The sequence below is a fragment of the Siccirubricoccus soli genome (assembly GCF_024178315.1).
Lineage (GTDB): Bacteria > Pseudomonadota > Alphaproteobacteria > Acetobacterales > Acetobacteraceae > Siccirubricoccus > Siccirubricoccus soli.
Genome location: NZ_JAMZIK010000008.1, coordinates 1 through 57671 on the forward strand (window position 1 = coordinate 1; position 57671 = coordinate 57671).

Genomic DNA, 57671 nt, shown 5'->3' on the forward strand with positions numbered 1-57671 from the left:
ATCGTGAAGGCGAGCGCCGGGGTGAAGACGGCGAAGGAGCTGGACGGCGCCACCATCTGCGTGCAGCCCGGCACCACCACCGAGCAGAACCTGGCGGAATGGGCACGGTCCAACCAGGTCCGCTTCACCCCCGTGGTGATCGAGACGCTGGCGGAGGTGACCGCGGCCTATCTGGCCGGCCGCTGCGACTCCTACACCACCGACGTCTCCGGCCTCGCCGCGCTGCGGGCCGCCCAGGGCCGGCCGGAGGACCACGTCATCCTGCCCGAGGTGATCAGCAAGGAGCCGCTGGCGCTGGCAGTGCGCCAGGGCGATGCCCGCTTTGCCGACATCGTCCGTTGGACGCATTTCCTGCTGCTCTCGGCGGAGGAATTCGGCATCACCCAGGCCAATGTCGACCAGATGCTCAACGATCCACGGCCGGAGGTGCAGCGCATGCTGGGCAAGTCCGGCGGCCTCGGCCCGATGCTTGGCCTGTCCGAGAATTGGGGCGTGGCGGTGCTGAAGGCCACCGGCAATTACGGGGAGATCTTCCAGCGCAGCCTGGCCCCCCTCGGCATCCAACGCGGCCCCAATGCGCTGTGGAACGCGGGCGGGCTGCAATACTCGCCCCCCTTCCGCTGAGGGTGCGGCGGCCGGCGGGGCACGCCCTGCCGGCCCGCCACCCGCCTGCCCGGGGCAGGAGGCGGCCGCAAGCGGTCCTTCCTGCCCCGGGCTCTCCGGTCGCCTGCTTCAGGCTTTTCGGTGGTCGTCCCCTGGCGACCACGCCCCAGCGAGGACGCCCGCCTCATGTCCGACGCCGCCATCGATCCACGCAGCCTGCGGGCCCCGCCGAAGCGGCCCATCCGCCTGTCCTGGTCCGATGAAAGGGTGCGTGCCATCGTCTGGCAGGTGCTGGTCGTCGGCGTCATCGGCTTCATCCTGTGGTGGCTGTGGTCGAACACGGTCCACAACCTGGAAGTCCGGCGGATCGCCACCGGCTTCGGCTTCCTCGGCCGCGAGGCCGGGCTGCCCATCGCCGAGCACGTCATCGACTACAGCCCGACCGACACCTATTTCCGCGCCCTGCTGGTCGGCCTCCTCAACACGCTGAAGGTCGCCGTCATCGGCATCGTGCTGGCGACCATCCTCGGCACGCTGATCGGCGTCGCTCGGCTGTCGAAGAACTGGCTGCTGGCCAAGCTGGCGGCGGTCTATGTCGAGGTGATCCGCGACCTGCCGCTGCTGCTGCAGCTGCTGTTCTGGTACGCCATCCTGCAGGGGCTGCCGGGGCCGCGCCAGGCGCTGCACCCGGCGGCGGGCGTCTTCCTCTCCAACCGCGGGCTGAAGCTGCCTTGGATCGAGTGGCAGGATGCGCACAGCTTCGCCCTGCTCGCCTGCCTGCTCGGCGCCGTCATCACCTGGCTCTACCGCCGTGCCGTTCTGGCGCGGCAGATGCAGGACGGCCAGCCGCGCCGGGTTTGGCCGGTGGCGCTCGGCCTGATGCTGGTTCTGCCCATCGGCGTCTGGTTCGCAGCGGGGGCGCCCTGGGCGGTGGACTGGCCGGAACTGCGCGGCTTCAATTTCCGCGGGGGCCTCACCGTCTCCCCGGAATATTTCGCGCTGCTGCTCGGGCTGGTGATGTACACCGCCGGCTTCATTGCGGAAATCGTCCGCGCCGGCATCCTGGCGGTGCCGCAGGGGCAGTGGGAAGCGGCCCAGGCCCTCGGCCTGCATCCCGGCCAGGTGCTGCGGCAGATCGTGCTGCCCCAGGCGCTGCGCGTCATCGTCCCGCCGATGACCAGCCAGTACCTGAACATCACCAAGAACAGCTCCCTGGCGGTGGCGATCGGCTACCAGGACATCGTCTCCATCGCCAACACCACGCTGAACCAGACCGGCCAGGCGATCGAGGGGATCGCCATCATCATGCTGGTCTATCTCAGCATCAGCCTGTCCATCTCGCTGTTCATGAACTGGTACAATGCGCGCATCGCGCTGGTGGAGAGGTGACGGCGATGCCCGCATTGTCCTTCCCTGGCTTCGCTGGCCCAAGGTCCAGCTACCCCGTCCCTGGCTTCGCTGGCCCGAGGGCCAGCTACGCGGCGCGCATTGCGCTGGTGGAGCGCTGAGCCGATGAGCGACATCACGCTGAACGCCACCGCCGCCGCGCCGGAAGCCGCGCCGCGCAGCCCGCCCATCAGCCAGGTGGGGCTGCTGGCCTGGCTCAGGGCCAACCTCTTCTCCGGCTGGCTCTCCACCCTCGTTACCCTGGCGCTGGCCTATCTCATCATCCGCTGGGCGGCGGGCTTCGTCGAATGGGGCATCCTCAACGCCGTCTGGTCGGTGCCGAACAACCAGACCCAGGCCTGCCGCGACCTGAAGGGCATCGGCGCCTGCTGGGCGGTGGTGACGGAGAAGCATCGCTTCATCCTCTTCGGCACCTACCCCTTCGAGGAGCATTGGCGCCCCGCCCTTTGCATCCTGCTCTTCATCGGGCTCTACGTCGTCTCCGCCATGCGGCGCTTCTGGCGCAAGGAGCTGGCCTTCGTCTGGGCCGGGGTGCTGGCGCTGATCGGCGTGCTGATGTGGGGCGGCGTGCTCGGCCTGCCCTATGTGCCGCAGGAGCGCTGGGGCGGCCTCGTCATCACCCTCATCCTCGCCACCTTCGGCCTCGCCTTCGCCTTCCCGCTGGCGATCCTGGTGGCACTCGGCCGGCGCTCGAAGCTGCCGGCCATCAAGGCGATCTGCGTGCTGTATGTGGAGCTGATCCGCGGCGTGCCGCTGATCTCGCTGCTCTTCATGGCCAGCGTGATGTTCCCGCTCTTCCTGCCGGAAGGGATGAACATCGACAAGCTGCTGCGCGCCCAGATCGCCATCATCCTCTTCGCCGGCGCCTATCTGGCGGAGGTGGTGCGCGGCGGGCTGCAGGCCCTGCCCAAGGGCCAGTACGAGGCGGCCGACGCGCTGGGGCTGAGCTACTGGCAGAAGACCGGCTTCATCATCCTGCCGCAGGCGCTGCGCCTGGTGATCCCGCCGCTGGTGAACACCTTCATCGGCTTCTTCAAGGACACCTCCCTGGTCCTCATCATCGGCATCTTCGACCTGCTGACGGCGGGCAAGACGGCGATCATCGAACCGGCCTGGCAGGGCTTCGGCATCGAGGTCTATGTGACCGTCGGCGCCATCTACTTCGTCTTCTGCTTCGCGATGAGCAAATACAGCCAGGGGCTGGAGGCGGAGCTGAACCGCCATCGGCGTCGCTGAAAGGACCCCGCAGGATGAGCGAGACCCTCGACCAGATCGCCTCCGCCGCCCGCACCGATGCGCCGCCGGCCATCGTGCTGGACAAGGTGAACAAGTGGTTCGGTAGCCTGCATGTGCTGCGCGACGTCAGCCTGACCGTCGCCCTCGGCGAGCGGGTGGTGGTCTGCGGCCCCTCCGGTTCCGGCAAATCCACCCTCATCCGCTGCATCAACCGGCTGGAGACGCATCAGGAGGGCCGAATCCTCGTCAACGGGATCGAGCTCTCGGACGACGTCAAGGCGCTGGACGACATCCGCCGCGAGGTCGGCATGGTGTTCCAGAGCTTCAACCTCTTCCCCCACCTCACCATCCTCGAGAATTGCACCCTGGCGCCGATCTGGGTGCGCCGGATGCCGAAGAAGCAGGCGGAGGAGCTGGCGATGGAATACCTGACCCGGGTGCGCATCCCGGAGCAGGCAAAGAAGTATCCCGGCCAGCTCTCCGGCGGGCAGCAGCAGCGCGTCGCCATCGCCCGCGCGCTCTGCATGAAGCCGAAGATCATGCTGTTCGACGAGCCGACCTCGGCGCTCGACCCGGAGATGATCAAGGAGGTGCTGGACACCATGGTCAGCCTGGCCGAGATGGGCATGACCATGATCTGCGTGACGCATGAGATGGGCTTCGCCCGGCAGGTCGCCGACCGCGTGGTGTTCATGGACCGCGGCGAGATCGTCGAGATGGGCACCCCGGCACAGATCTTCGAGACCCCGCAGACCGACCGGCTGAAGCTGTTCCTCAGCCAGATCCTGCGAGGACACTGACCTTATCCCCGCGACATCGCTGCGCGACGTCGCGGGGGCCCCGGAGTCGCCTGACAAGCGGTGCATCGCACAGCCTGGCACGGCAAAGCCACGCCAGGGCAACGGGCGGCGCGGTGCCGCGGCGGGCGCTCAGGGTCGGAGAGACTCCGGCCGGTCCTCAGCCCGGCGCCCAGCCATAGACGCGCTGCACGCTGCCGCCCATCAGCATGGCCTTGTCGCTCTCGGACAGGCGCTCGTTCAGGCGGAAGGCATCGACGCCCTCGCGGTAGCTCAGCAGCGCCACGGCGCGGGTCCAGTCGGTGCCCCAGCAGCAGCGCTCCAGGCCGAAGGCCTCGAAGATCCGCGCCAGGTTCGGCCAGATGTCGGGATAGGGATAGGGCGTCTTCGCCAGGGTGCAGGCGCCGGTGATCTTCACCGCCACATTCGGGCGCGCGGCCAGGGCCAGCAGTTCCGGCAGCGCCGCCCATGGCTGCTCCGGCGCCGGCGGGTGGAAGGGCTGAGGCAGGCCCAGATGGTCGATGACGATCTGCGTGTCCGGATACAGCCGCGCCATCTCCAGCACCTGCGGCAAGCGGCCATAGGCCAGCAGGTTCAGCGCCAGCCCGTGCTTCGCCGCCGCCGCCAGCACGCGCCCCAGGCCCGGATCGGCGGGGTCCGTCGAGACGCCCGGCCGCATCATCACCCGGATGCCGACCGTGCCCTTCTGCGCCTTCCAGTCGGCAATGGTCTCCGCCACCCCCGGATCCCGCGGGTCCACCGGCTTGATGAGCGCGAAGCGCGTCGGGTGCTTCGCATGCTCCTGCACCGCGTAGCTGGCATCGTAGCGGTACATGGAATGGACGGAGACGAGCAGCGCGCCATCCACGCCCACCTCGTCCATCGCCGCCACCATCTGGTCGCCCGTCACCTCCGGCGGCCCGGCCAGCGCATCCACCCAGGGCCGCCCCGGATGGTTGCGCTCATAGACATGCACCTGTGCATCGATGATCGGCATCAGCCTTCTCCTCCCCTGAGGCGTCCCCGGCACTGCCGCCACGCTCCGGCCGAGAGCCGGTCACCCCGCGGGGCCGCGTAGCCGCCGGCGGGATTCAGAGCAGCGGACCGAGCAGGCGCCCCCCGGGCAGAGGGTAGGGCGCCCCGGTCGTCCCTGGAAAGGTCAGCGGCAGGCGCCGGGCGACGCGAGCCGCCAGCACGCCGAAGGCCTGCGCCTCCAGCGCATCCCCGTTCCACCCCGCCACCTCCACCGGCCGCACCGGCCCCTCCAGCACCCCGGCCAGGGCCCGCATCATCGCCGGGTTGCGCCTTCCGCCGCCGCAGACCAGCCAGTGCAGCGGCGGGTCCGGAAAGTGCCGCGCCGCCGCCGCCACGCAGACGGCCGAGAAGGCCACCAGCGTCGCCGCGCCATCCTCGGGAGAGAGCTCCCCTGCCCCCGCCTCCTTCAGCGCCCGGTCGAAATCCAGCCGGTCGAGGGATTTGGGCGGCGGCGCGGCCAGGTAGGGGTGGGCCATCAGCCGCGCCAGCACGGCGCCATCCGCCTGGCCGGCCAGGGCCAGGCGGCCGTCCTTGTCGTAATCGCGGCCGGCGGATTTCCGCGCCCAGTCGTCCAGCGGCCCATTGGCCGGGCCGGTATCGAAGGCCAGCAGCGCCCCGTCGGCGCCGATCCAGGTGACATTGCCGACCCCACCGAGATTGAGCACCGCCAGCGGCTTCGGCAGGGAGCGCGCCAGGGCGGCATGCACCACCGGCACCAGCGGCGCCCCCTGGCCGCCGGCGGCCACATCGGCGCTGCGGAAATCATAGGCCACGGAAAGCCCGGTGCGCCGGGACAGCGCCATGGCATCCCCCACCTGCCAAGTCCGCCCCGGCACCCGGGCCTCCGCCCCCGCCGCATTGCCGCCCGGCCGGGCCGGGGGCGGGCGGTGCAGGATGGTCTGGCCATGGAAGCCGAGCAGGTCGGTCTCCTCCCGCATCTGCTCCCAGACCTGCTCGCGCAGCCGCTGTACCGCCTCGGCATGGCGTTCCGTCAACCGGGCGACGCACTCCGCCAGGAAGGCATCGCCCGGCTCCAGCCCCTCCGCCAGGTCCAGCAGCCGGCGCAGGTCGCGCCGCAGGGCCGGGGCATAGGGCAGGGTCAGGGTGGGCCCGACGCGGCCGATCATCTCGCCATCGGTCTCGATCCAGGCGGCGTCCACGCCGTCCAGGGAAGTGCCGCTCATCAGGCCGATGGTTCTAAGCATCCCTCCCCTGTGCTACGGGGGCGGCCCCATTGCCAAGCCCCGAAGCGAAATCCAGCGCATGAGCGACTTCCTGCACGAGGCCGAAACGCGCGGCTTCATCCACCAGATCACCGACCGCGAGGCGCTGGCGGCGCGGCTCAGGGCCGGGGTGCTGCCGGGCTATATCGGCTTCGACTGCACGGCGGACAGCCTGCATGTCGGCAGCCTGATGCAGATCATGCTGCTGCGGCTGCTGCAGCGCACGGGACACAAGCCGGTGGTGCTGATGGGCGGCGGCACGACCAAGGTCGGCGACCCCTCCTTCCGCGACGAGGCGCGGCCGCTGCTGGACGATGCCGCCATCGAGCGCAACAAGGCCGGCATCCGGAAGGCCTTCGAGCCCTTCCTGCACTTCGGCGAGGGCTCGACCGATGCGGTGATGCTGGACAATGCCGAATGGCTGGACCAGCTCCGCTACATCCCCTTCCTGCGCGATGTCGGCCGCCACTTCAGCGTCAACCGCATGCTGACCATGGACAGCGTGCGGCTGCGCCTGGACCGGGAGCAGAATCTCAGCTTCCTCGAATTCAACTACATGCTGCTGCAGAGCTACGATTTCGCGGAGCTCCGCCGCCGCTACGGCGTCGCGATGCAGATGGGCGGCTCCGATCAATGGGGCAACATCGTCATGGGCGTCGAGCTGTGCCGCCGCATGGATGGGGCCGAGGTCTTCGGCGTGACGACGCCGCTGCTCACCACCGCCTCCGGCGCCAAGATGGGCAAGACCGCGGCCGGCGCCGTCTGGCTGAATGCCGAACGGCTCAGCCCCTATGACTACTGGCAGTTCTGGCGGAACACCGAGGATGCCGATGTCGGCCGCTTCCTCGGCCTCTTCACCGAGCTGCCGATGGGGGAGGTCCGCCGCCTGGGCGCCCTGGCCGGCGCCGAGGTGAACGAGGCGAAGAAGGTGCTGGCGACCGAGGCGACCGCCCTGCTGCATGGCCGCGCCGCGGCGGAGCAGGCGGCGGAGACCGCCCGCCGTGCCTTCGAGCAGGGCGAGGCGGCGGAGACCCTGCCGAGCCTCGCCCATGCGCTGCCCGCCAGCGTGGTGGATCTGCTGGCGGCGGCGAAGCTGGTGGCCAGCAAGGGCGAGGCGCGGCGGCTGATCGCCCAGAACGGCGTCCGGCTGAACGACGCGCCGGTGACCGATCCGCAGGCCATGGTGACGGCGGCCGAGCTGCGCGACGGCGCGGCCAAGCTCAGCCTCGGCCGCAAACGGCACATCCTGGTGCGGCCGGGCTAACGCCCCGCAAAACCGCTGCGCGGCTTTGGGGGGCCCGGGGTCGCTGGAGTCCCGGGCCCTCGCCCAACCTTCCGCAGCCTAGAGCAGATCGCGTTCAGAGGGAATCATCTGAACGCGTGAAGATGCTCGCAAAACAACGGCCTAGAGCATGCTGCGTGAGCGCAAGCGAACGCAGCATGCTCTAGCCGCGGAAGGGCAATGGGCGGCGGCGAGACAGCCGCACTCAGTCCAGCCAGGCGCCCGGCAGGAGGCGCTGCGCGCCCGCACCCGGCTGCGTTTCAGCCCCATGGGTTGAGCCCGCCGCCTCACGCCGGGGTCCAGGGATCGTTGTTGCCGACGCCCCTCCGGCGTAGGTCCAGGGGCAGCGCCCCTGGTGGGGCGAAGCCCCCTACCTGTCTATCCCCGTCTGCGGCTGTCCCGTCCCCGGCGGCGTCTCGCTGGGCCGCAGGCCGAAAATGCCGCGCAGGAAGCCCGGCGTCAGCGCCGCCAGCGGGTTCACCGAGACATCCGGGTCCGCCAGCCGGCCCCGCACCTGATAGGTGCCGGCGAAGACCCCGCCCCCCGCCTCCGGGCTGAACAGCCGGCCGAGCAGCGGAATGTTGCCGAGCAGGGTGTTGAAGACATAGGCCGGCACGATCGTGCCCTCGACATCGATCATCCCCGCCCGCCGGCCGATCCGCCCCTTGGCGGTCACGCCCAGCGAGGCGGAGAAGGCCCTGGCATCCCGCAGCACCAGCTCCCCCGGCGTCAGGCTGAAGGGGGCGACCAGCCGGGCGAAGACCAAGCCACGCCCGCCCTGCATCGCCTCCACCAGCCCGTAGAGCGTCATCGCCTGCAGCAGCTTGGCTGCCGCCGGCGCCTCCCGCACCACGAATTGCTCCAGCTCCGCCGTGCCGGTCAGCGGCGCGCCCGGCCGCAGCTCCCGGTAGCTGGCGGTGACGTTCAGCCGCCCGCCCTGGACGGAATCCAGCACGTCCAGCGCGCGCAGCAGCGCCCCGCCATCCTCGGCGGCGATCCGCAGCAGCCGCTCCTCCCCACGCGGGGCGAGGCTGAGGTTGAACCGCCCGGTCGCGCCCCCTGCCAGGGGCGAAGCGGTGTGGCCTTCCACCTGCGCCTCCCGCAGCAGGCCGCGGCTGTCGGTGCGGCCGGTGGCCTGCACGGCGAAGAGGGTCCGCCCCTCCCCCATCGTCATCCGCTCGAAGCCGAGATCGAGGGCCAAGGGCGGGTCCTCTGCGGCGGGGGGCGACGGGCCGGCGTGCCCCTCCTCCGCGGCCAGCACCGGCCGCAGGTCGAAGAGCGGGCCGCGCAGTACCGCCTGCCAGGGCGCCCCGGCCCGGGCCGGGCGCCGCACCTCCCCCTGGAAGCGGGAGGCGCCGAGCGCCGCCTCGGCCAGCTCGAACCGCTCCAGCCGCGCGGCGGGGCCGAGCAGGGCACGGCCGCGGAGCAGCAGCTCCGGCGCCTCCACCCGGATGCCATCGGCGGATTGCAGCGTGTCTCCCTGCAGCCGCAGCACCGCCTCCGCCTGGCCCATCACCCCAGCGGGCTTGCGCCAGCCCAGCCCTTCCAGCGCCAGCCGCGCCTCCCGCAGATCGCCGCGCAGCATGGCGCGGCCTTCGCCGCTGCGGCGCTTCTCCAGCCGCGCCTCCACCGCCACCGGCCCCTCCAGCAGGCCGAGCGTCTCGAGCCCGAGGGCGGCAAGCTGCCCCTGGTCCAGCCTGCCGGTCATGGTGGCGCGCTCCACCACCTGGCTGGCCGGGCCGTTGCGGAAATCCATCTCCACGCCGAGGCGCACCGGGGCCGCCAGCAACTGGCCCTCGCCGCTGGCGCGCAGCCCGGCGGTGGTCACCGAAAGGTCCAGCGCCAGCCGGTCCAGCGCCTGACCGGCCAGGACGTTCTGCAGCCGCCCCTCCGTCACCTTGCCCTCGGCGGTCAGCCGCAGCTCCTCCAGCGGCAGATCGTTCAGCAGCGGCAGGCCGACGGTCAGCCGCGCCTCCACCTGCCCGGTCCCCTGCAATTCCAGCTTCCGCCGCTCGAACAGCTTCAGCCGGGGGTGACGGAGGATCTGCAGCACATCGGGCAGCGGGCCGGCCAGATGGAAAGCCATCTCCGCCATGGGCGGCTCGCTGCCCAGGTTGAAGAAGCGGACCTGGCCATCCCGCAGCTCCAGCCCCCCGCGCTGGCTCTCGCCCAGCATCTGCCGGCCCCCCTGGCTGTGCAGGGTGATCTCCGTCGGGGAGAATTCCGCAATGCCGCCGACGCCCTGCACCGGCGGCACCGGGCGCAGCCAGTGCACCACCGCCTCGCTCGCCTCCACCCGGCCGCGCAGCCCGGTCAGGGCGAAGCCGCCCAGATCGGCGCCGAGCCGGCCTTCCAGGTGCCAGGTGCCGTTGCGCGCCTGGCCGGCGATGACGTTCTGGGTGATCCAGTTCCGCGCGCCAGGGGCGATGCCCACGGGCCAGTAGCCGGCGAGATCGGCGAAATTCATCCGGTCCAGCGTCAGGTCCAGCGTACCTTGCCACGCCCCCTCCGCCAGCGCCGCGCTGCCCACCGCGCCGAGGGTCGGCCCGGCCGGCCCCGGCAGGCGCAGCGCCAGCCGCTCCAGCCGCAGCGCCTCAGGCGTGGCGGCGGCGACGAGTTCCAGGCTCTCCGTCGCCAGCCGGCCGGCCTCGCCCAGCCCCAGCACTGCCCGGTCCAGGGCGAGGTCGAGCCGCGCCTCCCGCCAGGCTGCGGTCTCCAGCCCCTCGGGCGCGGCGAGGTTCAGGCGCAGCCGCGCCCCTCGCAGCTGCCCGGCCGGCAGGGCGGCCAGCAGGGCGGCGCGCGCCTCCGGCGCCAGCCCGGGCGGCCAGAGCCGGGGCAGCCGCTCCGCCGCCAAGGGGGAGCTGCGCAGATCGAGCTGCGCCTGCCACCCCGCCTCGCCCTTCTGCGCCGTGCCGGTGGCGCTGAGGCGTGGCCCTTCGGGCAATTCCAGCTCCGCCGCCGCCAGCCGCAGCGCCCGCGTCCCGCCTTCCAGCCGGGCGGAGAAGCCGGCGATGGGCAGCCGCGCGGTGCCGAGCTCGATCTCCCCCGCCCCGCCCTGCAGCCCGATCTCCACCGCCTCCGGCCGCCCCCGCGCATCGAAGCTCGCCCCGGCGGAGAGGGCGAGCGGCGCGTCCAGCGGGCGGAGCGGGGCGAGTTCCGGCCAGATCCCGGCCAGCTCCGAGGGGCGCAGCGCCGGCAGGGCGATCCGGGCGCGGAGCTGCATCGGCGTGCCCTCCGCCGCGCCGGAGAGGCGCACCGGCATCACCACCTCCCCGGCATGGAAGGTGGCCTGCCCCTCGCCCGCCAGCCCGCCGCCGGCGGCGCGGCGCAGGTCGAGCACCGGGTCGGCGAGGCTCCAGCGCCGGCCGGTTGCGATCTCCGCCAGCACCACCTCCCCGCCATTCACCCGGAGGCGGCGCAGCGCGGCATAGGCGGCGCTCTCCGAGGCGGGCTGCATCAGCGCCGCCAGCAGGCCGAGCGCATCCGGCGCCGGCTCGGCCTCCGGCGCCGCCACCACCTCCGGCGGCGGGTTGAGGGTGAGGCCGAGGGAGCCGTCCGGCCGCAGCAGCACCAGCACCCGGGGCTGCCGCAACTCGATGACCGAGGGCGCCACCATGCCGCGCAGCAGGGCGCGGGCCGAAAGCGTCACCGCCGCATCCGGCAGCTCCACCCGCGGCGTGCCATCGGCATCCCGCAGCACGACGTTGCGCAGCACGATGTCGAGCGGCGCGGCGCTGCCGCCGCGGAACCCCTCCCAGGCGATATCCGCCCGGCCGATGGAAAGCTTCGCCTCGCCGAGGCCCGCATTGGCCGCCGCCTCGATCCGCCGGGCCAGGGCCGGCACCTCCAGCGGGCCCTGCGCCAGCCGCCAGGCCAGGACGCCGAGGCAGAGGCCGAGCCCGACCAGCAGGCCGAGTACCAGGTTGCAGGCCCGGGGGACCCAACGCAGCGCTTGACCGCGGGCGCCGCTCACCCTTTCCCTCCCTCATGTCCTTGCCATCCGGCCCCCGGCGCCTGCCCCGCCCCTTCGATCCCGACGCCGTCGACCGGCTGGTGGAACGCTTCGCCGAGCGCGGCGATGCCTGCCGCGCCTATGCCGCCAGCGCCGAGGGCGCGGCGCTGCTCGCCCGGCTGGGCGGCAACTCCCCCTACCTCGCGGATCTCGCGGTGCGCGAAGCGGCCACCCTGCTGCGAATCGCGGAGCGCGGGCCGGACGAGGCCTTCGCCCTGGCGCTCGATCCGCTCGGCCGGGCCGATCCCGGCGCCGGGCGGGACGGCGTGGCGGCGCTGCTGCGGCAGGTCAAGCGTCAGGGCGCGCTGATCGTCGCGGTCGCCGACCTCAACGGGCAATGGGCGCTGGAACGGGTGACGGGGGCGCTCTCGGATCTGGCCGACCAGGCGATCGACTTCGCCGCCGCCCATCTCCTCCTCGCCGCCGCGGAGCGCGGCGAGCTGAGGATCTCCCGCGGCCGCAATGGCGATGTCCGCAGCATCACCAAGGGCAGCGGCCTGGCAATCCTCGGCATGGGCAAGCTGGGCGGCAGGGAACTGAACTACTCCTCGGATGTCGACCTCATGGTGCTCTATGAGCCGGAGGCGGCAGCCTACCACAGCGACCGCGCCGGCGCCGCCTATGTCCGGCTGGCGCGCGATCTCGTGCGGCTGCTGGATGAGCGCACGGCGGATGGCTACGTCTTCCGCACCGATCTCCGCCTGCGCCCGGATCCGGCGGCGACGCCGCTCGCCGTCTCGCTCAACGCCGCCATCACCTATTACGAGAGCATGGGGCAGAATTGGGAACGGGCGGCCATGATCAAGGCCCGGCCCGTGGCCGGGGACCGGGCGCTCGGCGAGCATTTCCTGCGCGAGATCCGCCCCTTCGTCTGGCGCCGTCATCTGGATTTCGCCGCCGTCGCAGACATCCATTCCATCAAGCGGCAGATCCATGTGCACAAGGCCGCAAAGGGAGCGGGCGCGACAGTGGCGCTGGCCGGGCACGATGTGAAGCTCGGCCGCGGCGGCATCCGCGAGATCGAGTTCACCGCGCAGGTGCTGCAGCTCATCTGGGGCGGGCGGGACCCGGCGCTGCGCGACCCGACGACGCTCGGCGCGCTGGCGGCGCTGGCCGGCGCCGGCAAGCTGGACCGGCGGGCGGCGGCCGACCTGGCCGATGCCTATCTGTTCCTGCGGGACCTCGAGCACCGGCTGCAGATGGTGAATGACCGGCAGACCCACCGCCTGCCGGAGGATGCGGCGGGGCTGGCCCGCATCGCCGCCTTCATGGGCTTCGCCAGCACGGATGAATTCGCCGCCGCCTTCATGAGCCACCTGCAGCGGGTGGAGCGGCATTACGGGAAGTTCTTCGAGGCGGCGCCGGCGCTTTCGGAGGAAGGCGCGGGGGATGGCGGCAACCTGGTCTTCACCGGGGTGGAGGACGACCCGGAGACGCTGGCGACGCTGAAGCGCCTCGGCTTCACCGACCCGCCCTCCGTCGCCGCGCTGGTCCGCGGCTGGCATCATGGCCGCCCGCGCGCGACGCGCAGCGCCCGGGCGCGGGAGCTGCTGACCGAGCTGATGCCGGCGCTGCTCGCCGCCTTCGGCCGGCAATCCCAGCCGGACCAGGCGCTGGTGCGGTTCGACGGCGTGCTCTCCCGCCTGCCGGCCGGGGTGCAGATCCTCTCCCTGCTGCACCGCAACCCGGCCATGCTGGACCGGCTGGCCGGCATCCTCGGCGCCGCGCCGCAGCTCGCCAACCACCTGGCGCGCAACCCGGCGGCGCTGGACGGGCTGCTGGCCGGCAGCCTGGCGCCGGAGGGGGCGGACCCCAGCGCCGCCCTGCCCGCCCTGGTGAAGGATGCGCGGCATTTCGAGGAGGCGCTGGAAGCCGCCCGGCGCCTGGCGACGGAGCGGAAATTCGAGATCGACGCCGCCGCCTTCGAGGGCACGCTGGATGCCGACCTCGCCGGGGAGCTGCGCGCAGACCTCGCGGATTCCGCCATCGCCGCCCTGCTCCCCCGCATCGCCGCGGATTTCGCCGAGCGCTTCGGCCGCATCCAGGGCGGCGCCATGGTGGTGCTGGCCATGGGCAAGCTCGGCGGGCGGGAGATGCTGCCGGGCTCCGACCTCGACCTGGTGCTGCTCTACGACCACGACCCGGAGGCGGTGGAGAGCACGGGCGGCCGGCGTTCCCTCGCCCCCTCCGAGTATTTCATCCGCCTCGCGCCGCAGATCGTCGCCGCCATCACCGCCCCGGGGGCGGAGGGGCGGCTGTGGGAGGTGGATATGCGGCTGCGACCCTCCGGCAACAAAGGCCCGGTCGCCATCCGCCTTTCCTCCTTCGAGCAGTACCACCAGGAGAATGCCTGGACCTGGGAGCGGATGGCGCTGACCCGCGCCCGGCCGATCGCCGGCCCGCCCGCCCTGAAGCGGCGGGTGACGGAGGTGCTGCGCGCCGCCATGCTGAAGCCGGGCGCCGCCGGGTCGGCGCTGGCCGATGCCGCCGCCATGCGGGCGCGGATGCTGCGGGAGCTGCCGGCCGAGGGTCCCTGGGACGTGAAGGCGATGCCGGGCGGCTTGATCGAGGTGGAGTTCATCGCCCAGGCGCTGCAGCTTCGCCACGGGCCGGAGCACCCGGAGGTGCTGGCCACCACCACGCGGGTGGCGCTGGCCAGGCTGGGCAAGGCCGGGATCCTGCCGGCCGAGGAGGCGGCGGCGCTGATCGCCGCCGACCGGCTGTGGCGCACGGTGATCGGCATGATCCGGCTGACGGTGGGCAAGACGCGGGAGGCCGGGCTGCCCGCTCCGGCGGCCGAGGCGCTGCTGCGCGCCGTGGCCCGGCTCGGCCCAGCGGCCGACGGTCAGCCGGCGCCGGTTGACCTGCCTGCCCTCCGCGCTCAGATGCAGGAGGTTGCGGCCACGGTACGGGCGGTCTTCGAGCGCCGCATCGGGCCGCTGGGGAGCATGACGGGGGGGCAGGAATGAGCGGGGCGGAATTGACCGAGGGCATGCCGGCGCCGGATTTCACCATGCCCGCCAGCGGTGGCCGGACGGTCAGCCTGGACGGGCTGAAGGGCCAGCCCTTCCTGCTCTACTTCTATCCGAAGGCGGACACCCCGGGCTGCACCCAGCAGGCCTGCGGCATCCAGGAAGCCCTGCCGCAGCTTGGCCGGCTGGGGCTGACGGTCATCGGGGTCAGCCCGGACAAGATGGGGCCTATCGAGAAATTCGCGCAGAAATTCGGCCTGGACTTCCCGCTCGCCTCCGACCTCGACCACAAGGTGGCGGAGGCCTACGGGACCTGGGTGGAAAAATCCATGTATTTTTTTAGGGTTTGTAAATCTGTAGGCCGTTGAAAACGCGAGATATGTGCTTCTAAAAGTGCAATAGGTTGCAGACACTTCGCACGCTGCGTTAGACACTGGGGTCAAGGGTTGAGGCCCCCAATGCAGCGCAAGCGCAAAGCGTTTTCATATGTTCGCTTTTCGAGTTCAGAGCAGGCCAAAGGACAAAGTCTCAGGCGTCAGTTGGAGGCATCAGCCCACTACGCTGAGCAGCATGACCTGGACCTAGATACCTCCCTCCGCGATCTCGGCCGCAGTGCCTACAAGGGTGATCACCTCCGAGGGTCGCTAGGTGCGTTCCGTGAGGCAGTGATCGCTGGCCGAGTGCCACGGGGCTCGGTGCTTATCGTCGAGAGCCTGGACCGGCTTAGCCGAGCCAAGGTGCCCCAGGCGCTAAGCCAGTTCATCCAGCTCATCGAGGCTGGCATCGAGATCGTCACCTTGATGGATGGTCGGTCTTATTCGGCTGAGCAGCTGAACACCGACTGGACGCCTCTCATCGTCAGCCTCGCCATCATGAGCCGGGCGCATGAGGAGAGTGCCACTAAGTCATCGCGAATCAGTGATGTGTAGGAGCAACGGCGAGCCAAGGCTGCCGAGAAGCCCATGTTCGGTCAGCGGCCAGCTTGGCTCGATTGGGTCGATGGGAAGTTCGTCGTGGTGCCTGAGAAGGCTGCCATCGTGAAAAGGATCTTCGAAGAGATCGCCGATCACGGTTACGGCCTTGAGGTCATGGCCCGGAGGCTGAACCGCGAGGGTGTTCCCACACTGAAAGATCGGCCAGGCCGTGTGGGGTGGCACAACTGGTCCATCGTCAGCATTGTGACCAATCCAGCTGCATATGGAGAGCTAACCCCAAAGCGCCGAGTGCCAGGGGGCAAGCGTGAGGCAGTGGGTGAGCCCATCGCTGGCTATTATCCCGCAGTCATCAGCCGAGACCTGTTCGAGCGAGCGCAAGCTGCCCGTGCGCTCAACCGTGGCACTGGTGGTCCGAAGACCAACTGTGTGCCCAACATGCTCGTCGGCCGGGTGTTCTGCGCTGAGTGTGGCAGCAAGGTGAGAATTCGAACCAATAAGCAGCGATCCAACAGTTACATTTGCGACAATGCCTTCCGCCGTGCTGGCTGCACCAATGGCAGTTTCAACGCGGTGCATTGGATCGAGAAGGGCGTCATGGATGGGGTGTTGATGTTCAACCTCTATCCCAGCACGCCACCGGATGATCACCCAGCAGCAGTGGCGCTCCGCGAGGAACTGGCTGAACTAAGCCAGCAGATAGCACGTGGGCGTCAGCGTATGACGCGCCTCATCGACGCGATGGCCGATGACCCTATCCCTGAGGTGGTAGCCCGTGTGCGGGAGATGGGTAAGGAGATCGAAGCCTGGGAAGCACGCAAGCTGGCGGCTGAGACTGAGCTGAGCCAAGTGAGTGGTCGTGCCACCATCGGCGAGCAGATCGAGGCCGTGCAGGCACTCCGCGAGGCCGCCTATTGCGAGGACTATGACGAGCGTGAAGCTGCCCGCAGCAAGCTGAGTCTCGCGCTACGGCAGGCCGTCGATAGCGTGAAGATCGACCGCCACAAGGTCAGCCACGTCGTAGCGCATGAGGGGAAGATCAGCTTCCAGATCACCAAGGGTGTGCTGCACGACATGCAGTTCAACATCCATGGCGATGTGTGGCGCTTGCTCGATGATGGACGGATTGAGCGCATCTGACCGAGTAGCCCGCGAGATCAACCGACATCCGAGGCTCTGTCATTTAGAGCAAGGTGAGCCGACGAATTCGCTTGTGTTAGCTCCAGGGTTTTGATAAAGGAACAAGTCTCTGCTCCCTGTCAGCTCTGCTGATGGGTTTTGGTTGGGAGATGGTTCTCCTCCGTCCGGGTTCGATTCTCGGCCAGCCAACCGAACATGATGTGCCCCGGGTATCCCGGGCAGTTGTTCGGCATCGCATGTCCATGCGGTGCAACCTAGATATTGAGCAGAGTCTAATGAAGTCAACAACTGATACCGGCGACCTAGTCATTGACGCCCAGGTCGTTTCCACCACCCCTACCGTCACTCTTAGTGATAACACCGCTGCCGCGGTCAGCCTCACCTCTCACGTCGATAGCTTCCGCGACGGCGTGATGGCTCAGGCCGTCGAAGTGGCCGATTTCAGCACCAAGAATTGGCAGCGCACATGGCGCATGATTGAGCGGGCCTGCCAAATTATGCTGCCCTATGTGTATGGCCCGCTTGAGAAGCAGGCTGAGCTGGCTGCGCTTTATAGCGAAGCCCAGATCACTGCCCCCGCTCCGCACGAGAATCCATGCCATGCTGCATGCGCTCTCCTGTGGGGGCATTTCCATGAGACTGAGAAGACGGAGTTTGCCGGTGTCGCGCGCAAACTGTTCGTCCGCAATCGCTCCGCTGAGAAGTACGCCCACGTTATGCGCCGCGCCTACCAGCTGAACATTCCTCTTGATGGCATCTACGACTGGATTGCTGCCACCGAGGGCAAGCTCAAGCAGATTGAAGCCGACGACCGCGCGGCCAATCCCTTCAGGCCGACTGATACCGAAGATAGCCGGATCCTTGAGCAGCTCATGCATGACCAGCTTCAGGCAGGTGTAAGCCTGCCTGAAGCTGGCAGCGACCTTGAGCACCAAGCCAAGCAAGCTGGTCTCGCCGAAGCGAGCTTTGCTCGTGCGGTCATGCAGAAGCGTGATGATGGCGTGTGGGTCGTTGTGTCCTTCGTCCCTAACAGTGACAAACTGGCCAAGTCTGACATTGAGCAGATTGCAAAGCGGCGGCTGCGAGAGATTGAGCGGCAGCAGGTTATCGCCGAACGTGAGGCAGCCAAGCAGGCGAAGCACGACAAGGTCAAAGAGAACGTCAAGAAGGCCGAGGCTGCCAAGCAGAAGCTGATTGACGCTTACAACGCGCGTCTAGCTGAGCAGGCTGGCCGGTGAGCGAGCCAGTGTCCATCGAGATCCTCCAGCTGCGCCAGCAGCTGGAGGCCTTCCGTGAGCATGGTCGGACCGAAGCGTTCAACAAGCCGACCAAGCAGTTTGACCACCTTCTCACCAAGGACCAGCGCAAGCGTATGGCGAAGCGAGTTGCTGAACTCGAAGCGCAGCGCAAGCAGTGGCACAAGGTGTATACGGTGAGGTCTAATGCAAACAATCCAACGCACTTCTATATTGACAAAGTGAAGCGGTTGAAGGAACTCCTTGAACGATGGGTTAACTCCGATCCGGCCGATCCAAATTACGCAGCGTATCTTCAGCAGATCTACCGCCAGTCACTTCTCGCTGCGAACTACTTTTTCGAGAAAGTGCCGAAAGAGCAGCGCGCGCTTTTCAGGCTTCATCCTGAGTGCGCGAGCAGGAAGTACAAACCTCCGAAGACAATCTTTGACGCCATCGCGGTCCTACCTGCGTACGACGAGGAAGCTGCTCTTGAGGCTTACAGAGTGTGCTCCGAGCCTAGCAAGCTCGCTGCAATCGAGATGCTTGAGGAGGTGATCGCCGCGAAGGAGCGTGATTTAGCAGCCGCGCAGGTCCCACCAGAGCACGCAGAGCTAAGGTACCTTCTCACGTCAGCGAGCCACCCACACGGGCGACTTCGAGAATAATTCGCACGAAACAGCGGGTGAAAATGACGGCGGAGATATTCACGCCGGCCGAGGTTGTCAACCAAATGCTGGACCGTATTTCAGCTTCGGCGTGGTCCGATCCAACTAAGACATGGCTCGAACCCTCATGTGGTGAGGGTAATTTCCTCGTCGAAGTTCATCGCCACCTAATGGCTGGTCTATCTACTTGGGAACCCGACGCTGCAAAGCGTCACCAGCATATTATCGAGAATATGATCTTCGGTGTGGATCTCATGCCCGACAACGTTGAGGTATGTATTGACCGACTCAACGCTCGTGGATTGAAGCATAACATCGTGTGTGCGGACGCCTTGCACTATGACTTCAAATTCGAGCAGAGCGGGGAGTCCGGCAATGAGTCATCCGGCTGATCGCCAAGCTCGTCCCACATGTCTAACTGAAGTGGCAGGCGAGGTGGCTAAATAGGTGCGGTTGTTTTAAGCCACCATCCGTAACCCCGAGCCCGATGCTACCATTTGTGTGGCATCGGGTTTCATCGTGAGTGACATCGAGGTAGCGGCCAATTTCGAAAGGCGCATTCTGTCCGAGGGCGACAAGGAGATCGCCCAATGGACCGACAGACCTTTGAGAACACGCTGTCCCACTTCCGGGGGTCGGAGACATTCACGCGCCACGGGCTACGACGCGACATCCTGATGACCGAGGGGGTGACTTGGCTGACGCAGAATGGCTGCGCTTGGCTGGTCGACGCTGTAGCGTCCTGTCAAACTAAGCCGCACATCCGCGCTGAGCCCTTCCAGCACTGGCAGCTTCACGTCGACCTAGCGACCAAGACCTGCGTGCTCACGATGGATGATGGGAATGGCCGCGAGCTGGTGAAGCAGTTGATCCTGTACACCGACTGCCTTGTACCAAAGCTGCGCCTCTATCTCGTGGAGCAGGGGGCCGAGCAGGTCTGCATGCTCACCCAGGAATATTAAATACGGCATCGGTCCCAATGATGGGACCGGTCGTTGCGCTGTCCAAGAAGCCCGGTGGAGGTGACACCACCGGGCTTCGCCATGTCGGATGCCTGACATGGAAAACGCCACGGCATGAGATACCGTGGGGTTCCAGATGTAAGGAGCCAACTGAGCAACCTAAAAGCTGGCAGTTCTATTTATCCTCAGAGACCGCGAAAGCGATCAGCAGCCTCGCTGAATAGGGCAGCGAGGTCGTCACACATAGCAGCAAACACCCTGGTTGTACGCTCACCGTCGCCTGCCGTGCTGGGCATGGGCGTCACGTTCGTGATGAGCCGCGCCTTAGGTGTGAATGTCTCCATGTCATGAAACTCGACAGGCACCTTCACCTTCTGGCGCTTCGCTGCCTTTAACGCCCATTCGGCTTGGCCATCGGTAAGCATGCCACGGGACTGGTACACAGTTAGCGCGAGCTGGGAAATATCCTTGTAGCCCTCGCCATTGCCCTCATGCAGCGTGGTTAGAAATGCCTCAATTACGTCCATCGTAAATCCCCTTAATGAAAAGACCCGCAAGCGGTCTGGATCGCTTGCGGGTCTGGTGCTTGGCGGGGACGACGATGTCGGTGACCAAGTGTTTGTGTGAACTATTTACCCACTACGGGCCGTCACCTCTTTGCCCCCTTGAGCAAGTTTCCAGACACGCTCGTAATGGTATTTAGCTAATTCCTTGAAAACAGGGCATTTACGGGATGGCTTCATCGTCCGCCACATCCTGGTATCCGCTCACATACCTTGTGATGAACCTCTTAACTGCCTTCGGATCAGCAGCTTCATCCATGATAATCCAAATATCCCGGTCAGCTTTGTAGACGTAGCTTTCCCGGTAGTCCTTCACCTCACACTTAAGCTGCGTGTCCTTGATGAAGCTAGCCATCGCCTCATACGTCACGTAGGGTACAGCCTTACCGTGGAATACCCTCTGTGTTCCTGACACGTCCCTGAACCACGCCTTTCGCCGGTAGGTCTTGATGATTTTCGTTCCCGGAGCCGGTGTGATGTTTGCGTTGTCCAGGATGTAGCTCAGCAGTTCGACCAGCAGCTCAAATTCCATCTTCTCTATGAAGCCCCAGCCGCGTTTAGGACGCTCAACGCTCGTAGGATCGAGGCGCCATTTGAGATGTTCCTCGATTCTAGCTACCGGCACACGTTCAAGATGACCCACCTGCACGTTGCAGCCCGAGCACAAAATGCCTCTGACAGTCCCGGTCACGTGGCAATGATCGATGACCGCCTGAAGCACGTCCGGCACATCAGCAGCGAAGATTTGGCAATCGGTGCCGCATATGCGGCACCGACCCTCTTGTTTGTCGTGGAGTTCGAGGAGCTGAAGCGTCGTCAGACCATACTTTTTGGCGCGAGCACGCAGACGATCATATCGTGCCGAGCCGATGCGGATGTCGTACTTCTTCGAAAGCGCCTTGAGCCAATCTCCAGCTTCAGCGGTCATACGCTGACCTCGGCCTCTGGCTTCGCCTTAGCTGGACGACCACGTGGCCGCTTTGGAATACCAGCTGCTTCACGTTCAGCAGCGAGCCTCTCACGATGCCTCCTGGAATATTCGGTGTTGGTCATCGGTCGACCAAACGGGTTGTCAGCAGCTAGCGGCCTTCCACCCTTATCCTCGACATCATCGATGACACCCTCATGGTAGATGATGTCGCATTCAGAAATGCCGAAGCGTGCTGCCTGGTAGCGTGCTTGATGCATGTCGACGCAGAACATGTCGACTGAATCGAGGCTGTTGTAATCCCGTGCGTTACCGCGCATGAAGAACTGGTGCATCGCGTTATGTGCGCGCCATTCCTCCATGACCTTCTTGTCGATGCCCAGCGTTCGCTTGACCAGCTTCGCCTCACCATCGCCGAGACGCATCGCACTGGCCCACCAGCAGACCTTGTGGTGTTGGTGCTCATTCTCACCATGGCTGCGTGGCGTTAGCTGCTTGTCCTTGCGAACGCCCTTCCCATCTGCACCATGCCTCTCAAGATCCACTTGGCTGAGATGCGCGTCGTTGGTCGACCAGATGATCGGATTCTCAGCGCCTGGGTAGCGCGCCTTGAGCCAGGATGTGATCGCAGGCAACGGGGTCTTAGATGGATCGCTGAACCAGCTTAGGCTTGCTTGCTTACCCTTGCTAAAGCAGTGGATGCGCACACGCTGAGCGAGTGGCTTTAGCCTGCGGCGTGTTGGCTTCCAGTCAGCAACCGGCGTCCACTTCACACCATACTTGTGCGACCAGATGCGCTTGAACGGGCTTCGGCTGAAATGGTCACCCATGAAGATGACTCGCTTGAAGTGGCGTAGGTTGTGAGGCTTGTTGATGATGACGAACTCAAGCGCCTTGGCACCTTTGGCATCCCAACTGTCTCGCGTCACCCACATCTCATTGCTTTCGCTGTCAGCCTGCATGATGAGGTACTTGAGCTTGCGGTCGAGATCGTCGAAGCGATTCTCCGCTAGATCGGTCTCAGCTTGCTTGCTTGGACGCAGCCTGTAGCAACCGCTCTCCGTCTCAACCACATCGAAGAGAGGTCCAACCTTATCGAAGTTCTTGCTGAAATTCGGTGTGCGCGTCATCAGCACATCACGTACCTCATCCTCGATAACCGTAGCGTCGAGATCTGCCCAATCGCTCCAATCCATGAGCTTGCAGGCTGCATGGGTGACGAACACACAATGTGGCTGGCTTGGGTTCTCTCGAATCTTCTCGCGAACACGCTTGAGCTGTTCTACCACCGTCAACGCTTCCTCGTCTTGATCGGAGCCCTGCTGGTGCTTCACAGTGTGTAGGTTCAGCGCCTTTAAGCCTGATGGGGAAAGCTCGCGCATATCAGCGATGCGCTTCTGCATGTCGGAAATCTTCGGCGTGCTCCAAACCCACACACCGCCATGCTGCAACACCTGGCTCAGACCGTAGCGCGTTTTACCCTCGCCGCAGTCTGCCTCAATGTAGGAGAATTCCAAACCCGTATGGTAGGTTTCCAGCAGCGCACTCATCTCGCTGGGGTTGGTGATGCAGACACGCTGCGCCCATAGCAAAGCGTTCCTCGCTTCGCTGGCTGCGCTCTTGCGCTCCTTGCCTGTGATCTCCCTGTCCAACTCCAGCGCCAGTGAAGCTAGCTCGCCGGCTTGGATAGGATATGATTGATTGATTGACCGCACAGCGATGCGCGTCATGAAGTGGTAGAAGCGACCACCCTCAGGCGCATTGCGGTATTCCTCCAACATGTCTTGATCGACGAATGGGCAATCCCGATACCCATTCCAAGACAGCGCGGTGTTGTGGAGCGACGCACGTAGCTCATCCACCGCAGCATCATCGACCTGTGGTGTCACGCGGATCACACCACTGTCGATAAGCTGATCTGCCCATGAGAGCATCTGGTCAGCGGGTAGTGTCTCAGCTCCCTCGGAGTGATCTATGAAGAGATGCTGGTTTGAATCGGCCCACGCATAGGGCACGTAGTGGAGCCGATTGATGTTGTGGGTCTTACTATCAACGAGCCCGTCGAAGATGTGGTTGAAGAGATGCCACAGCTTGGCATGCTCCTCGATGGTGAGGATGCGGTCGAACGGCAGCACGACACGTAGGCGTGGCTGCGTAGCTTGGTGCTTGGTGGTCGACCACATGAGATAATGATTGTTGAGCCCGGCAAGCGTCTGCTTGATACGGGCTTGGTCGCTTAGGGTCAGGTCATCGAGGTCGAACGCCATCCAGTCAGTGCCACTCTCCACCTGACTCAGACTCTTGCTCGTGGCATCGGCTTTGAATGTGGCGTTGATGATGGCTGCGACGTTGTCGCTGCTCTCCTTTTCCTGGGTCGTTCGAACCTGCGTGCTGTAGCTGCGCATCAGCTCGACGAAGTCATGCCAGGAGAGGTCGGATTGAACGGGTTGCTTCTCGAATTTCGAGTTCACGATAGTTAGTTTCATAATTGCCTCAGTCCAAAAGAAAAGCCCCCTAACCGGGTGGATCGGTAGGGGGCGAAGTGTTTTACTGCTTTTGGACTGAATGCGGCGGGATCAACGCCACTTTCGTATTTATACAGTCAGGCTGTTTTGCCTTCAATATTCCAATCGCAGTCTGTGACGTATTCCACCCCGTCTCCTTTCTATTTATGCGGAAGGGCGTTTTGGGTGCAATTTAATAATGCAAGGAATGGGTCTTAGTACTCGTGAGCCCTTTCTGCCTTGTGATTTAAACCTGCAAGCCAACCTCCCCGTCTCCTTTCAAAACTTGCTAGCCTAACACATCAAAAAGAGTGTCTTTCATTGAACATTTGTCATTGGATGGCTGGTGCCTGGGGTGGATTTTCCAGGTGCGGCGTAAATAGCTGCATGACCGAGAAGCCCTGGATCCAATGCCCTACCTGCGGAGCAGTCAAACCACGCCCTAAGCTCTCGGCTGAACAGGTCCAGGCGATCAGACAGCAAGTGGCAGCTGGTGCGTCGATCAAGGAGCTAGCCAAGCTATATGGCGTCTCATCCAACACTATTCGAGCTGCGGTCAGGCGCACAGGTGTCTATGCTAGGATCGACTAATCACACATGGAAGCGCCAGGATGCCGTCGGGACATGCTGGCACCACGCTCAGCACATACTAAGCGATGAGACCTGAGCGATGGACTTAGCTTGTGATCTCAAACCTCTGAGGGCGGAAAGGGACCGGTGTAAATACCGTATGTTGGTGGTTCAATTTTATCCCTGTGAACCCACTTAAGATAGAAGCGCAAAAAAACGTCGTTTAGATACAAAACATCGTCCTTCCAATCGATGGCAGGCATCTCCAGCCTTGTATCCTCGACGCCTGCTCCTTCGCGCTGTTCGATGCTGCCAACTTGCATGCCATGTGCGATGCTGCACATCTGCATGATGGCTCGCGTGATCTCATGCTTCTGAGGGATGTTATCCATCAGCACATGTCTCAACGCACCGCGCAATGCATCGTAAGTCAGCCGTTCGGGTGCGTTCTCATGAGCTATTGCTGCCAGCACAGCCTCATAGATGTCGCCAGTGGTGAAGTTAGCGAACGGCCTCGGCATTCGGTCAGAACCGCGCTTGGGCCCCTTTGATAATTTTTCGAAAGCCGGCAGGCCAAAATCTTGAGCAATGCGGCGATAGATGATCTTTAGATCAACGTCCTCGTGGCTGATTTGCCGAGGCGGGTCTACCGTTTCCAATATATCCAATTGGTCGCAGAGTTCAGCACACAAACTCTGCATTAGGAGCGGGCTACCCATAGCCTCATCGGCCAACGCCTCTATGAGCGCAAAACCACCGGTCTCCGGTGGTTCCGAGCTAAGATCCAAACCCAGGTAGGGAAAGCCGAGAGCCCCAATTTTGCATAGGTCCTCGCTGTTCCACATGGGAATGGTGAGATGGTTGAACCTGCCTTCCATCTCCGCTTCAGCGGTTAGCACGTCGAATGCACGATATGGAACGCTCAATATAACAACAGGCAAGCCCTCGAACACTGGCGCTTTGAGCGCTCGAACTATGCTGGCGCGCGTGCTCTCCTTCAGATAATGAAAATCGTCTATCACCAACACCTTGCCAGACGCGAGGAGTTCCGCGAGTACGCGGCTTCGCTCAGACTCGACGAAGGTTCGGGTAGACCCGCGCGTAGAGGCTTGGGTTTCGCCTACACCACCCGTGACCTTCGCAAAGCGAGGTCCAATGCTGCCGCCAAGGTTGCTGCTGCCAGTTGCCTGCTTGATAGCACTCTCGGTTCGCGTGCTGGGCATCTCTAGCTGGGCGCTGATTGTCGCCCAAAAGTCACCTTCGGTAACTATTTGCCCGCCTTCGACCTTAACGGTCGCATTGTCAGGAATAACCCGTTTTCGCAGCACGGTTTTGCCGCATTTACTCGGCCCGGTGATGGCTATGATCGCATACCCCTTAGCTACAGCGCCTCGAAGTTTACGCTCTAGATCCAGATGGCTGCGCTCCACATACGTCACTGTCGGCATGCCGCGGCTGAATACTTCCCGAAGCTTATAAGGCTGTGCCATGTGAGCGACCTGTTTCGAAAGTGGCTGCAGGTTCAGCTATCATTGGCGCCTACGCAAGCTATGATTGAGATCCTGACAGCCTTTAGCCTGCCAGGCGTGTGAGCAACGAGCTTGCCCGAACCAGCTGTCATGTTCTACGTTTGTTCTCCTGCGGAGGGCGTGGGCATGGCGGACGTGGACATGAACGTCGAGGACCTGTTCGGCGATGAAGGCGTAGCTTTCAAGTGTGGTTGCCGCACCCTAGCCCTCACCCGTGACGAGCTGATCGACCGGTTCGGCGCTCGCTGCCCGGTCAACCACATCGGCCTCAGGTACACCTGCGATGCCTGCAAAGGCCCAGCCCTCACGGCATGGATGACCTGGCCCCGTGTGATCAATGAGGCATACGGCCAGACCAGGCACAAGGGCTAGCTCAGAGCTTCATACCCACTGCGGCAAGCAGTGCCGTAACAGCAGCGCCAACCACGGCAGCCCGCACGTCGCCAGCGAAGCTGCCTTTGAGGTAGCCCAGCACGCCAGCTTCGCTGATGGCGAACTGCACCTGTGCGAGCCGTATGACGCGCTCCGAGAGCATCGCGGCAAGCGTGCGGATCTCGGCAACTAGGGCAGCGCGCTCATCGGTCGACAATGGCAGCGTGTTGGACTTCTGAACCTCGTTGGCTAGCTCTTCAAGCTTCTCCCTAGCCTCGTCGACAGCAGGCCGGTTGTGATCCAGACGCACGAAGCGATCAGCGGCAGGGATCTCGAAGTAGGTCCTCCCGGCCACGCTTGCGCCACCCTTTGCCTCCTCGGTAATGGTACTTTGCCGAATATTTTCTTTGAAGGTGAAATACGGCAAAGCTAGGGAAGCAGCAACAAGAAGCTGTGCTATGTTGCGAATGGCAAATTTAGGTGCAAGTGATGGCCAGTGGGCGAGAAGCCTTTCATGAAACTCCTCGGAAACCGGCAGGTGCCCAACGCGATCCTGTAACCACTCATCATCACGAAGAGCATTGAATTGCATCTGCCAGACCGACATCTGGCTGGAGTTCTCCTGCTGGTCTGCTGGGATTTCTATCCCAACACCATTTCTCATGTCCCAGATCTTCTCTCGTGCGTTCATTAGCGCCAGGTTCTGGTCCCGAGGGCGGCTAGGGCCACTCGCGATCGTGTAAGTGATTGTAAAATGACAGGCGTCATAGACCGAATGCACAAAATCAGCTGCAGTCATTGTTTCATTTCGTTCCATGGTGCCCATGACCATTGAAGTGATCACACAACCGTAATGCAATTTGTCGCCGGACGCCAATGGTTCACGCGACCACTCGGCCAAACCACTCGCAGGCAAAGATCCATAGTTCAAGGAAATAGGTCGCCCTCTACGCGCGCAGGCAACATGCTGAATTCGCAACGGAGGACAGACAAATGAGACTTTCGATATCACTCATAGTGATCATCACGGCACTCTACTCGGCCACACTGGCTATGACCTTCTTTATATTGCTGCCATCGGCGCATGGTCAGACCAACGGCATCCCAGTCATGCCGGATTTCAGCAAGCACTCTTCACGACAGAACGGGTGGTGGTCTGCCGAGCACTGAGGTGATCTCGAGGGTGGTTCCGCCTAACTCGGCTGCACCGTGATACCGAGGCAACTCGCTTCGGAATGGCTCACTGCATGATTCCGGCCGAGGATGGCTTGCCGGTGGTCATGGTACAGCGGCCAGCTAATCGAGACGTGCCAGCCATGTATGTGAGGATTCAAACGCCGGATGGCGACCTCACGGATGGTGGCCGTCATGGGCTACACACTGCGCAACTGAGTAGCCGCGCAACCAGACCACACCACCACCAACACACTGAGCGGCGGACCTGCACCAAAGTGTGCCAGAACGGCTCTTACTGCGCGGGCGGCGTGGGTGGCGCTTTGCCGATCAACTCGCCGATCTCCTTCTGAAGATAGGACCGCACATTCTGCATCCACTGCATATCAGGCAGGCGAGAGGCAATTGGTTCAATCGTCATGATGCTTGACGAAGCGAGGCCGAGCACTCCGACCACCATCGCTCTGCTAGCGTGCTTGGCCAAGCGCTCTTTGGTGTGCTTCGCCGTTTCGCCGATCAGGTCAAGGCCATACTTCCAGCAGATCGCCACTAGGTTCTCAATACTGGTCAGTACGGCGTAACCACTGCGCTTGAACGTCTTACTAGGCTCCTGGATCAGATCGGCAAGATATTTGAGCGTTCGTGGCACCTCGTCATCCACAACGGCATGGTTCGTTTTGAGGTCCTCAACAAGCTTCTTTGCTGCCTCCTTGATCTGGCGTATGTCACTGTTATCTAGCTCGGTGACGGCGACGTTCTCGCTATACCTGCGCCACTCCGGGAACTGGGCGGCAAACATCGCGATATTCCGAAGGTGCGCGCTCAGCGACATCGCGAGAGGCGTCGAGATTTCCTCACTGATCGAGGCCAGTGTCAGCTCGCACTCAGTCTGCGTCATCATCACTGTGACGACGTTCTCATCCCTCTCGATCTCTTGGCTCAGGCGCTCGAACACGGCCACGACACGCTTATCCACGTTCGAGTTGCGAAGATCCGCAAGGTACGCTTCGCCATTCTCAATAAGAGCCTGACGTACCCTTGTGATATTTTCCCTGTCTGGCGCTTCCGTTGGATTGGGTAAATGCGCGATGGTGATGCGCCCATCTCGTACCGCGTAGCGCATAGGGGCGATCTTTTGCTCAGGCACGGCGGCGCTAACTGCGGCTAAGTCACCCCTAAGTGCCCGCGCGGAAGCGACCCCGCCCAGTATCTCGTCGAGGCTCTTTGCGCTTTCTATTTTCCGGTAACTATATGACGAATTCCGGTGAGTGTGTTCTGCATTGAAAGCCGACGGCACCATGACTTTCAACGCCATCTCAACTAAATGTGCAACGTTCGAAGGTGCAACTGCAGGACGCCTAACTGGCCAGACATGAAAGATAGCTGCGGCGTCCTCCTGAGATAATGGAACCGTCACCGCCTGTTCCATGTGATTAGCAGCGACCTGTATCAACGCATTTTTGTAACGAGCGAATATCTGCCCTCTAGTTTTGCCTTGTTCTGCTAAAATGTCAGGACTGATCAATCGGCCGTACACGACGGTTAGAACGTCCACCAGGGTTGCTTCCTCCTCACCCCCTGGTCCCTTGAATGATGCCGAGCGGTCGGCAGCTGACCGTGCAACGCTCAACACAGAGCGCACAAAAATCCAAGCCTTCCCAAGTTCCTCCTCGGTTATGTCGGCCATGTCCATCGCTATCCTACGGTCTGAAAAATTTTACATCACTAGAAAGGGGACCGCCAGCCGTTACGCTTCACACGAGCAGACCGGTCATCGCATCGCGCACGCCATGGTAAATACGGCATGTCCATTCTGCCATCTACGCTCCTAGCCTCGCTTCAGACACACCGAATCGTCGAGCGCCCCCGCAACAACATCATCTACCTTGGCCACAACGCATTTGAGATCCGGCATGCAACGCCAGAGATCATGGAGTGGATCGAAACCGAGACACCAAACGCAGTGGCCTTTGAGGGCAAGGGACATGCGATCGTGGTCTTCGGATCACGCGATGACGCACTCCTATTCCAGCACACATATGGCGGCACGTGATGCCATCGAAGCCGCCCATCTTCCGACCCAAAGCCCAGCTAGCACGACAGGCAGAGCGCAAGACAGCTAAGGCCGAACGCGACAAGGTCAACTATGACTGGCAGTGGCGCAAGCTGCGCAATCAGCACATCAAGGCCAATCCGATCTGCCTGCATTGCCTCAGTGAAGGCATCACGAGAGAGGCCAAAGAGGTCGATCACATCGAGCCAGTGAGCCGCAATCCAGAGCGACGGCTTGACCCATCCAATCTCCAATCACTCTGTCATTCGCACCATCAGATCAAGAGCGCAGCCGAGAGCAGACGGCGCAATGCAGGATCGTCAGAGGCACGGTCCTAGCCCAACAACCCACCCAGCAGTGCAGCAGCACCCAGGACCAAAGCCCTCCCCTGCACGACCCTTGTAGGGCGATCTAGGGGCATTTGGTAAGGGGAGGGGTGCCTTGAATCCTCCCTGATTTTCAACGCACTAGCGCCACCCTGCCGCGGCCAGTGTTCATGCGAAATGCAGAACCTTTGTTGAGCATAAATAGATGCGTCAACAAAGGAGCACATCATGAGCACCACGACACTCGACCTATTCAGGAGCCAACTCACCGCACTCGACGCCGGTGAGATCGTCCCAAATGTCATTGTCATCGACGATGAGGATGGCATCCACGAACGCCGGCTGGTGATGCGGATCAGCGAGCCAGGCATCTACGCAGCAACTGGAATGTCGGTCACGACATTCCACCGGCTTGGGAAGAGAGCAGCCGCAGCACTTATGCTCCGCGATGTCACAGTGTCTGCACGACAGAACCTCCTCCAAGAGATTGCAAAGCTGGAGGCAGATCCATGCTAGGCAAGCCTACTGTTTCCGTCACATTTTCAAAGCCAAGTGGCGACGCCCGGATCACAAAGGACATGGCCTACTGGTTATGCGACATGGAATGCATACTAGGACGGGACGTGACGGTTTCCGCCGGTCCGAAAGACACTCTGCTAACCTTCTTTTTCTCCTTGGCACATAGCAACACAGCCATGCTGTTCAAGCTGACATTCGGCGGTGTGTGATGGCAGGCCGACCACGTAAGCCAACGGCTATCAAAGAACTCCACGGCACACTGCAACCCTGCCGCACCAATCCCTTGGAACCCAAGCCACAACGCGGCTTCCCTGTTCCACCATCACACCTCACACCCGAAGAGGTCAAAGCTTGGAATGAGATCTGCCAAGCCGCCGACAGCATGGGCGTCCTGACACTGGCAGATGTGTTTGTGGTGGAAGAGGCTGCGGTAGCGAAGGCAAACCTCCTATCCCTGCGTAAGCGCATCCGCGACGAGGGGGATGTCTATACCAAGACGGACATCAAGGGAGAGGTGATGCAAAGAGCCAACCCACTCGTCGCCATGGAGCAAACTGCACGACGCGACTTCCTCACACTGCTAACCAAGTTTGGATTCTCTCCGGCAGACCGAGCGCGTGTCAGCACGAAGCAGGATGATGGCGACGAGGATGATCTCAGCCTTTGGATTAAATGATGGCGACACGAGACTACGCTGCCATCGCACTTGGGTATGCAAGAGGTGTCGTTGATCAGGTCATCCCTACGAGCATCTACACCCAGCTAGCCTGCCAACGCACACTCGACGACATCGAGGCCAGCAAATATCCCGACTACCCCTATGAGTGGTCAGCTGAGAAGGTCACTCACGTCTGCGGCTTCATGGAGCGCCTTCCACTCGTCAAAGGCATGAAGGGCCAACCACTCCTGCGGCTAGAGCCCTGGCAGGTGTGGTGGATTAGTCAGCTCTTTGGATGGGTCGAACGCCATGGCCCACGCAAAGGCATGAGGCGTTTCAGCATGGGGCACATCGAGGTTGCCAGAGGCAATGGCAAGTCGGCGCTGTGCTCGGGCTTGCTCCTCTATATGACCGCATTCGACGGTGAAGCCGGTGCGGAGTGCTACGCGGTAGCGACGGATGAGCGCCAGGCCGAGATCGTCTTCCGAGATGCCATGGCCATGGGCCAGCACCGAAAGGCATCGAAGCTCATGAAGGGCAAGCGCGTCAGCTTCACAGCCAACAACATCATCCATCAGGCCTCCTACAGCAAAGCCACCGCGCTCAGCGGTGATCCTCGGACCAAGGACGGTCTGAACATCCACTTCGCTGTGGTGGACGAGCTGCATGCCCACCCAACACGAGACATGTGGGATGTCATCGTGACAGGTGCTGCGAAGCGCGATCAGTCAATGATTCTCGCCATTACCACTGCGGGCTTCGACCTCTCCGGCGTCTGCTACGAGCAGCGGGACTACCTGATCAAGTGCTGATGAAGGCCGTGGAAGATAATGCCTTCTTCGGCTGCATCTGGACAATCGACGACGCTGACGACTGGCAAGATCCAGCCTGCTGGGTCAAGGCCAACCCCAACTGGAATGTCAGCGTGAAGCCCGACAAGTTTGAGACCAACGCTAGGCAGGCAATCGAGACCCCTAGCAAGCGACCTGGCTTCCTGACGAAACACCTGAACAAGTGGGTCAAGAATACCACTCAGTGGCTCGACATCCCACTCTTGCAAAGGGCCACCAACCCCAACCTCGACCTCAACGATTTCCAGGGACGCCCCTGCTACATTGGGCTCGATCTTGGCTCCTCCTCAGACATGACAGCCAAGGTGCTGGTCTTTTGGGATCGGGTGGAAAGGCAGAGCAAGGACGGCACGACGCACTGGCGCAACCACTACACCATCTTCCCCACCTACTACCTCACTGAGCAGGCGGTCCGAGAATCGAGGAACGCGCAATACCGAGGCTGGGCCGAAGAGGGCTTGCTCACTGTCACAGATGGCAACGAGACAGACTACAACGTGGTGCGCGATGACATCCTGTATGACCTAGAGCACTTCGATGTCAGAGGCGTGGGCTACGATCCCTGGAATGCGGTTCAGCTGGTCCAAGAGCTATACAAGGGCGGCGTGCCTTGCATGAAGGTCAACCAAAACGCGGCCACTCTTAGTGGTCCAGCTAAGGAGCTTGATGCAGCGATCCGCGGTGAACGCTTCACCCACAATGACAAGGTGTTTGTCTGGATGGCGAGCAATGCGGTTGTCGTTCCAGACACCAACGGCAACATCAAGCCGAGGAAGGAAAACGACAAGAGCCCGCACAAGATCGACGGCGTGATTGCCACGGTGATCGCATTGGCGATGCTGGTGGAGAATATGGGACCCGAGACAGTCGAGGATGCGCTCTGCGTCCTAATCTGATGCCTGCGGCTAAATATGGAGAAATTAACTTCTCCAAGGACGCCGCATGGCCAAGAAAAATAAGAGCGCGAAAAGCGCATCAAGCACGCCGGCTCCCGACATTGAGACCAAGGCATTCAGCTTCCTGACACCTGATCTTGGCGAAGCAGGTTGGTCGTCGATCACCAATGGCTGGGGCACATTCCTCGGCTCCAACTTCGCATCAACACCAGTCCACGTCCTACAGAGCAGCGCAGTCTACGCTTGCGTGAAGCGGCTCAGCACTGACGTAGCGAAGCTGCCACTGCGCTTAATGCGCAAGCTGTCTCAGGGTGGCTGGGAAGAAGCAAACGATCATCCCGTCTCAAGGCTGCTAGCTCGGCCAAACCGCAGGATGACAACCTTCGAATTCATCTCGCAGATCGTTCTCGCACACCAGCTGCATGGCAACGCCTACGTCGCCATTGTCCGCGATCCCGAGAGTGCAAAGCCGCTAGAGCTAATCCCATTGATGCCAGCGGACGTGTCGGTGAACGAGGCAGCCAATGGCGACCTCTTCTACCACGTCACACACCGCATGCTGAGCCCAAACAGCCAGCGCCTCCGAGCCGAGGATATGATCCACGTTCGGAACCTGAGCTTCGATGGCATCAAGGGTGTCAGCCCGATCAGCGTTGCCAGCCAGGTCATTCAGCTGACGCTAGCCGCGCAAGGACTGGCATCCAAGACATTCGAGAATGGCGCGCATATCGGTGGTGTGCTCACCACACCGAACGTGATGAGCAAGGAAGCCATCGAGCAAACCACATCCAACTGGCGCACCAGTCAATCCGGCGTAGCCAACGCAGGCAAGACACCTGTGCTGCACGGTGGCCTTACCTACACCCGCACAGCCGCAAGCCCCGAAGAGACGCAACTCCTAGAGAGCCGGAAGTTTGTGGTTGAGGAAGTCTGCCGCTTGTTCGGCGTGCCACCGTTTAAGGTGTTCGTGGTCGACCGCGCTACCACGGGGAACAACGTCGAGGAGCAGAATCAGAGCTACATCGACGACACCCTCATGGCGATCACTCGACCAATCGAGGACGCATTTGCGCTCGACCTCCTGTTCAACGACGAGTTCGGGAAATTCAAATTCAGCTTCGACTTCGATGAGCTGCTACGCGGCAACAGAGCGGATCGCGTAGCTGCACAAGCGCAAGCCCTGCAGAACGGCCTGCGCAGCGTGAACGAGCTACGCGCCGAGGATAATCTGCCACCAGTGCCCGGCGGCGGTCAGTATTTCATCCAGCTGAATATGACCACCTTGGACAAGGTTGGTCAGCAGCCAGTCGCGCCTGACGCGCAACCCAGCAAGCCAAAGGAGGACGCCGAGAGCGAAAGCGACGAATGAACATCACCTATCTCAGCAACAAGGATTTCAAGCGCCAAGGCAAGATCGACAAGTCTCTCGTTCAGCGCGCTCCCCTAACCAAAGCCAGCAGCTCGCCAGCGATTCCCATGGAGGGACGCCAGATCAAGTTTGTGCTCAGCGCACCGACCATCGACCGCGATTTCGACATCTTCTACCCCGAAGGCATCGACCTCACCTACTACCGCACAAACCCGGTCGTGCTGTGGGGGCATGACTCAGACCAATTCCCCATCGGCAAATGCGTCAGCATCGGCATCGAGGATGGCGTCCTTGTAGGTGTTGTCGAGTTTGCCGACCCATCCATTCCCATCATCGGTGACAGAGCAGAAGCCGTCTACCAAGCGTGCCGCGCAGGCATCCTGAATGCGGTCAGCATTGGGGCCATCGTCAAGGAATGGGATTTCGCCGTCGATGCTGATCGACGCTCCATGGATGGCGTCGATGTCACGGCGTGCGAGCTAATCGAATTCAGCGTGGTGACTGTGCCCTGCAATCGGCAGGCGCTCATCCACAGCATGCCAGCTGCACCGGAAGCCAGTGAGCAACCTGCTCCTGAGCCGGAGGCAGACAAAGCCGCACCCGCACCCGCCAAGAAACACCAAGCGCGCATGTTGAGGAAGCTATTCCTCGTCGACTGAGCCGTATTTCAGTCAATCAAATAAATATCACGGAATAACCGTGCTCGGGCCAAAGGCCCGCAAAAACAAGAAGAAAGGTTGTTATTCATGACTGTTTCTATTAAAGACCTTAAGCTCAAGCGCGAGAACCTAAAGCTTGAAGCCAAGGCGATCGCTCTCAAGGAAACCGACGACACTCCGCTAAATGACGAGGACGTTGAGAAGTTCAATGGCATCTCCAGCAAGATCGAGGCGCTATCCGCCCGCATTGCTCGCCTAGAGGCTGTTGAAGACGACGCTGCGGACGCTGCTGAGCCAGTAGATGACGACGCAGCCGAGAAGGGCTGGACCGTCAAGTCTGCTCCCTCCGTCCACCGCTCCAACAACGCCCTGGTAGCTCGCAAGAAGGGTTCCCTCTTCGCTCGCTTCTCCACAGCGCGCATCGTCGACAAGATCTACGGCTTCGGTGCCGGTCGCCACTATGTCGAGAAGAATTTCGGCGATGAGATGGTCACCAAGGCTTTGACCTCCGCCGTGCCTGTCATCCCACAGGACTTCATGGCCGACCCAATTGAGCTACTACGCGAACAGAGCGTAGTGCGTGCAGCTGGTGCCCGCGTTATGGCAATGCCCATGGGCCAGATGACCATTCCTCGTCAGCGTCTCGGTGCATCTGCTTCCTGGGTTGGTGAGAACACAGACATCAACGTAACCCAGGCGGGCTTCGACACTATCCACCTCACCTGGAAGAAGCTCGCGGCGATCACCTCCGTGACCAAGGAATTGGTTGAGTTCTCCCCGCTAGAGGTCGAGCGCATCGTCCGTGAAGACCTAATCGCACAGATGGGTCTCGCCGAGGACATCGCGTTCCTAAACTCCACTGGCAGCGGCGGCGCCTCACCAGTCGGCATCATCCCACAGGTCGTAAGCGGCAACCAGCTAACCAGCAACGCCAGCGTCACCTTTGACAACGTGATGAAGGATCTACGTGCAGCCCAGCTAGCACTAGAGATCAACCTCGTCCGTGGCAGCAAGGCGTGGTTCATGAACCCAGGCGTCGTAGGCTTCCTACGTGGTCTACAGAACGGCTTCGGCGTCTACGCATTCGCCAATGAGATTGACGGAAGCGGCACACTGCTCGGCTATCCCGTCTACACCACCATTCAGCTTCCAACCAACCTCGGTGGCAGCACCAACCAGACTAAGGTCATCCTTGCCTGCGTTGATGACCTCGTAGTTGGTGACGCTTACCGCCTCGATGTGAGCGTAACCACAGAAGGTAGCTGGGTTGAATCATCCAACAACATTAATGCCTTCTCCCGTGACCTCATCGGCATCAAGGCGACCAACGCGGTGGACTTCGCTCTACGCCATGATGTGTCGGCAGCGGTTATCACCGCTACCAACTGGACACTAGGCACCGCCTTCAACGTAGCTGGCAGGCAGTTCTACACGCAGGCCCTGAACACAGCTGATACCACTGCTTCCGCAGCGGTAACTCCAAACAGCTAGGACAAGGATGGGAGTGGTGGGTAACCGCCACTCCCAACGCCCGCGATGAACGACATTGTCTCAGTGATCTTCAAGGTCAGATACGGCTCATACAACCCCGGCGAAATTGCGGGCTTCCTTGCAGTGCATGCAGCCAAGCTCGTCGAAGCTGGTGTAGCCGACACCTACAAGGCCAAGTCCGAAGACCCAGCTGCGCCAAAGGCACCGCTGCCACCGCGCCGCTCAGTCAAGGGCTTCAAGAACTCCGTCACGAAGTAAGGGGCATAACCCCAAGGGGGACACGTGAAAACAAGCATCCGATCCGCACAAAGCGTGTGCCCCATACCAATTGAGGACCTACAGCGACATGCCTTTGTCGATGACATCACCGACGAGGATCTCATCGCAGCACGTGGCCTCGCTGCTACCCAGGCAGTGGAAAACTATCTGAACCGCTACCTGATCAATCGCCCTGTCACATGGACGTTGAGCACCGACGAGCTAGGCAGCCATCCCTTGGCTAGCAATGGCATCCGGTCCAACTTCATTGGCATGTTTGTCCAGCCCTACAGGGGTTGGATCGAGCTAGCCCGACCGGCTAGCACAGTTTCCGCCGTGCAGTGGTTGCTCTGGGATAATGCTCCAGAAAGCCTCCAGACCAGCGACTACGCTGTGGATGTTGACAGTGAGCCGGCGCGTATCAGGCTGCTCAAGCTGCCGTCGCTCACTGCCAATATCCGTGGCCTCAAGGTCGAATTCACCAGCGGCTATGGGGATGATGCGACTGCCATCCCTGAGCCCATCAAGCACGCGGTGAAGCTCATATTCACAAGCCTCAACGAGAACCGAGGCGACACGGATTTCAAGCTAATCAGCGAAGCGGTTGAGTCCTTGCTCTCCCCTTATCGCCTAACATTCTTCGGGTGAGCGCATGGATAGATTCAAGGTTGGCGATCTAAGATCCAAGGTGACGATCTACAGGCGTGGTGATGCGATCAACGAGGACAACCTCAATGATCCAACGCTCATCACCACTACGAGTGACCGCTTCGACGCCCAATGCGAGCATCAAGCCCGTAGGCACGATGGCCTACATCCAAGGGCAGCAGATCGACGTCAACAGCATCACGCATCGCATCATCGTCCGCTGGCGCGATGGGCTGGACCAGTTTTACGTGATCCGCAGAGACATCCCACTACCCGATGGCTCGACACGCCAGGAGCTTTACCGCATCCACCGTGTCTCCGAGATGGACGGACGCAGACGCTTCCTAACCATCGACGCTGAACTCGAGAAGCAGAGCATCTGATGTTCCGCCTCGGTGTCAAAGTTGATCCTTACAAGCTGATCCTGGAGAAGAAGGAAATCCGCAAGGCGCTAGGGCAAAGCGGTCGCGCTGTGCAGCGTGTTGCCAAATCGCTCGTGAAATCGCGTGCTGTCAGCCAACCAGGTCAACCACCTGCCAAGCAGACTGGCACGCTATCCAAGGCGTTCAAGGTCAGGGTTAGCAAGTCAGGCTTTAGCGTGGCAATCCGCAACACCGCCTTCTACGCCAAGTTTCTCGAAACAGGTGCAGTTGGTGGAGGTGGCAGACGCGGCACCAGGAACAAGCGCAACCGCAGAGGCCAGGTCTTACAGCAAAGCACCATCCGCACGCTTGCTCCACGTCCCTTCCTGTCAGTGGCCCTGCATCGCACTGAAAACATTATCCGCAGCAACCTAGAGGCCGCGATGCAGAACGGCATCAAGGGAGGCAAACCATGAACTACGCGGCCGTCATAGCGCAGATTAAGCAGCACTGTCCCATGTTCAAGAACGTCGCCGGTTCGGCTGATGTCGAGCATGCGATGTCGAATGCAAACCTACCCATCCCCTGTGCCTTCGTGCTTCCCGGGCCGATGGAGGCAGCACCCAACACCGAGAGCAATGGCCTCAACCAGATAGTCAGCGAGACAGTTTGCGTCCTGCTAGTGCTGGACAACCGCAGCGACCGCAGAGGTCAGGCAGCGATCCTGACGCTCGATCAAGCGATCAGCGCATTGCACAAGGCCTTACTGAACTGGCGCATGGACCCAGACATTCAGCCAAAGGGCTTTGAGTTTGAGAGTGCCGAGCTAGCCTCGATGGATGGCGCAAGGCTGGCCTATCAGGTCAACTACAGCCGGGAGATTTGGCTCACTGACTGCGATGGCTTTGAGCCAAGCAGCGAACCACTCCTCAACATCGACGGACACGACGAGCGCCTTGATCCAAGCTGGCGCTTCGATGTGAGCCTGCCTCAGACCTAACCGCCCTCAGACAAGCATCCTCGATAAATACGGCAACATAGATCATTCGAGGATTGCATGATGCACGTCATTCCAGCACCAGGGCTTGTCGTCCTAGACCCCGACACATTCGAGACGCTTCCCCCTGAGGGTCGCGTCGTACCGCCGTCTGAGTACTGGCTCCGCCGTCTGCGCGACGCGGACGTGGCACTAGCACCCACACCTGAGGCGGCGAAGAAGGCTGCAAAGAGATCACCAACAACGCCGGCTGAAACCGGCCCTGTTAGCTAACATTTGGAGGCGCCGGTATGGCAATTCAGTTTTCCTTATATCCAGCGAGCAACCGTGTCACCGGCATCTACGCTGAGATCGACCCATCACTAGCAAACACCGCCACTGATAATCAGAAGACCCTGATAATGGGTCAGATGCTGGCGGCAGGCTCTGCCACTGCGAACACCGCTGTCCTAGTCACCAGCTACCAACAAGCCCGCTCCCTCTTCGGTGCAGGCAGCATGCTCAGCCTGATGTATCAGCAGTACCGCAAGAGCGACAACTTCGGTGAGGTATGGTGCTCGCCTGTGACCGACAATGCGTCTGGCACAGCGGCTACCAACACGATCACCGTCGCAGGCACTGCTACCGCTCCTGGTACGCTGAACCTTTACATTGCTGGTCAGCGCATTCAGGTAGGTGTAGCTGTGGCTGATGCAGCCGCTGCCATTGCCGCGAAGATCAACGCAGCGATCAACGCAGCAATCGACCTGCCTGCCACATCAGGCGTGGCCACTGCTACGGTAACTGTCACCGCCCGCCACAAGGGCGTAACCGCAGGCGATTTAGACATTCGCCTCAACTACGCAGGCGCAGCAGGCAATGAGTTTACCCCAGCTGGTGTGACCATCACCATCGGTGCTGGCACAGCGGGAACAGGTGAGCCAAGCCTAGTCAATGCGTTCGCCAACCTAGGCGATGCTCCCTATGACTTCATCGCTTTCCCATGGTCAGGCACCACTGAGCTTGCATCTCTAACCAACTTGCTCAGCGACACCATCGGCCGTTGGGCTTGGAACGTAAGCCTCTTCGGACATGCGTTCACCGCACGCGAAGGCACTGCGTCGACACTGGCCAGCTACGGTGCAGCCCTAAACGATCAGCACGTCACTGTCCTAGGCATCAACGACACTCCAACTCCGATCTACAACGTGGCTGCCGACTATGCTGCGGTATGCGCTAGGAGCCTACGCGCCGATCCAGCTCTACCCTTGCAGAACTTGACAATGGGCATCTTGCCACCACCACGTGGCAGCCGGTTCTTGCTCAATGAGCGCAACACCCTGCTCTACAGCGGCATCTCGACAGCGAAGGTCAATGACGCCGGCCAGGCCATCCTAGAACGCTCTGTCACCACCTATCAGAAGAATGCAGCCGGTGCAGCCGATGACAGCTACCTCGACACCGAGACTCTAACGACACTGCAATTCCTAATCCGCGATCTCAAGAATGTCCTGGGCACAAAGTTTGCACGCAAGAAGCTCGTCGCTGATGGCACCCCGGTTCCCGGTGGATCAAGCTTCGTAACCCCATCGACAGTGAAGGGCGAGGTGATCGCTTGGTATCGCGGGCATGCAGCGAACGGCATGGTTCAGAACGTGGCTAACTTCACTCAGAACATGAAGGCCGAGAATGCAGGCAGTGGCCGTGTGTCACTGCTCTTGCCCATCGACGTAGCCAACCAGCTTCGAATTATCTCCACGCTCGTGCAGTTCACGAAGTCCTAACGTCCAGCGGGGAGAGCGTCATGCTCTCCCCACCACAATTGCCCGGTGCCTAGCACCCAAGAAAAAGGAAAACGAACATGGCAAAGCCCGCAGCTGGCGCAACCAGCTTCACCATCGACGGCAGCTCATATGCGCTGGTCGGCAATGTCACTTACAGCCCAAGCAGCATCAAGCGCGAAGCCCTCGTTGGAATTGATGGCCACCAAGTGTGGAAGGAAACTCCGACACTCGGCTTCATCGCTGCGAAGATCCGCGATCTTGGCCTCCGCGTAGAGGACTTCAATAAGATGCGCGAGGTCAACGTCTCCGTCACACTAGTGAGCGGCAAGCAGATCATCGGCACTGGCCTAGGCTGTGTTGATACCCAGGAAGTCGACACTGAGGATGCGACCTTCGACGTGCGCTTCGAAGGCATGGATGTCACGGAGATCCTATAATGAGCGACGACAACCAAGACATCCAACCAGCAGCCCGTCCTGAGCCGCTACCTGAGCTAGAGATCGAGCTACCTGAGCCAATCACCCTTGGTGGTAAGACCTACAACAGCATCACCCTCCGTGAGCCACGCCTTAAGGACCTAGAGGCAGGTGTCAACGCTGCACGCGGCTGCACAGGCGCTGAAGCTGACATGAAGCAGATGAAAGCTCTGATAGCGAGTGTCGCCGATGTGCCACGCCAAGTGGTCGAGAACCTCTCCGCACGCAAGTTCCGCGAGGCAGGAGACTACTTTGGCGGTTTTTTCTAAGCCCCAACTTCCCAACCAATTGGGAAGATCTGGCGGCTCAACTGACCCTTGCACATGGCTGGGATCCAATTGGCCCGGCCTCCGTGTGGGAGATGACACCCACAAAGCTCGCTTGGTGGAGAGATCAATCAAACCGCATTCATTCGAAGCAGCATCCGACTGAGGTGACTACAGATGGCTAATGGATTTTCAGTTAGAATTTCAGCGATTGATGCTGCTTCAAAGCCCATCGACAAGATCAACAAGCAGCTTGCCGCGATGCGTGCGCCAGTCGACCGCATGCGTGTCAGCCTTACCAAGCTCTCGAATCTCTCGGGGCTGACTGCGCTACGTGGCAGCATGACGCGCCTAGCTGAGACTGCCAAGAATACCGCACGCCCCATCGCTTCCATCATCCCTGGCCTGAGCGCGATCACTGGTGCGACGACAATCGCTGGCATGTTTGCCCTGGCGAACAGCTGGGCGAACCTAGGTGTACAGCTTGGGAATAACTCGCGCTTGATGGGCATCAACGTAAGCCGACTGCATGCCATGCAAGGCGCAGCAAGGCTGATGGGCAGCGATGCTGAGTCGCTGACGTCTGGCCTCGAAGCCCTAGCGAATAACATCCAAGACGGCATTGCGGGTCGTGCGCCTGAGTTCGTGCGACGCCTAGCCGACATGGGTATCTCGCTCAAGGATGCCAACGGCAATGCACGCAGCGCAGCTGACGTGTTCAACGACATCCAGCGTGTTATGTCGCGCTACAGAGATCCAATCATCCGTGCGCAGACTGCCAACGAGCTGTTTGGCGCATCAGCTGCTCGCTTGCTGGTCATCCTAGAGAAGTCACCTGAGGTGTGGGGCGCAGCACAGGAGCAGGCACGCAGGTACGGCGTCGAGACAGCTGGGAGCGTCGCAGCAGCAGACAAGCTCAACACTGCCCAGGTCGGCCTCAGGATGGCCTTCGAAGGCATGGGTCGTGCCCTGGTCACTAACCTCGGCCCACGTATGGCAAAGTTGTTCGACGACCTCAGCAATTGGGTTGTCCGCATCACACCGAAGGTGGTCGAGCTAGGCGAACGCTTCGTTGCCTGGTTGGAGCAGTTGGACTGGAACAAGGTACAGGAGGGTGGTCAACGCTTCCTCGGCATCTTGGAGACGATGAGCAATAATCTCAGCACCATCTTGAAAATCAGTGGCGCACTGCTAGGACTCTGGGTTGGCTCCAAATTCATAGCTGCCATCGCAGCTATAGGTCGCCTTACCACCGCCGTTGGCGCTCTAGCTGCGCCTGGTGCCCTAGCTGGCCTGTCTGGTGCCATTGGCATGCTGGGACGCTTTGCCGGTCCCCTTGGCCTCCTAGCAGCCGGGGTGGCCTTCATCGAAAGCCTGCAAGGCAGGACACCTGAGCAGCAGCAGGAGCAGCGCAACAACTGGCGTAACCGAGGGGCAATGGCTCCAGGCGGCGCACAGGCGCCTACAGGGACAGAGGCAGAGCGTGAGAACCGAATCTATGACGGCCTGATCTCCCGCGGCGTACCACCCGACGAAGCTGCGGGTATCACAGCCAACATCATGCGCGAAAGCCGTGGTGATCCAGCTACGGTCAACCCGGCCGGGGGTGGTGTTGGAGCTCATGGTCTCTACCAGGGACGCGCCAACAGGGCCTATCTCCCTGATGGCAGACTGTTGAGCCAAGGCACCATTGACGAGCAGCTCGACCAGCTAATCCGAGAGCGGAATGGCTCCGAGCGCAGGAACATCGAGCAAGCCGCTCGTGGGGCGCAGAACGCCGGTGATTGGGGTGTCGCCTATAGCCGCGGCTTTGAACGTCATGGAGATCAGAACGAGGATGCAGCTCGCGGCCTGCTAGCCGACCGTATTGCCCAGAGGCAGGCAGCTCGTAGAGCCCGCGGTGATGCAAACCCAACCCAACCAGGCGCACCTGCTCCACGCGGCGTTGATGCAGTCGCCAAGCCGCGCACCCCAGGTCCGGGCGCAGCCCTAACCGGCAACGCTCGCCTAGAAGTCGCATTCAGCAATCCACCTCCTGGCATGACCGCGAGAGCGGTGACGAGCGGCGGCATCTTTGCTGATGGTCCAAGGGTCAGCATGGGCATGCCTAGCTACGCAAGCGCATAAGGGAGGAAAGAGATATGGGTTTCACACCAGCATGGTACGCAGACATCAACCCAGCTAGCTGGCGTGGTGTCGAGTTTGGCGTAAGCGAGGTCAGCACAAGACGTGTGCCGCGCAACGCCGTGCATGAATATCCCTACCGCGACGATGTCTGGGTTGAGAACCTAAGCCGTGGTCCTGAGGAATACAGCTTCGATGCATACCTAGTCGGTGACGACGTTGCATCGCAGTACGTGGAGCTAAGGGCAGCACTTGAGGAGACAGGTGATGGTGAGCTTGTGCTCCCACGCCTTGGTCCGAAGAACGCATCCCTGATCTCGGTGGGTTATGGCGAGAGCACTGAGCCAGGGAACATGGTCCGAGTGCATCTCGTGTTCCTAGAATCTGTGTCGTCCAGCATCGCAGCTAGCAGCCGAGATCCCCTGGACATGATCAACGGCTTCGGTGAGGCGGTCAATAATATCAGCGTTGCATCCATTGGCGACTTCGTTCGCACGACCGGCGATGCACTGCGCTCCGGACAGGCAGCCGTGCAAAGCGTAACCCGCACTGCGCAGGGCTATGTCCGAGAGGTGCAAGGTGTGGTGCGTGATGCGACACGTGCAGTCAACTCGGTGCGCCCACTAGCCAACATGCTTGGCGTGAGCGATCGCACATTCGGACGCTTCATGCAGCCCCTGCGAACTGTCAGCGGGGCAGTCAACTCAGTCAACGCAGGCATCGGAAACGCGACCCGTGCAGCTAACGCAGCGGGGCAGCTAGCGAATGGTGCAACTCGTGCTGTTGGCGTCGTCGATAGGCTCGGCAACAACGTGATGAATTTGGTGAACCGATTATGACTATACTCGATGATCTAGCAGCAGAGGTGGTGGCGCTAACCCAGGCAGTCCGACCAGCTACCGCAGACCCAGCCGATCAGATCCGCTTGCTATCAAAGCTTGCGACGTTTGGCCTCGACACCAACATTCCACTAGGTACCGATCCTATCGGCATAGCAGGCTACCGCAACGCAGGCCCAGGTCAGCGATGGTATGGCACTGCACGCAGCACAGTGGCGACCTACTTCGATGCAGATGGCGTGCTGCGCACTGCTCCTCCCGGTATGGTTCGACCAGCGTTCAGCAATGGAGCACTCACCGGGCATCTCGATGAGCCAACTGCCACGAACCTGCGCCTCAACTCCTGCAACATTCTGCTCAACGGCGCGCCAGATACCTACTACATCGGAGCGAACGCAATCGACCAAGGTATGGTCACTGCGCCCGATGGAACGCTCACCGCACGCTGCGTGAAATCCGGTCCCTCGGGACCGGGTAATGTTTACCTCGCCAACGCGGCTGGCACTGCTGGCATGATCGCAGTGTCGCCGAATACCACCTACACCGCCTCGATCTATCTGAGAGATGGTGGAAACACCCCCATCATCGCGTGTGACGGCCCGACTGTCGACGAGTTCACATCGGGCCTATCCCATATCGGCCGCACTGCATACACCTGGGTTGGTGCCATGCTAAAGACTGGCGCCTACACCCGCTACAGCGTGACATGGACAACAGCCTCAACGTGCGAAAACGTAGTGGTGACATGGGCAGCGAACTGGACTGTCAACGGCATTGTTGATGTCTGGGGTGCGCAGCTTGAGGCAGGCGACACAGCAACCAGCATTATCTACACCGGAAACTCACCAGCCACTCGCGCAGCCGATAACATCGTTATCCAGACTGTCTCCGAGCTATCAACAGCAGCGCAAGCAAGCAAGATCGCAGAGGCAAGCCTTGCTGCCCTATGCCGCCGTGCCGCTCTCTCTGAGCTAGCCCTTGCAGTTCAGGACTACGCCCCTGCGAGCAGCGATGAGGCATCGGCTGCGTTGAAGCGCATCCTACCCCTGTATGACGCAGAGATCGCCAATGCGGCGGATCGGAACGACCTAGACTCCTGTAATGAGCTGCGATCACTAAGAGTGATCGTGACGCAGGACCTACAGCGCCGCGGCATGCAGTTGCCCGAGATCATGCAGGTCGAGCTACCAACCTCTCTTCCATCTCTCACCATCGCACAGATGCTCTACGGAGATGGCAGGCGAGCAGACGAGCTTGAGCGCCGTGTTGACACACCACACCCACTCTTCTTCCCCACGAGATTTGAGGCGCTGAGCCGCTGATTGGTAGACGACCATGCCTGTGAACAACGACTTAACATTGAAGGTTGGTGGCTATGAGGTAGCTGGCTGGAAGGAAATCCGGGTCACGCGCAGTATGGAGATCTTCCCAAGCGACTTTGAGCTTATCGCAGCCGAGGGCATCCCCAACACCGTAGTGTCGAGCCTGGTTGAAGGCGCTCCATGCGAGATCAGTGTCGCTGGTAAGACGCTGCTGGTTGGCAAGATCGACGCGGTAGACGAGAAGCTTACGATCAACGACCACGGCGTTGCAGTGCGTGGCCGCAGCAAGTGCCGAGAACTCTTCGATTGCAGTGCCGAGATCGCTTCATGGCATGGCACACGCAACAGCACCACGATCACCGAGCTAGCGGTTGAGTTGTGCCAACCATATGGCATCCGAGTTGATGACCTGACATCACGCTACCCAGGCGGACAGACATCCAACCCACGCTTTGAGCAGTTCACCGCGAACTTGGGCGAGACACCCTACAGCATATTGGAGCGTGTTGCGCGTTCGGTTGGCGTCTTGGTCTATGATGATCCAGAAGGCAACCTTGTGCTCGCACGCTTCCTTGGTGAACCACATTCGCTACGTGGCAGCCTGGTGCTTGGGAAAAACATCGAGGCGATCACGGTCAGGCGAAGCGTTGACCAGCGATACCACCACTACCGCGTCATTCCTCAGTCGGTGAACTCCTTCGAGGACAGGCGACACGAAGCAAACCAAGCAGGTGGTGCGCGAACCAACTTCATCCAAGCTGCGTCTATCGACCCTGGCGTTGATCCAATGCGTGGCCTCTACATCATCGGTGAACAGGCATTGCTGTCGCGCAATCTGGCGCAGCAGCGTGCTGACTGGGATCGAAACCGCAGATGGGGACGGAGCCAGCCAATCAGCACAACGGTAGACTCGTGGTTCGATAGCCAAGGCCGCCTTTGGCAGCCCAACACGCTTGTCGAGGTGAAGGCACCAAAGCTTATAGCGACCAACAGGGAGTGGACGCTGGCAACGGTGACGTTCAACAAGGGTGCAGGCGGCACCACAGCTGATCTCGTGCTCATGCCACCACAAGCCTTCGACATTCAGCCATCGGTGCTACAGCCAACTTACGCAGACCGCACACAAGCTGCCCGGGAAGCCGCAGACGCAGCACGACAAGATCCACGTGGAGGTGGACAATGAGCCAATACGACGATGAGCGCATGTTCAGGCGCATTCAGCACATGGTACGACCAGCACGAACCACGGCACCACCGAATGAGGCTGGTGTCTGCCAAAGGCTGCAAGTGCAGTTCAACGACGCTGAGCTTCGTGAAATCCCATCGCTACAGTTCTACGGCTTCGCATCTAGCCCAAAGCCTGACACTGACGTGCTGGTGCTAGCTGTCGCTGGTGATGGCACGAACAGCCTGGTCCTTGGATCGAATGATCAGCGATACCGGCCACGCAACATGAGTGTTGGCGAGGTCAGGATCTACAACGAGGCAGGCACCTACATTCAGATCAAAGGCGGTGAGGTGAACATCCATGCCGCGAGCAAGGTTAACATTGTCACGCCTGAAACCACGATGAGCGGCAAGCTCACTGTCGAGGGCGACATCACCAGCACATCGGGCGATGTCAAAGCCGGAAGCGTCAGCCTCAAGCAGCATGTCCACATCAACACCCAGCCGGGCTCAGGCCTCTCCGGCACACCTCAGCAGTAAGGATACGCCATGGCAGACATCAGGATCACATGGGACAAGGAGCGCAATGTAGGCGATTGGAGCTTTGTCGCAGGCAACCTTGCAACTGACGCGGATGTCTACACCGCAGTCGTAGTGAGCCTCTTCACCGACCGCGTTACCAGTCCCGACATCCTTCCGCCCAATGGCCTGAGATTTCAGAAGGGCTGGTGGGGTGATGCCTTTAGCCGCCGACCCGTTGGCTCACGCCTCTATCTGCTCCACCGAGCGAAGAAGGAAGGGGCTTTGCTGCGAGCAAGGGATTACTGCAATGAAGCACTCAACTGGTTGGTAGAAGACCGCATAGCAAGGAGCGTGGAGGTTAAGACATGGTGGCTGACAGCTGATGCGCTTGCCATCCACATCGTAGTCACCAAGCCTGATGGCTCGATTGCTGACTTACCCCGCTTTGAATGGGCTTGGCGCCGATAATTGGGTAATCCGGTAAATACGGGAAAGTCCTTCTAGACTGAGAGGTTTTCCCGTGCCGCTATTACTCCCAACACTAACCGCCTTGCAGCAGCAGGCGATTTCAGACATCGCTTCGAACCTCCCAACGGGAGCACCACTCCACAACTCCGAGCTACGCATCCTGGCCATGACCCTGGCTGGCATGATCAACAGCACCTATGGCTACCTAGCCTACCGTGCAAAGCAGGGCGTGCCCTGGACGGCCACGGACGAGGACCTGGAGGGCTGGGCTGCACTGAGGGGCATTACCCCTACCCAGCTACCTATGCGACCGGCACAGCCACATTCACGGGGCTACAGGGCAGCGTTATCCCAACTGGTACGACTGTCCTACGTGGTGACGGTCTGGCTTATACGACCAACGAGGAACGGGTTGTCGGATCAGGTGGCACTGCAACTGTGCCAATTACCGCAGTCGAGGACGGTGCCAATGGCAATGCCGATGCGGGCATTACCCTTACCCTCACCTCACCAATCGCCGGCGTGTTGCCAGCTGGCGTAAGTGCCTCGGTTATCACGGGCGGTGCAGATCAGGAGGACAATGAATCTCTCCGCACTCGCATGAACCAAGCCTACGCCAGCCCACCACAAGGTGGTGCAGCAGATGACTATGTGACCTGGGCAATGAGCGTGCCGGGTGTCACCAGGGCATGGGTGAACCCCTTAGGGGCTGGTGCGGGCACAGTGGTTGTCTATGCGATGCTGGACCAAGCCCAAGCCGTTAACGGTGGCTTCCCTCAAGGCACAACAGGTGTAGCGACACTTGAAACGCGCGCAGACCCTGCGACTGGCGACCAGCTGACCATCGCGAATTGTATCTACCCACTCCGACCGGCTACTGCACTCGTCTACGTAGCTGCTCCTGCGCCCCAGCCCATCGACATCACCATCACAACGCTCAACCCCAACACGACGGCAATTCAGGCAGGCATCGCGCAAGCGATCAGAGACCTGTTCGTCCGAGTGGGCACGCCGCTTGGTGGCACGATCTATCCCAGCGACCTCAATGGCGCCATCGCAAGCGTCTCAGGTGTCAATCACTTCACACTGGCTAGCCCTACATCGCCTGTCTCGATTGCAGTGGGTTCGCTGCCAACGCTTGGCACGCTGACTGTGAGCTAAGCCATGGCATCATACGATTACACCACAGAGCAGTTCGTCCAAGCGTTCCTGAACCTCCTTCCCTCCGGTGCAGTTTGGCCGAAGGAGCGAGACAGCAACATGACTGCGGCAGTTGCCGCAATGATGCCCATGTTCGAGCGACTGCACCAGCGCACCAACGACACATTCAACGAGACCTTCCCTGCAACCACAGCTGAACTGCTCTCAGAATGGGAAGCCAGCCTCGGACTTCCAGATCCCTGCCAGGGTGATGCTCCATCCGTGGAATCGCGACGCGCACAGGTGCTTGCACGCTTTGCTAACACAGGTGGGCAATCACTGAGCCACCTTACCCGCTACGCCAAGAACCTCGGCTACAACATCAGCATCACTGAATATGCGCCATTTCGATGCGAGGAGAGCGCAGTCGAGGAACCGATATACGACGACGATGTAGCATACCTTCTCACAGTGAACGCCCCACTCGATAACCTGCGTGAGTTTGAGGTCGAGAACAGCGCAGTCGAGGATCCACTTCGATCATGGGGCAATGAGGTGCTTGAGTGCGAGTTGATCCGCATCAAGCCTGCACATTGCAACATAGTATTCAGCTACACGCCGCCACCGTCACCAAACGTGGCTCCCAACCCCGAAGCCGCTGGTGCTGCATTAGGCACGACATTCCCAACCCAATGGACACGCCATTCAGCAATGTCCATTGTCGGCATCGGTTATGAGGGAGGTTTGCCATACATCGACGTTCGCTGGAACATCCCCGGTGCAGTGACCGGTGCAAGTCTCGTGTTCGGCGCACCAACCTACAATCCGGTTACGCCCGGCGAAGTCTGGTCCGGTGGTCTGTTTGTCAAACTGATCTCCGGCAGCATCCCAAGTGCCACTGGCGAGGTCATGTCGATCCGACTGAGGCAAACCAACTCGTCGGTTCAGTTCGCCAATACCAGTGACACGCAGATCACTCCAACCAGTGCACCGCTCCTTGCACAGCGATGGGTTAAGGAGGGCGCTGTGATGGGTGGCACGTCCGCTTACCTCAATCTAAATCTCACGGTGAACACCACGGCTGCACGTGACTTCACGTTGCGTATCGCATGGCCGCAGCTGGAACGCGGTGCGACATTGAGCAGTGTGATCTGACGGCACGCTAGAACCGCCTCGCCAGCTAAATATCGGAAATTCCGAAATAACCTGGCGAGGTTTCCTATGGTTTACAAAGTCGATAACTCAACGTCTGTGCCGGTGATGCCGACACCCGGCGCCGCTGGCACAGGCGGTTGGTTCACTCCCGGCAACCCACTTGCTAGCATTCCGGCGACACGTGTTCCCGCCGACTGGTGCAACATGGTTCAGGCAGAACTCCTGAACGTCATTAGCGCAGCTGGCATCTCACCCGACAAGTCGAAGCAGGATCAGCTGCTCACAGCAATGCGCAAGCTTGGCCGTTTCAAGCTGCAAGGCGCCACGACATTGTATGTCACATCCACAGGTAACGACACTACAGGCGACGGCAGTGTGTCCGCGCCATTCGCTTCGGTCACTGGAGCCTGGGACTACCTGATCAAGAACATCGACGTTAACGGCCAGACGGTCACGATTCAGGTTGCAGAAGGCACCTACACAGCAGGCGCCTCGCTGACTGGACAGCCCGTTGGCGCCACGTCGCAACTCATCGCCATTCAAGGCAACACGGCTAACCCAGCAGCCTGCTCCATCAACGCATCGGTGGGGAATGGCTTCACAGCCAACTTCGGTGCCAAAGCTTCGATCCGGGGATTCAAGGTCACCGCACCACAAAACCCAGCGGACTTCACCAGCCGAGGCTGTGGTATTGCTGCGGTCAATGGCTCCTTTCTCCTCTTTCGAGACATGGATTTCGGCACCTGCAGTGACGCGCATATCCGCTGCGAATTTGGCAGCATCATCGGCATGAATGCCGTGGCCGCTAACAGCGCGCCCTACTCGATCTCCGGGAATGCGAACAACCACATATTCGTTGGGCAGGCATCGGTGGTGAACCTGAATGGCGCTATCATCACGCTGAGCGGCAGCCGCGCATTCAGCGTGTTCGCCAACTCATACTTTGGACTCATCCTTAGCAGCCTCAACTCATTCATCGGCACGGTGGGTAGCACCACCGGGCAACGCTACGTGTCCGCTTGGAACGGCGTGATCGCAACCAATGGCAGCGGCGCTAACCACTTCCCCGGCAGCATCGCAGGCGTCTCGCAGACAGGAGGACAATACAACTGATGTTACACAATCCAATTCCATATGAGCCAAAATCTTGGTTCTGGGTCGTAGGTGGTGACGAGGAGCAGGTCTACTCAAGCGCCGCCGCAGCTTATGTCCCGGTCAGCGATCCCGCCTACACTGCCTGGCTCGAAGCCGGCGGCTACGCAAGTCGCATTGGCACCGAGGCAGAGCTTGAGGAGGTGCTAGCTGAGGCATACCCCGAAGGCTGGAAGGACTACGTCCCAACGGTAACAGTCACCCCTCTTGAGTTCATGGACCGCTTCACAACAGAGGAAAAGGCTGCGGTAGCTGCGGCTGCGCAAGCTGATGCGACCGTGCTGCTGTGGATGATGACCATGGCTGCGGCACAGGAAGTCGTGCTCGGTGATGACAAGGTCACCGCAGGCATCGATGCGCTTGTTCAGGCTGGCATTCTCACTGAGGAACGCGGAGCAGCGATCGCGTCTGCATAAACCATAAGAAGCAAGAGCCCGCAAAGGGCCGAAAGTGACTACAACGTGGAACTAGAAATCACCGAGCCAGTCGATGACTCCCTGCGCCAAGGGGACACTTACCAACGCGACTTGGTGCTGGACACCTAGTGGCATCTCTGTGTGCGTGAATGGTGGGGCGATCCAAAGCACTCCTGGCACGATACCCGCTGCGATCAACCAGGCGACCCTCTTCGGCTCCCGCACAAGCAGCGAGGCATTCAACGGGGAAGTCGCTTACGCCTACGCGCATTCAGGTGTGCTTTCTGATGCAGCGTTTCAGGCTGCATGCAGCAATCCAGGTACCTAAACCCATCGCGCTGCAATCCTGGTGTCTGCGATAAATACGGGCAGTCGTAGACATTTTGGAGGGCGTTATGGCCGTCGTCTCAGGAACTTTCACCGCAGCTGGCACATCCGCTAGCTACACCGCAGCTGGCTCATTCAACGTCCAGCTCACCGGCACATTCAACGCTGAGCTAAAGCTTGAGCGATGCCTCGATGGCACGAACTGGCTATCCGTGCCAGTTGATCCAGTGGGCAACCCAAATACGTTTGGCAAGCCGATGACCTTGACGGTGCATGAGGTCGAGAGCGGTGCATTGTACCGCTGGAACTGCACAACCCACATCTCTGGCACAGTGGCTTACAGGATCAGCCCATGAGCATAAGGGCGCTACTACGCAGCCCGCTCCGATCACCACTTGCCAGCCCATTCGTGCGTAGCTCTGCACTGAGTTGGAGCCCACTTAACGCAGGTGCCAACTTGCGTTTTTGGTATGACGCTGGCGCGGTCAATGGGCTCTCTGCCAGCGGTGGTAACGTCGATCAGCTGACTGACCTTTCTGGGAACGGACGCAATCTCCTACCGGTCATGTCCTCACGTCGTCCTACCGTTGGCCAAACTTCGCCCAACGGACGACCGGTTATTGATCTGGCCGCATCGAGCCTACAGAGCTTGGAGCTAACCGACGCGACGTTGCAGCCCATTTTTGGTGGCACACTTCCTTGCACCATCGGCGCCTACTTCTTTCGCGCAGCTGGTGGTGGCTCGGGCTTTTGGCCGGTCCTCGATTTGGCGAACCCAAGCTCTAGCGGAACGGCAGACCGACATTCCATTGCGCATTGGGTGAGTCCTCCCAACACCACCTTTTCACGGCGCAACAACTCGACGCCAAACGTCGTCCCCCAGGTTGAGCTGGTTGGGCCTGCGCACATCCTGGCGATATACCGGTACAACGGCAGTAGCCACACGACGAGTGTCCGTGCCTTATGGACATCTGGTGTGTTCGCAGCGGCCGCGACGGTTCTCTCCGATACTGTCGCTATCGCAGGCCTGTCACGCATGACGCTTGGAGCGCGCTACATGGGCGGATCCATTAGCAACCATGCGAATGGTCAGGTCGGCGAAGTGTTCGGCATCGACAAGCTTCTTAGCGATGAGGAAACTGCTCGCGCCCTAAACGCCCTGTGGGCGAAGTGGATCGGCGCTTGATCTGACATTCAACAGCACTGGACCAGACACAGAAAAGCCAGGGTGGTTTCCCACCCTGGCTTGCTGTTGAGCCGCTCGCGAAGTTGTGAGGACGGGGTTTTATAAGATTTCGGCTGCCGTCGGTATCTGATCTCGCTGGGGCATTTTGCCCTGGCGTTACGTGGAGATGACGCCTTGCCAAGACGACGACGCCCTCTCGCTCCATGGGGTGCTCGCACTGCGCTACGCGGTGACCCCGGACGATGCCGTGAGATTTGGGAGAATGCTCAAGCGGCGAAGTTGCTGCTGCGCAGTCGAACACGGTCACTTAGCCGTAGCGACAGCTACCGATTGCGGGCACTCGTGGGTTGGGGACGCCGCATTGAGCGGTGGTTCGGGACACCAGCTAGCGCGCCGCCCAGCAGTTTGGCCTCACCAGTGAACAGCTCGACGAGCTATTCCGACAAGCCGCAGCGATCGTGATCTGAATGGAAAAGCCAGGGTGGGAAACCACCCTGGCTTGCTGTTGGGCGCTTGCGTTGCGCTAGCTGCGCTTGCCCGCTGTACGACCCTGTGCGGGCTTCTCAGGGGCATCCGCAGGGGTGCTTGCAGCAACGCCCTTGCGGGACTTACCGCGCTGTGCAGCAAGCTTGAGCAGAGCTTCATCCAACTCCCCAGCCTCGACCGACTGCTTCACGACATCGAGGACGTTGAGCACATCGGACAGTGCAGCACCGCTTTCGATGGCTGTGCCACCGTTAATCTGGATGGGCGACGAGCCGTACTTGAGGCTGACGTACCAGGTGCCGGAGTGCTTGAACGCCCAGGGCCGGAATTTCCGATCCTGCTCGACACCCTGAACCTTGCGCGTCGCCTTGAAGGGCTTGCCCTCGATCTGCGAGTTGCACCACTCGACCTGCTCAGCAATCGCGTTGAGCAGCTTCGCCCGGACCCGGCTAGCAGGGTCGTTAGCAGCAACGCTGGGCTTGAGAGACACCATCTTGAGAGAAGCAAGAAGGGGCATCGTTGAACTCCCGTTGGGTTGGCCAATCGCCAACAAGGACATAACGAAGCAGTTCAGGGGTGCCATCAAGAAAAGAATCACCAAATGAGTGATATTTCTTCAGTTTTTCTGGTCGCTCTTTCGGTGTGTTGGTGTCTTGGTTTCCTGGGCAACTAGGAGCAGGCCCATGTATTTCATCATCTTCGAGTGCGGTGGGGAGTTTGTGCATCTGCATGTTACGGGTGCAGAGCTTGGGGAATGGGAGCGTTTAGCAAGGGTGCTGACTGCCCTGGGATGCCCTGCGGGTGTCACGATACTGCACCACTAAGCCACCCCTGTATGACCCTCACAGGCAGCCCTAGTGGCTGCCTTTTCTGTCAGCAGTGCGGGTGTCTGCGTCCTAGGCAATGTCAGGGGTAGTGCTGCGCTTGCGTAGGTCGATCAGCTTGTAGCCCTCGTAGTGCCGGTTCGACACGTAGCCGACAGGTTCAGGTACCCGCTTCGGCTTGCGTGGTGGTTTTGGCTTGGGTGCTGCCTTCGGCTTTGGTGGTGGCTTGGGCTTAGGTGGTGGCTTGGGTGCCGGGTTGAGTTTCACCTTAGTCTTGGGTCGGCCTCTCGGCTTAGATGAGGGCTTGGAGTCGGATAAGGGCGGATGTGGGATGCCATGCTTGGCACGTTCGAAATAGCGCACATTCCTGATCTGTGCAGTCGTCAAGCCGAAGCGTGGAGCTAGCGCACTGGCTCGCTCGCTTGAGAGTGCAATCTCCAGGCGTTCCTCTAGTGTGACGGGCAGTGGCACAAACTTCTTCTGCATATGCCTACTTATCGCGACGACAGTAGGGTTCTTCGGTAAATACGTGAGCAGCCTCAACGAGGAGGTCGCTCATGCACATCGCAGCCCGCAGCCCAGCAGTTAGCCGCGACGAGCAGCAACGCCGGGATTACATCGTCCGCTTCTCGACCTTCCTCTTCTCCATCGACATCACTGAGCGTGATCGCTTGCCGTTGCTCGCAAGGCTCGCGCTGATCGAGTGTCAGTGGTTCGAACACCCCATCGCATGGCTGAACGAGTTTGGTGAGGTGGTCAGTCGGATCACCGTGGGCACCGATGACTTCAGTGCCGCACGCTGCATCCAACTCGCTACCGTGTAGCTAGCCGAGTGCCTGCATCGCTTTGATGACCTGGGCAGCGTGTTCGGCTGGCTTCACCTTCCGCCACACATTGCGGATCACGCCGTCAGGGCCAACGAGGAACGAGCTTCGCTCCATTCCCATATAGCGACGCCCATACATACTTTTCTCGACCCAAGTGCCGTAGGCATCGGCCACCTTGTGGTCGGGGTCGCTAGCCAGTGGGAACGTCAGATTAAACTTTTTCGCGAACTTCTCGATGGCGGGCAGGCCATCAGGCGACACGCCGATCACTTCTAGTGACAGCTTACCAAGCTGTGGGAGTGCTTCCTGGATGCCACATGCCTGCGTGGTGCAGCCGGGAGTGTCAGCTTTGGGATAGAAGTAGATCAGGTACGGACGCCCCATAAGGCTGTCACTGCTGACAGTGCGACCGCCGCTCGCTTGCATCGTGAAAACAGGAGCCTTGCTCCCGACCTCGACAGTGTCGCTCATGGGGCGTTCCTTTAGCTCGCGGCGAAGGTTTGAACTCGAGGCCGCTCGGGCGCAGCCGTAGCCAATAACGTGTAACGCTGCAAAGCTCCCAGTACGGAGAGATACACCATGCCTTCTAGCTCGCCGACACCCAAGAAGCGTCCTAAGCAACTAAAGTACCTGGGCGGGCGAGAATGGGTACCTAGCGGAAGGGCTTTCAGGAAATATTCTTTTTTGATCGTAGAACACGAACCATTGCGCGTAATGGTCTACAGAGACTGGCTAAAGGCCGAGGGCGCTAGAAAAATCGTGGACGTCTCTACGGGGGCAGAGGCATTTCAAATTACACAAAATTGGAAGCCTGATTTAATATTGCTTGATTTTCAGCTGCCAGATACGAATGCGTTTGAGTTATGCGGTCAGTGGAGGCAAGCCGGCAAAGCATTCAAAATTGTCATTGCGTCTGGAATGGCTACTAATGTTGCGTTTGGCCTTGCAGCGGCGGAGTATGGTGTTTTAGGATACTTGGCTCTTCCTGTAGGACCAGAAGAGCTATACCTGACTATTCAAGATGTTTTACTGTTCGGACGTTGCTCTCCTTCTGATCGAGAGCAGCTTGTGCGACAAAAAGCGGTTTATGAGCAGGAACTAGCAGCAAGTTATGCGCAAAAGCTGAAAGCCATTTCAGACGCGCGAGAATTAGGGACTGATCAGAAAAGCCAACATTCGAGTCCCCTCATGAAAGGACTTGGACGGGTTGCCGAGGAAATATCTAAAAAAGTCGGATCGGACTTCTTGCTGAAGTTGCTTAGCCGGTTGCTTTGATCAGCACAGGATATTGATACCGACCCTAGGCTACTAACCCTGTAAAAATGGATGTATGGCCGGAAATACATGGGCATGGAGCGCAGCAGCTTCCTGGTGGGCGCGGATGGAAAGCTGGTGCGGATCTGGCGCAAGGTGAAGCCGGCGGCGCATGCGGCCGAGGTGCTGAAGGCGGCGGCCGCGCTGGGCTGACCCTCCCGCCCCCGGGCGCCGCAGGGGCTCGGGCCTTTTCCCGCTCGGCCTTTCACGCCGCCGTTCCCGCGCTTCGGGCGATTGCACACCGAAGCTGCCTGGAGCCCTTGTTTGCAGAGCATCTTCACGCGTTCAGATGATTCCATCCGAACGCGATCTGCTCTAGCCGCGGCAGCCGACCGAACGGTGCTGAGGTCGTCCCAAGCCTGGGTCGGACCTGTCAAATTTTCCGACTCCTGTGCCCTTCCAGGAGGCCGGGGACCCTGGGGATGTCCCCCAGGGTCTGCCGAAAGCGTGCGATTCGGTTCCGGTGGCCGCCCGGCCGCGGCTCAGCCCTTGCGGCGGAGCCGCAGCACGCCGAGGCCGAGCAGGCCGGCGCCGAGCAGGGACAGGCCGAGCGGCTCCGGCACCTCCAGCGGGGTGTAGGTATAGACCACTTCCCAGCTCGCCCCCGCGGTGGTCGCCGAGCCGATGACCGGGAAGCCGCCCGTGGAGTTGGAGGTGGTGACCGCGGCGGCCGTGATCGGCAGCACGATGTTGCCGCCGCCGATGAAGAGCGCGAGCTGGCCGGGCGCAGTCACCGTCGCCGAATCGCTATCGGAGCCCGAAGGCTCCGGCACGGTGATCGGCATGCCGGTGGTGTTGGGCGGGATATCGACGTTCCCGAGAGTCGCCATCGGCGTGGTGACGACGATGACGTTATTGTTCGGGTCGGTCAGGGTGAGGGTCGTGGTAACCGTCGCGCTGTTCACATGGACCGGCTGGCTGCCCGAGAAGTTCAGCAGCAGGAAGCTGCCCGTCGTCGTGCCGCCCAGGGTGAAGGTGGCGGAGGTGAGCGTGCCGAGGCTCGGGTTGAATTTCGGCACGCTGACGGTCGTGTTCCAGTTGGTGTCCGCCATCGGGACGGATCCCGAATAGCTGATGGTAGCCGCCTTCGCGGCTCCGATGGAGAGCGTGAGGCCGAGAGCGGCAACGGCAAGAGTTACAAATCGCACGGCGCATTCCTTACTCAGGAGGGCGGCCCGTACCCGGAAATTTTGCCGGGGGTGAGGCTTGGCCCCTGCCTTGCAGCCGTCATGCCAGCACCCCAACGCATTGATTCACTTCGATTGACCGGTAAGCCACCGCGTCGGATGTAAAGTTTGGCGACTCATTCCGCTGCCGGCTTGCGCGTCGTCCCTCCTCTTGCCTTCGCGCCGCCGCCCGCCCTATCCGTGCCGCATCCCGGCTCCAGGACAACGCCCCCTTGTCCAATCCCCATGCCGACCGACGTCCGCTCACCCCCGCCCTCATGCTCGGCGTGCTCGGCGTGGTCTATGGCGATATCGGCACCAGCCCGCTCTACGCCCTCAAAGCCTCCGTCCTGCACTTCTCGGCCGATGGGGTGGAGCGCTGGGAGGTGCTCGGCCTCCTCAGCCTCATCTTCTGGTCGCTCGTCCTCACCGTCACGGTGAAGTACGTCGTCTTCGTCCTGCGCGCCGATAACCGCGGGGAAGGCGGCATCCTGGCGCTGA

At 61.2% G+C, this 57671-nt stretch carries 56 protein-coding genes and 3 pseudogenes (1 of these 59 running past the window's edge); 47 read left to right on the forward strand and 12 right to left on the reverse strand.

Features of this window, described 5'->3' with window-relative positions; genetic code table 11:
- The 4 genes and pseudogenes from NJ376_RS01110 to NJ376_RS01125 all read left to right on the forward strand — a co-directional run.
- Positions 1–624 (forward strand): annotated as a pseudogene (locus NJ376_RS01110) (amino acid ABC transporter substrate-binding protein); the annotation flags it as partial.
- Positions 625–789: 165 nt separating this feature from the next.
- Complete coding sequence (locus NJ376_RS01115; protein ID WP_252951371.1) at positions 790–1992, forward strand: amino acid ABC transporter permease; 1203 nt, start codon at positions 790–792, stop codon at positions 1990–1992.
- A 123-nt stretch (positions 1993–2115) separates the two neighbouring features.
- Entirely contained in the window at positions 2116–3246 is a 1131-nt protein-coding gene (locus NJ376_RS01120) for an amino acid ABC transporter permease (protein WP_252951372.1), read from the forward strand.
- Positions 3247–3260: 14 nt separating this feature from the next.
- The gene (locus tag NJ376_RS01125; RefSeq protein ID WP_252951373.1) at positions 3261–4046 is read left to right on the forward strand and encodes an amino acid ABC transporter ATP-binding protein; all 786 of its coding nucleotides are present in this window, start codon (positions 3261–3263) and stop codon (positions 4044–4046) included.
- A gap of 157 nt (positions 4047–4203) precedes the next feature.
- Here NJ376_RS01125 and NJ376_RS01130 read toward each other — a convergent pair whose 3' ends face one another.
- Positions 4204–5040, reverse strand: coding sequence for an amidohydrolase family protein (locus NJ376_RS01130; protein ID WP_252951374.1), 837 nt, complete (start codon positions 5038–5040; stop codon positions 4204–4206).
- A gap of 94 nt (positions 5041–5134) precedes the next feature.
- A complete protein-coding gene (locus NJ376_RS01135) occupies positions 5135–6283 on the reverse strand; it encodes an anhydro-N-acetylmuramic acid kinase (protein WP_252951375.1) in 1149 nt (382 codons plus the stop codon).
- 58 nt (positions 6284–6341) lie between these two features.
- Between NJ376_RS01135 and tyrS the strand changes: the two genes are divergently transcribed.
- Entirely contained in the window at positions 6342–7565 is a 1224-nt protein-coding gene (gene tyrS / locus NJ376_RS01140) for a tyrosine--tRNA ligase (RefSeq protein ID WP_252951376.1), read from the forward strand.
- Between the two features lie 388 nt (positions 7566–7953).
- Here the strand turns inward: tyrS and NJ376_RS29085 are convergent, their stop codons facing one another.
- Positions 7954–11556 (reverse strand): DUF3971 domain-containing protein, encoded by a 3603-nt coding sequence (locus tag NJ376_RS29085; protein ID WP_252951377.1) that lies wholly within the window; start codon positions 11554–11556, stop codon positions 7954–7956.
- A 20-nt stretch (positions 11557–11576) separates the two neighbouring features.
- On the opposite strand from NJ376_RS29085, the gene NJ376_RS01150 reads away from it, so the two are divergent.
- The 8 genes and pseudogenes from NJ376_RS01150 (at position 11577) to NJ376_RS01185 (ending at position 19504) form a co-directional block, all read left to right on the forward strand.
- The gene (locus NJ376_RS01150) at positions 11577–14564 is read left to right on the forward strand and encodes a bifunctional [glutamine synthetase] adenylyltransferase/[glutamine synthetase]-adenylyl-L-tyrosine phosphorylase (RefSeq protein ID WP_252951378.1); all 2988 of its coding nucleotides are present in this window, start codon (positions 11577–11579) and stop codon (positions 14562–14564) included.
- Positions 14561–14902, forward strand: a pseudogene (locus tag NJ376_RS01155) (peroxiredoxin); the annotation flags it as partial. The gene NJ376_RS01150 and the pseudogene NJ376_RS01155, both read left to right, overlap by 4 nt.
- Positions 14903–15025: 123 nt before the next feature.
- Positions 15026–15496, forward strand: a complete 471-nt coding sequence (locus NJ376_RS01160) for a recombinase family protein (protein WP_252951379.1) — start codon at positions 15026–15028, stop codon at positions 15494–15496.
- A 33-nt stretch (positions 15497–15529) separates the two neighbouring features.
- Positions 15530–16639 (forward strand): recombinase family protein, encoded by a 1110-nt coding sequence (locus tag NJ376_RS01165; RefSeq protein ID WP_252951380.1) that lies wholly within the window; start codon positions 15530–15532, stop codon positions 16637–16639.
- A gap of 275 nt (positions 16640–16914) precedes the next feature.
- Entirely contained in the window at positions 16915–17877 is a 963-nt protein-coding gene (locus NJ376_RS01170) for a hypothetical protein (protein WP_252951381.1), read from the forward strand.
- Positions 17878–17885: 8 nt separating this feature from the next.
- Positions 17886–18542 (forward strand): hypothetical protein, encoded by a 657-nt coding sequence (locus NJ376_RS01175; RefSeq protein WP_252951382.1) that lies wholly within the window; start codon positions 17886–17888, stop codon positions 18540–18542.
- 23 nt (positions 18543–18565) lie between these two features.
- Entirely contained in the window at positions 18566–18934 is a 369-nt protein-coding gene (locus NJ376_RS01180; protein WP_252951427.1) for an N-6 DNA methylase, read from the forward strand.
- Between the two features lie 198 nt (positions 18935–19132).
- Positions 19133–19504, forward strand: coding sequence for a DUF6876 family protein (locus tag NJ376_RS01185; RefSeq protein WP_252951383.1), 372 nt, complete (start codon positions 19133–19135; stop codon positions 19502–19504).
- 185 nt (positions 19505–19689) lie between these two features.
- Here the strand turns inward: NJ376_RS01185 and NJ376_RS01190 are convergent, their stop codons facing one another.
- From NJ376_RS01190 to NJ376_RS01205, 4 genes are all read right to left on the reverse strand, one after another.
- A complete protein-coding gene (locus NJ376_RS01190; protein ID WP_252951384.1) occupies positions 19690–20031 on the reverse strand; it encodes a hypothetical protein in 342 nt (113 codons plus the stop codon).
- Positions 20032–20230: 199 nt separating this feature from the next.
- Positions 20231–20995 carry an endonuclease domain-containing protein gene (locus tag NJ376_RS01195; RefSeq protein WP_252951385.1) on the reverse strand — a complete coding sequence of 255 codons (765 nt, stop codon included), beginning with the start codon at positions 20993–20995 and terminating at the stop codon, positions 20231–20233.
- A complete protein-coding gene (locus NJ376_RS01200) occupies positions 20992–23466 on the reverse strand; it encodes a hypothetical protein (protein WP_252951386.1) in 2475 nt (824 codons plus the stop codon). The genes NJ376_RS01195 and NJ376_RS01200 overlap by 4 nt, the downstream gene beginning before the upstream one ends.
- Before the next feature lie 722 nt (positions 23467–24188).
- Positions 24189–25559 carry a hypothetical protein gene (locus tag NJ376_RS01205; protein ID WP_252951387.1) on the reverse strand — a complete coding sequence of 457 codons (1371 nt, stop codon included), beginning with the start codon at positions 25557–25559 and terminating at the stop codon, positions 24189–24191.
- A 165-nt stretch (positions 25560–25724) separates the two neighbouring features.
- Between NJ376_RS01205 and NJ376_RS01210 the strand changes: the two genes are divergently transcribed.
- Positions 25725–25970, forward strand: a complete 246-nt coding sequence (locus NJ376_RS01210; protein ID WP_252951388.1) for a hypothetical protein — start codon at positions 25725–25727, stop codon at positions 25968–25970.
- 1 nt (position 25971) lies between these two features.
- On the opposite strand, the gene NJ376_RS01215 is transcribed toward NJ376_RS01210, so the two are convergent.
- On the reverse strand, positions 25972–26901 hold the full coding sequence (locus NJ376_RS01215; protein WP_252951389.1) for a hypothetical protein: 930 nt from the start codon (positions 26899–26901) through the stop codon (positions 25972–25974).
- 537 nt (positions 26902–27438) lie between these two features.
- On the reverse strand, positions 27439–28830 hold the full coding sequence (locus NJ376_RS01220) for a hypothetical protein (RefSeq protein WP_252951390.1): 1392 nt from the start codon (positions 28828–28830) through the stop codon (positions 27439–27441).
- Between the two features lie 117 nt (positions 28831–28947).
- Here NJ376_RS01220 and NJ376_RS01225 point away from each other — a divergent pair, with 117 nt between their 5' ends.
- From NJ376_RS01225 to NJ376_RS01360, 29 genes are all read left to right on the forward strand, one after another.
- The gene (locus NJ376_RS01225) at positions 28948–29196 is read left to right on the forward strand and encodes a hypothetical protein (RefSeq protein ID WP_252951391.1); all 249 of its coding nucleotides are present in this window, start codon (positions 28948–28950) and stop codon (positions 29194–29196) included.
- Positions 29196–29534, forward strand: coding sequence for an HNH endonuclease (locus tag NJ376_RS01230; RefSeq protein WP_252951392.1), 339 nt, complete (start codon positions 29196–29198; stop codon positions 29532–29534). Before NJ376_RS01225 ends, NJ376_RS01230 begins: the two co-directional genes overlap by 1 nt.
- Before the next feature lie 216 nt (positions 29535–29750).
- A complete protein-coding gene (locus NJ376_RS01235; RefSeq protein WP_252951393.1) occupies positions 29751–30038 on the forward strand; it encodes a hypothetical protein in 288 nt (95 codons plus the stop codon).
- 211 nt (positions 30039–30249) lie between these two features.
- Complete coding sequence (locus NJ376_RS01240; RefSeq protein ID WP_252951394.1) at positions 30250–30717, forward strand: phage terminase small subunit P27 family; 468 nt, start codon at positions 30250–30252, stop codon at positions 30715–30717.
- Positions 30717–31511 (forward strand): terminase large subunit domain-containing protein, encoded by a 795-nt coding sequence (locus tag NJ376_RS29090; RefSeq protein WP_370287750.1) that lies wholly within the window; start codon positions 30717–30719, stop codon positions 31509–31511. The genes NJ376_RS01240 and NJ376_RS29090 overlap by 1 nt, the downstream gene beginning before the upstream one ends.
- Entirely contained in the window at positions 31511–32446 is a 936-nt protein-coding gene (locus NJ376_RS29095) for a terminase TerL endonuclease subunit (RefSeq protein WP_370287751.1), read from the forward strand. Before NJ376_RS29090 ends, NJ376_RS29095 begins: the two co-directional genes overlap by 1 nt.
- 46 nt (positions 32447–32492) lie before the next feature.
- Entirely contained in the window at positions 32493–33815 is a 1323-nt protein-coding gene (locus NJ376_RS01250; protein WP_252951395.1) for a phage portal protein, read from the forward strand.
- Positions 33812–34474: an HK97 family phage prohead protease gene (locus NJ376_RS01255; protein WP_252951396.1), complete on the forward strand. Its 663-nt coding sequence runs from the start codon at positions 33812–33814 to the stop codon at positions 34472–34474. Before NJ376_RS01250 ends, NJ376_RS01255 begins: the two co-directional genes overlap by 4 nt.
- 87 nt (positions 34475–34561) lie before the next feature.
- On the forward strand, positions 34562–35965 hold the full coding sequence (locus NJ376_RS01260; protein ID WP_252951397.1) for a phage major capsid protein: 1404 nt from the start codon (positions 34562–34564) through the stop codon (positions 35963–35965).
- A gap of 45 nt (positions 35966–36010) precedes the next feature.
- Positions 36011–36223, forward strand: coding sequence for a hypothetical protein (locus NJ376_RS01265; RefSeq protein ID WP_252951398.1), 213 nt, complete (start codon positions 36011–36013; stop codon positions 36221–36223).
- 24 nt (positions 36224–36247) lie between these two features.
- Positions 36248–36871, forward strand: coding sequence for a head-tail connector protein (locus tag NJ376_RS29100; RefSeq protein WP_252951399.1), 624 nt, complete (start codon positions 36248–36250; stop codon positions 36869–36871).
- 86 nt (positions 36872–36957) lie between these two features.
- Positions 36958–37254 (forward strand): phage head completion protein, encoded by a 297-nt coding sequence (locus tag NJ376_RS01275; protein ID WP_252951400.1) that lies wholly within the window; start codon positions 36958–36960, stop codon positions 37252–37254.
- On the forward strand, positions 37254–37709 hold the full coding sequence (locus NJ376_RS01280) for an HK97 gp10 family phage protein (protein ID WP_252951401.1): 456 nt from the start codon (positions 37254–37256) through the stop codon (positions 37707–37709). Before NJ376_RS01275 ends, NJ376_RS01280 begins: the two co-directional genes overlap by 1 nt.
- Positions 37706–38233 carry a phage tail terminator protein gene (locus NJ376_RS01285; protein WP_252951402.1) on the forward strand — a complete coding sequence of 176 codons (528 nt, stop codon included), beginning with the start codon at positions 37706–37708 and terminating at the stop codon, positions 38231–38233. The genes NJ376_RS01280 and NJ376_RS01285 overlap by 4 nt, the downstream gene beginning before the upstream one ends.
- A 60-nt stretch (positions 38234–38293) precedes the next feature.
- A complete protein-coding gene (locus tag NJ376_RS01290) occupies positions 38294–38503 on the forward strand; it encodes a DUF2635 domain-containing protein (protein WP_252951428.1) in 210 nt (69 codons plus the stop codon).
- Positions 38504–38520: 17 nt separating this feature from the next.
- The gene (locus NJ376_RS01295) at positions 38521–39993 is read left to right on the forward strand and encodes a phage tail sheath subtilisin-like domain-containing protein (RefSeq protein WP_252951403.1); all 1473 of its coding nucleotides are present in this window, start codon (positions 38521–38523) and stop codon (positions 39991–39993) included.
- Positions 39994–40070: 77 nt separating this feature from the next.
- On the forward strand, positions 40071–40430 hold the full coding sequence (locus NJ376_RS01300; protein ID WP_252951404.1) for a phage tail tube protein: 360 nt from the start codon (positions 40071–40073) through the stop codon (positions 40428–40430).
- Positions 40430–40738 (forward strand): phage tail assembly protein, encoded by a 309-nt coding sequence (locus NJ376_RS01305; RefSeq protein ID WP_252951405.1) that lies wholly within the window; start codon positions 40430–40432, stop codon positions 40736–40738. The genes NJ376_RS01300 and NJ376_RS01305 overlap by 1 nt, the downstream gene beginning before the upstream one ends.
- 174 nt (positions 40739–40912) lie before the next feature.
- Entirely contained in the window at positions 40913–42862 is a 1950-nt protein-coding gene (locus tag NJ376_RS01310) for a phage tail tip lysozyme (RefSeq protein WP_252951406.1), read from the forward strand.
- 14 nt (positions 42863–42876) lie between these two features.
- Positions 42877–43698: a DNA circularization N-terminal domain-containing protein gene (locus NJ376_RS01315; RefSeq protein ID WP_252951407.1), complete on the forward strand. Its 822-nt coding sequence runs from the start codon at positions 42877–42879 to the stop codon at positions 43696–43698.
- Positions 43695–45020: a phage head spike fiber domain-containing protein gene (locus NJ376_RS01320; RefSeq protein WP_252951408.1), complete on the forward strand. Its 1326-nt coding sequence runs from the start codon at positions 43695–43697 to the stop codon at positions 45018–45020. Before NJ376_RS01315 ends, NJ376_RS01320 begins: the two co-directional genes overlap by 4 nt.
- Before the next feature lie 13 nt (positions 45021–45033).
- Positions 45034–46203, forward strand: coding sequence for a phage baseplate assembly protein (locus tag NJ376_RS01325; protein WP_252951409.1), 1170 nt, complete (start codon positions 45034–45036; stop codon positions 46201–46203).
- Positions 46200–46727, forward strand: a complete 528-nt coding sequence (locus NJ376_RS01330) for a phage baseplate assembly protein domain-containing protein (protein WP_252951410.1) — start codon at positions 46200–46202, stop codon at positions 46725–46727. Before NJ376_RS01325 ends, NJ376_RS01330 begins: the two co-directional genes overlap by 4 nt.
- Before the next feature lie 9 nt (positions 46728–46736).
- Positions 46737–47177 carry a phage GP46 family protein gene (locus NJ376_RS01335; RefSeq protein WP_252951411.1) on the forward strand — a complete coding sequence of 147 codons (441 nt, stop codon included), beginning with the start codon at positions 46737–46739 and terminating at the stop codon, positions 47175–47177.
- 264 nt (positions 47178–47441) lie between these two features.
- The gene (locus tag NJ376_RS01340; protein WP_252951429.1) at positions 47442–48338 is read left to right on the forward strand and encodes a baseplate J/gp47 family protein; all 897 of its coding nucleotides are present in this window, start codon (positions 47442–47444) and stop codon (positions 48336–48338) included.
- Positions 48339–48341: 3 nt separating this feature from the next.
- Entirely contained in the window at positions 48342–49472 is a 1131-nt protein-coding gene (locus tag NJ376_RS01345) for a YmfQ family protein (RefSeq protein WP_252951412.1), read from the forward strand.
- A gap of 66 nt (positions 49473–49538) precedes the next feature.
- Positions 49539–50585 carry a DUF1565 domain-containing protein gene (locus tag NJ376_RS01350; RefSeq protein WP_252951413.1) on the forward strand — a complete coding sequence of 349 codons (1047 nt, stop codon included), beginning with the start codon at positions 49539–49541 and terminating at the stop codon, positions 50583–50585.
- The gene (locus NJ376_RS01355) at positions 50585–51040 is read left to right on the forward strand and encodes a hypothetical protein (protein WP_252951414.1); all 456 of its coding nucleotides are present in this window, start codon (positions 50585–50587) and stop codon (positions 51038–51040) included. Before NJ376_RS01350 ends, NJ376_RS01355 begins: the two co-directional genes overlap by 1 nt.
- Positions 51041–52016: 976 nt before the next feature.
- A complete protein-coding gene (locus tag NJ376_RS01360; protein WP_252951415.1) occupies positions 52017–52553 on the forward strand; it encodes a hypothetical protein in 537 nt (178 codons plus the stop codon).
- 523 nt (positions 52554–53076) lie between these two features.
- On the opposite strand, the gene NJ376_RS01365 is transcribed toward NJ376_RS01360, so the two are convergent.
- The gene (locus tag NJ376_RS01365; RefSeq protein ID WP_252951416.1) at positions 53077–53556 is read right to left on the reverse strand and encodes a hypothetical protein; all 480 of its coding nucleotides are present in this window, start codon (positions 53554–53556) and stop codon (positions 53077–53079) included.
- An 864-nt stretch (positions 53557–54420) separates the two neighbouring features.
- Here NJ376_RS01365 and NJ376_RS01370 point away from each other — a divergent pair.
- A complete protein-coding gene (locus NJ376_RS01370; RefSeq protein WP_252951417.1) occupies positions 54421–54687 on the forward strand; it encodes a hypothetical protein in 267 nt (88 codons plus the stop codon).
- On the opposite strand, the gene bcp is transcribed toward NJ376_RS01370, so the two are convergent.
- Entirely contained in the window at positions 54688–55161 is a 474-nt protein-coding gene (gene bcp, locus NJ376_RS01375) for a thioredoxin-dependent thiol peroxidase (RefSeq protein WP_252951418.1), read from the reverse strand.
- Positions 55162–55374: 213 nt separating this feature from the next.
- On the opposite strand from bcp, the gene NJ376_RS01380 reads away from it, so the two are divergent.
- Positions 55375–55965, forward strand: a complete 591-nt coding sequence (locus tag NJ376_RS01380) for a response regulator (RefSeq protein ID WP_252951419.1) — start codon at positions 55375–55377, stop codon at positions 55963–55965.
- A 45-nt stretch (positions 55966–56010) separates the two neighbouring features.
- Positions 56011–56157: pseudogene (locus NJ376_RS29470) on the forward strand (peroxiredoxin); the annotation flags it as partial.
- A gap of 329 nt (positions 56158–56486) precedes the next feature.
- On the opposite strand, the gene NJ376_RS01390 reads toward NJ376_RS29470, so the two are convergent.
- On the reverse strand, positions 56487–57152 hold the full coding sequence (locus NJ376_RS01390) for a choice-of-anchor E domain-containing protein (protein WP_370287755.1): 666 nt from the start codon (positions 57150–57152) through the stop codon (positions 56487–56489).
- A 296-nt stretch (positions 57153–57448) separates the two neighbouring features.
- Between NJ376_RS01390 and NJ376_RS01395 the strand changes: the two genes are divergently transcribed.
- On the forward strand, positions 57449–57671 hold the beginning of the coding sequence (locus NJ376_RS01395) for a potassium transporter Kup (protein WP_252951430.1). Its footprint extends 1613 nt past the window's final position; 223 of the gene's 1836 nt are visible here — the first part of the coding sequence; it begins with the start codon at positions 57449–57451; its stop codon lies beyond the right edge, outside the window.

Bases quoted from the DNA above. Each gene is read 5' to 3' on its own strand.
- NJ376_RS01115 (WP_252951371.1), top strand. From the start codon at position 790: ATGTCCGACGCCGCCATCGATCCACGCAGCCTGCGGGCCCCGCCGAAG.
- NJ376_RS01120 (WP_252951372.1), top strand. From the start codon at position 2,116: ATGAGCGACATCACGCTGAACGCCACCGCCGCCGCGCCGGAAGCCGCG.
- NJ376_RS01125 (WP_252951373.1), top strand. From the start codon at position 3,261: ATGAGCGAGACCCTCGACCAGATCGCCTCCGCCGCCCGCACCGATGCG.
- NJ376_RS01130 (WP_252951374.1), bottom strand. From the start codon at position 5,040: ATGCCGATCATCGATGCACAGGTGCATGTCTATGAGCGCAACCATCCG.
- NJ376_RS01135 (WP_252951375.1), bottom strand. From the start codon at position 6,283: ATGCTTAGAACCATCGGCCTGATGAGCGGCACTTCCCTGGACGGCGTG.
- tyrS (WP_252951376.1), top strand. From the start codon at position 6,342: ATGAGCGACTTCCTGCACGAGGCCGAAACGCGCGGCTTCATCCACCAG.
- NJ376_RS01160 (WP_252951379.1), top strand. From the start codon at position 15,026: ATGCAGCGCAAGCGCAAAGCGTTTTCATATGTTCGCTTTTCGAGTTCA.
- NJ376_RS01165 (WP_252951380.1), top strand. From the start codon at position 15,530: ATGTTCGGTCAGCGGCCAGCTTGGCTCGATTGGGTCGATGGGAAGTTC.
- NJ376_RS01170 (WP_252951381.1), top strand. From the start codon at position 16,915: ATGAAGTCAACAACTGATACCGGCGACCTAGTCATTGACGCCCAGGTC.
- NJ376_RS01180 (WP_252951427.1), top strand. From the start codon at position 18,566: ATGACGGCGGAGATATTCACGCCGGCCGAGGTTGTCAACCAAATGCTG.
- NJ376_RS01185 (WP_252951383.1), top strand. From the start codon at position 19,133: ATGGACCGACAGACCTTTGAGAACACGCTGTCCCACTTCCGGGGGTCG.
- NJ376_RS01190 (WP_252951384.1), bottom strand. From the start codon at position 20,031: ATGGACGTAATTGAGGCATTTCTAACCACGCTGCATGAGGGCAATGGC.
- NJ376_RS01195 (WP_252951385.1), bottom strand. From the start codon at position 20,995: ATGACCGCTGAAGCTGGAGATTGGCTCAAGGCGCTTTCGAAGAAGTAC.
- NJ376_RS01205 (WP_252951387.1), bottom strand. From the start codon at position 25,559: ATGGCACAGCCTTATAAGCTTCGGGAAGTATTCAGCCGCGGCATGCCG.
- NJ376_RS01210 (WP_252951388.1), top strand. From the start codon at position 25,725: ATGGCGGACGTGGACATGAACGTCGAGGACCTGTTCGGCGATGAAGGC.
- NJ376_RS01220 (WP_252951390.1), bottom strand. From the start codon at position 28,830: ATGGCCGACATAACCGAGGAGGAACTTGGGAAGGCTTGGATTTTTGTG.
- NJ376_RS01225 (WP_252951391.1), top strand. From the start codon at position 28,948: ATGTCCATTCTGCCATCTACGCTCCTAGCCTCGCTTCAGACACACCGA.
- NJ376_RS01230 (WP_252951392.1), top strand. From the start codon at position 29,196: ATGCCATCGAAGCCGCCCATCTTCCGACCCAAAGCCCAGCTAGCACGA.
- NJ376_RS01235 (WP_252951393.1), top strand. From the start codon at position 29,751: ATGAGCACCACGACACTCGACCTATTCAGGAGCCAACTCACCGCACTC.
- NJ376_RS01240 (WP_252951394.1), top strand. From the start codon at position 30,250: ATGGCAGGCCGACCACGTAAGCCAACGGCTATCAAAGAACTCCACGGC.
- NJ376_RS29090 (WP_370287750.1), top strand. From the start codon at position 30,717: ATGGCGACACGAGACTACGCTGCCATCGCACTTGGGTATGCAAGAGGT.
- NJ376_RS29095 (WP_370287751.1), top strand. From the start codon at position 31,511: ATGAAGGCCGTGGAAGATAATGCCTTCTTCGGCTGCATCTGGACAATC.
- NJ376_RS01250 (WP_252951395.1), top strand. From the start codon at position 32,493: ATGGCCAAGAAAAATAAGAGCGCGAAAAGCGCATCAAGCACGCCGGCT.
- NJ376_RS01255 (WP_252951396.1), top strand. From the start codon at position 33,812: ATGAACATCACCTATCTCAGCAACAAGGATTTCAAGCGCCAAGGCAAG.
- NJ376_RS01260 (WP_252951397.1), top strand. From the start codon at position 34,562: ATGACTGTTTCTATTAAAGACCTTAAGCTCAAGCGCGAGAACCTAAAG.
- NJ376_RS01265 (WP_252951398.1), top strand. From the start codon at position 36,011: ATGAACGACATTGTCTCAGTGATCTTCAAGGTCAGATACGGCTCATAC.
- NJ376_RS01275 (WP_252951400.1), top strand. From the start codon at position 36,958: ATGATCCAACGCTCATCACCACTACGAGTGACCGCTTCGACGCCCAAT.
- NJ376_RS01280 (WP_252951401.1), top strand. From the start codon at position 37,254: ATGTTCCGCCTCGGTGTCAAAGTTGATCCTTACAAGCTGATCCTGGAG.
- NJ376_RS01285 (WP_252951402.1), top strand. From the start codon at position 37,706: ATGAACTACGCGGCCGTCATAGCGCAGATTAAGCAGCACTGTCCCATG.
- NJ376_RS01290 (WP_252951428.1), top strand. From the start codon at position 38,294: ATGCACGTCATTCCAGCACCAGGGCTTGTCGTCCTAGACCCCGACACA.
- NJ376_RS01295 (WP_252951403.1), top strand. From the start codon at position 38,521: ATGGCAATTCAGTTTTCCTTATATCCAGCGAGCAACCGTGTCACCGGC.
- NJ376_RS01300 (WP_252951404.1), top strand. From the start codon at position 40,071: ATGGCAAAGCCCGCAGCTGGCGCAACCAGCTTCACCATCGACGGCAGC.
- NJ376_RS01305 (WP_252951405.1), top strand. From the start codon at position 40,430: ATGAGCGACGACAACCAAGACATCCAACCAGCAGCCCGTCCTGAGCCG.
- NJ376_RS01310 (WP_252951406.1), top strand. From the start codon at position 40,913: ATGGCTAATGGATTTTCAGTTAGAATTTCAGCGATTGATGCTGCTTCA.
- NJ376_RS01315 (WP_252951407.1), top strand. From the start codon at position 42,877: ATGGGTTTCACACCAGCATGGTACGCAGACATCAACCCAGCTAGCTGG.
- NJ376_RS01320 (WP_252951408.1), top strand. From the start codon at position 43,695: ATGACTATACTCGATGATCTAGCAGCAGAGGTGGTGGCGCTAACCCAG.
- NJ376_RS01325 (WP_252951409.1), top strand. From the start codon at position 45,034: ATGCCTGTGAACAACGACTTAACATTGAAGGTTGGTGGCTATGAGGTA.
- NJ376_RS01330 (WP_252951410.1), top strand. From the start codon at position 46,200: ATGAGCCAATACGACGATGAGCGCATGTTCAGGCGCATTCAGCACATG.
- NJ376_RS01335 (WP_252951411.1), top strand. From the start codon at position 46,737: ATGGCAGACATCAGGATCACATGGGACAAGGAGCGCAATGTAGGCGAT.
- NJ376_RS01345 (WP_252951412.1), top strand. From the start codon at position 48,342: ATGGCATCATACGATTACACCACAGAGCAGTTCGTCCAAGCGTTCCTG.
- NJ376_RS01350 (WP_252951413.1), top strand. From the start codon at position 49,539: ATGGTTTACAAAGTCGATAACTCAACGTCTGTGCCGGTGATGCCGACA.
- NJ376_RS01355 (WP_252951414.1), top strand. From the start codon at position 50,585: ATGTTACACAATCCAATTCCATATGAGCCAAAATCTTGGTTCTGGGTC.
- NJ376_RS01365 (WP_252951416.1), bottom strand. From the start codon at position 53,556: ATGCCCCTTCTTGCTTCTCTCAAGATGGTGTCTCTCAAGCCCAGCGTT.
- NJ376_RS01370 (WP_252951417.1), top strand. From the start codon at position 54,421: ATGCACATCGCAGCCCGCAGCCCAGCAGTTAGCCGCGACGAGCAGCAA.
- bcp (WP_252951418.1), bottom strand. From the start codon at position 55,161: ATGAGCGACACTGTCGAGGTCGGGAGCAAGGCTCCTGTTTTCACGATG.